This is a genomic window from Candidatus Tisiphia endosymbiont of Stenodema calcarata (genome assembly GCF_964030695.1).
Classification (GTDB): Bacteria; Pseudomonadota; Alphaproteobacteria; order Rickettsiales; family Rickettsiaceae; genus Tisiphia.
Genome location: NZ_OZ034911.1, coordinates 865069 through 922739, shown reverse-complemented (window position 1 = coordinate 922739; position 57671 = coordinate 865069). Strand labels below are relative to the sequence as shown.

59 protein-coding genes and 5 pseudogenes (2 of these 64 only partly in view) are annotated in these 57671 nt (G+C 33.0%); 39 read left to right on the top strand and 25 right to left on the bottom strand.

Annotated elements, in window-relative coordinates:
* From ACQH1W_RS04245 to ACQH1W_RS04225, 5 genes and pseudogenes are all read left to right on the top strand, one after another.
* Positions 1-41: the 3' portion of a type II toxin-antitoxin system Phd/YefM family antitoxin gene (locus ACQH1W_RS04245; protein ID WP_425360946.1), read on the top strand. 211 nt of this gene lie to the left of the window's left edge; the window shows 41 of its 252 coding nt (coding positions 212-252); the start codon falls outside the window, past its left edge; it ends in the stop codon at positions 39-41.
* Positions 38-301 carry a type II toxin-antitoxin system RelE/ParE family toxin gene (locus ACQH1W_RS04240; protein WP_375332564.1) on the top strand — a complete coding sequence of 88 codons (264 nt, stop codon included), beginning with the start codon at positions 38-40 and terminating at the stop codon, positions 299-301. Before ACQH1W_RS04245 ends, ACQH1W_RS04240 begins: the two co-directional genes overlap by 4 nt.
* Positions 298-369: pseudogene (locus ACQH1W_RS04235) on the top strand (hypothetical protein); the annotation flags it as partial. The gene ACQH1W_RS04240 and the pseudogene ACQH1W_RS04235, both read left to right, overlap by 4 nt.
* 108 nt (positions 370-477) lie before the next feature.
* Positions 478-735: a hypothetical protein gene (locus ACQH1W_RS04230; RefSeq protein WP_375332563.1), complete on the top strand. Its 258-nt coding sequence runs from the start codon at positions 478-480 to the stop codon at positions 733-735.
* 124 nt (positions 736-859) lie between these two features.
* The gene (locus ACQH1W_RS04225) at positions 860-1243 is read left to right on the top strand and encodes a helix-turn-helix domain-containing protein (protein WP_375332562.1); all 384 of its coding nucleotides are present in this window, start codon (positions 860-862) and stop codon (positions 1241-1243) included.
* 55 nt (positions 1244-1298) lie between these two features.
* Here ACQH1W_RS04225 and ACQH1W_RS04220 read toward each other — a convergent pair whose 3' ends face one another.
* Positions 1299-1859 (bottom strand): D-Ala-D-Ala carboxypeptidase family metallohydrolase, encoded by a 561-nt coding sequence (locus ACQH1W_RS04220; RefSeq protein WP_375332561.1) that lies wholly within the window; start codon positions 1857-1859, stop codon positions 1299-1301.
* Positions 1816-2238, bottom strand: a complete 423-nt coding sequence (locus ACQH1W_RS04215; protein WP_375332560.1) for a hypothetical protein — start codon at positions 2236-2238, stop codon at positions 1816-1818. Before ACQH1W_RS04215 ends, ACQH1W_RS04220 begins: the two co-directional genes overlap by 44 nt.
* A gap of 913 nt (positions 2239-3151) precedes the next feature.
* Between ACQH1W_RS04215 and ACQH1W_RS04210 the strand changes: the two genes are divergently transcribed.
* Positions 3152-3589, top strand: a complete 438-nt coding sequence (locus ACQH1W_RS04210; protein ID WP_375332559.1) for a hypothetical protein — start codon at positions 3152-3154, stop codon at positions 3587-3589.
* A gap of 4 nt (positions 3590-3593) precedes the next feature.
* A complete protein-coding gene (locus ACQH1W_RS04205) occupies positions 3594-4106 on the top strand; it encodes a hypothetical protein (protein ID WP_375332558.1) in 513 nt (170 codons plus the stop codon).
* A 168-nt stretch (positions 4107-4274) separates the two neighbouring features.
* Here ACQH1W_RS04205 and ACQH1W_RS04200 read toward each other — a convergent pair whose 3' ends face one another.
* Entirely contained in the window at positions 4275-4985 is a 711-nt protein-coding gene (locus ACQH1W_RS04200; protein WP_375332557.1) for an ATP-binding protein, read from the bottom strand.
* A complete protein-coding gene (gene istA, locus ACQH1W_RS04195) occupies positions 4986-6482 on the bottom strand; it encodes an IS21 family transposase (RefSeq protein ID WP_425360945.1) in 1497 nt (498 codons plus the stop codon). It abuts the gene before it with no gap.
* A gap of 703 nt (positions 6483-7185) precedes the next feature.
* Here istA and ACQH1W_RS04190 point away from each other — a divergent pair.
* From ACQH1W_RS04190 to ACQH1W_RS04175, 4 genes are all read left to right on the top strand, one after another.
* A complete protein-coding gene (locus ACQH1W_RS04190) occupies positions 7186-8286 on the top strand; it encodes a Fic family protein (RefSeq protein ID WP_375331265.1) in 1101 nt (366 codons plus the stop codon).
* 326 nt (positions 8287-8612) lie between these two features.
* Complete coding sequence (locus ACQH1W_RS04185) at positions 8613-8804, top strand: hypothetical protein (RefSeq protein WP_375333150.1); 192 nt, start codon at positions 8613-8615, stop codon at positions 8802-8804.
* A gap of 68 nt (positions 8805-8872) precedes the next feature.
* A complete protein-coding gene (locus tag ACQH1W_RS04180; protein WP_375333149.1) occupies positions 8873-11116 on the top strand; it encodes a 2OG-Fe(II) oxygenase in 2244 nt (747 codons plus the stop codon).
* A 31-nt stretch (positions 11117-11147) separates the two neighbouring features.
* On the top strand, positions 11148-12953 hold the full coding sequence (locus ACQH1W_RS04175; protein WP_425360944.1) for an AAA family ATPase: 1806 nt from the start codon (positions 11148-11150) through the stop codon (positions 12951-12953).
* Here the strand turns inward: ACQH1W_RS04175 and ACQH1W_RS04170 are convergent.
* The 5 genes and pseudogenes from ACQH1W_RS04170 to ACQH1W_RS04150 form a co-directional block, all read right to left on the bottom strand.
* Complete coding sequence (locus ACQH1W_RS04170; RefSeq protein WP_425360943.1) at positions 12950-13297, bottom strand: hypothetical protein; 348 nt, start codon at positions 13295-13297, stop codon at positions 12950-12952. The genes ACQH1W_RS04175 and ACQH1W_RS04170 overlap by 4 nt on opposite strands.
* Before the next feature lie 72 nt (positions 13298-13369).
* Positions 13370-13600: pseudogene (locus ACQH1W_RS04165) on the bottom strand (IS1634 family transposase); the annotation flags it as partial.
* 661 nt (positions 13601-14261) lie between these two features.
* Positions 14262-14408, bottom strand: a pseudogene (locus tag ACQH1W_RS04160) (transposase DNA-binding-containing protein); the annotation flags it as partial.
* Positions 14409-14472: 64 nt separating this feature from the next.
* Positions 14473-14835 (bottom strand): IS630 family transposase, encoded by a 363-nt coding sequence (locus ACQH1W_RS04155; protein WP_341763215.1) that lies wholly within the window; start codon positions 14833-14835, stop codon positions 14473-14475.
* 20 nt (positions 14836-14855) lie between these two features.
* Positions 14856-15341: a helix-turn-helix domain-containing protein gene (locus ACQH1W_RS04150; protein WP_375332711.1), complete on the bottom strand. Its 486-nt coding sequence runs from the start codon at positions 15339-15341 to the stop codon at positions 14856-14858.
* A gap of 148 nt (positions 15342-15489) precedes the next feature.
* On the opposite strand from ACQH1W_RS04150, the gene ACQH1W_RS04145 reads away from it, so the two are divergent.
* Both ACQH1W_RS04145 and ACQH1W_RS04140 read left to right on the top strand, forming a co-directional pair.
* The gene (locus ACQH1W_RS04145) at positions 15490-15579 is read left to right on the top strand and encodes an ATP-binding protein (RefSeq protein WP_375331066.1); all 90 of its coding nucleotides are present in this window, start codon (positions 15490-15492) and stop codon (positions 15577-15579) included.
* 124 nt (positions 15580-15703) lie between these two features.
* A complete protein-coding gene (locus tag ACQH1W_RS04140; RefSeq protein ID WP_425360942.1) occupies positions 15704-16417 on the top strand; it encodes an Eco47II family restriction endonuclease in 714 nt (237 codons plus the stop codon).
* Here ACQH1W_RS04140 and dcm read toward each other — a convergent pair.
* On the bottom strand, positions 16398-17615 hold the full coding sequence (gene dcm / locus ACQH1W_RS04135) for a DNA (cytosine-5-)-methyltransferase (protein WP_375333142.1): 1218 nt from the start codon (positions 17613-17615) through the stop codon (positions 16398-16400). The genes ACQH1W_RS04140 and dcm overlap by 20 nt on opposite strands.
* 384 nt (positions 17616-17999) lie before the next feature.
* Here dcm and ACQH1W_RS04130 point away from each other — a divergent pair, with 384 nt between their 5' ends.
* Positions 18000-18689, top strand: coding sequence for an IS110 family transposase (locus ACQH1W_RS04130; RefSeq protein WP_375332551.1), 690 nt, complete (start codon positions 18000-18002; stop codon positions 18687-18689).
* Positions 18677-18943, top strand: a complete 267-nt coding sequence (locus tag ACQH1W_RS04125; protein ID WP_375333143.1) for a transposase — start codon at positions 18677-18679, stop codon at positions 18941-18943. Before ACQH1W_RS04130 ends, ACQH1W_RS04125 begins: the two co-directional genes overlap by 13 nt.
* Before the next feature lie 128 nt (positions 18944-19071).
* Here the strand turns inward: ACQH1W_RS04125 and ACQH1W_RS04120 are convergent, their stop codons facing one another.
* On the bottom strand, positions 19072-19260 hold the full coding sequence (locus tag ACQH1W_RS04120; RefSeq protein ID WP_341763222.1) for a hypothetical protein: 189 nt from the start codon (positions 19258-19260) through the stop codon (positions 19072-19074).
* A 351-nt stretch (positions 19261-19611) separates the two neighbouring features.
* On the opposite strand from ACQH1W_RS04120, the gene ACQH1W_RS04115 reads away from it, so the two are divergent.
* Positions 19612-20103 carry a hypothetical protein gene (locus ACQH1W_RS04115; protein ID WP_341763221.1) on the top strand — a complete coding sequence of 164 codons (492 nt, stop codon included), beginning with the start codon at positions 19612-19614 and terminating at the stop codon, positions 20101-20103.
* Between the two features lie 17 nt (positions 20104-20120).
* On the opposite strand, the gene ACQH1W_RS04110 is transcribed toward ACQH1W_RS04115, so the two are convergent.
* The 8 genes from ACQH1W_RS04110 to ACQH1W_RS04075 form a co-directional block, all read right to left on the bottom strand.
* A complete protein-coding gene (locus ACQH1W_RS04110) occupies positions 20121-21968 on the bottom strand; it encodes a phage terminase large subunit family protein (RefSeq protein ID WP_425360941.1) in 1848 nt (615 codons plus the stop codon).
* A gap of 33 nt (positions 21969-22001) precedes the next feature.
* Positions 22002-22466 carry a hypothetical protein gene (locus ACQH1W_RS04105; protein ID WP_425360940.1) on the bottom strand — a complete coding sequence of 155 codons (465 nt, stop codon included), beginning with the start codon at positions 22464-22466 and terminating at the stop codon, positions 22002-22004.
* Between the two features lie 87 nt (positions 22467-22553).
* Entirely contained in the window at positions 22554-22781 is a 228-nt protein-coding gene (locus ACQH1W_RS04100) for a type II toxin-antitoxin system Phd/YefM family antitoxin (RefSeq protein WP_375332823.1), read from the bottom strand.
* A 314-nt stretch (positions 22782-23095) separates the two neighbouring features.
* The gene (locus ACQH1W_RS04095) at positions 23096-23407 is read right to left on the bottom strand and encodes a hypothetical protein (protein ID WP_375333144.1); all 312 of its coding nucleotides are present in this window, start codon (positions 23405-23407) and stop codon (positions 23096-23098) included.
* Positions 23388-23669 carry a hypothetical protein gene (locus ACQH1W_RS04090; protein ID WP_375333145.1) on the bottom strand — a complete coding sequence of 94 codons (282 nt, stop codon included), beginning with the start codon at positions 23667-23669 and terminating at the stop codon, positions 23388-23390. Before ACQH1W_RS04090 ends, ACQH1W_RS04095 begins: the two co-directional genes overlap by 20 nt.
* 20 nt (positions 23670-23689) lie before the next feature.
* Positions 23690-24133 carry a hypothetical protein gene (locus ACQH1W_RS04085; RefSeq protein ID WP_375333146.1) on the bottom strand — a complete coding sequence of 148 codons (444 nt, stop codon included), beginning with the start codon at positions 24131-24133 and terminating at the stop codon, positions 23690-23692.
* A gap of 393 nt (positions 24134-24526) precedes the next feature.
* Positions 24527-24832: a hypothetical protein gene (locus ACQH1W_RS04080; RefSeq protein WP_425360939.1), complete on the bottom strand. Its 306-nt coding sequence runs from the start codon at positions 24830-24832 to the stop codon at positions 24527-24529.
* A complete protein-coding gene (locus ACQH1W_RS04075; RefSeq protein ID WP_425360938.1) occupies positions 24811-25008 on the bottom strand; it encodes a hypothetical protein in 198 nt (65 codons plus the stop codon). The genes ACQH1W_RS04080 and ACQH1W_RS04075 overlap by 22 nt, the downstream gene beginning before the upstream one ends.
* 700 nt (positions 25009-25708) lie before the next feature.
* Between ACQH1W_RS04075 and ACQH1W_RS04070 the strand changes: the two genes are divergently transcribed.
* From ACQH1W_RS04070 to ACQH1W_RS04055, 4 genes are all read left to right on the top strand, one after another.
* Positions 25709-26712 (top strand): IS630 family transposase gene (locus ACQH1W_RS04070; RefSeq protein WP_375332614.1). Its coding sequence is split into 2 segments (ribosomal slippage): positions 25709-26188 and positions 26191-26712, totalling 1002 coding nucleotides; the frame shifts between segments, so codons are not numbered across the junction.
* 322 nt (positions 26713-27034) lie between these two features.
* Positions 27035-28198 carry a tetratricopeptide repeat protein gene (locus ACQH1W_RS04065; protein WP_375333140.1) on the top strand — a complete coding sequence of 388 codons (1164 nt, stop codon included), beginning with the start codon at positions 27035-27037 and terminating at the stop codon, positions 28196-28198.
* Positions 28198-28431 carry a hypothetical protein gene (locus ACQH1W_RS04060; protein ID WP_341763225.1) on the top strand — a complete coding sequence of 78 codons (234 nt, stop codon included), beginning with the start codon at positions 28198-28200 and terminating at the stop codon, positions 28429-28431. Before ACQH1W_RS04065 ends, ACQH1W_RS04060 begins: the two co-directional genes overlap by 1 nt.
* A gap of 33 nt (positions 28432-28464) precedes the next feature.
* Positions 28465-30276, top strand: a complete 1812-nt coding sequence (locus tag ACQH1W_RS04055) for an AAA family ATPase (RefSeq protein ID WP_375333138.1) — start codon at positions 28465-28467, stop codon at positions 30274-30276.
* 240 nt (positions 30277-30516) lie between these two features.
* On the opposite strand, the gene ACQH1W_RS04050 is transcribed toward ACQH1W_RS04055, so the two are convergent.
* Positions 30517-31959: a recombinase family protein gene (locus tag ACQH1W_RS04050; RefSeq protein ID WP_341763227.1), complete on the bottom strand. Its 1443-nt coding sequence runs from the start codon at positions 31957-31959 to the stop codon at positions 30517-30519.
* 473 nt (positions 31960-32432) lie between these two features.
* On the opposite strand from ACQH1W_RS04050, the gene ACQH1W_RS04045 reads away from it, so the two are divergent.
* Complete coding sequence (locus ACQH1W_RS04045; protein WP_341763228.1) at positions 32433-32642, top strand: hypothetical protein; 210 nt, start codon at positions 32433-32435, stop codon at positions 32640-32642.
* Between the two features lie 163 nt (positions 32643-32805).
* Here ACQH1W_RS04045 and ACQH1W_RS04040 read toward each other — a convergent pair whose 3' ends face one another.
* Complete coding sequence (locus ACQH1W_RS04040; RefSeq protein ID WP_341763229.1) at positions 32806-35040, bottom strand: tetratricopeptide repeat protein; 2235 nt, start codon at positions 35038-35040, stop codon at positions 32806-32808.
* A 434-nt stretch (positions 35041-35474) separates the two neighbouring features.
* Here ACQH1W_RS04040 and ACQH1W_RS04035 point away from each other — a divergent pair, with 434 nt between their 5' ends.
* Positions 35475-35654 (top strand): type II toxin-antitoxin system RelE family toxin, encoded by a 180-nt coding sequence (locus tag ACQH1W_RS04035; protein ID WP_425361199.1) that lies wholly within the window; start codon positions 35475-35477, stop codon positions 35652-35654.
* A 79-nt stretch (positions 35655-35733) separates the two neighbouring features.
* Here ACQH1W_RS04035 and ACQH1W_RS04030 read toward each other — a convergent pair whose 3' ends face one another.
* From ACQH1W_RS04030 to ACQH1W_RS04020, 3 genes are all read right to left on the bottom strand, one after another.
* The gene (locus ACQH1W_RS04030; protein WP_375333136.1) at positions 35734-36621 is read right to left on the bottom strand and encodes a HEPN domain-containing protein; all 888 of its coding nucleotides are present in this window, start codon (positions 36619-36621) and stop codon (positions 35734-35736) included.
* 270 nt (positions 36622-36891) lie between these two features.
* Positions 36892-37953 carry a zinc-dependent alcohol dehydrogenase family protein gene (locus ACQH1W_RS04025; protein WP_375333135.1) on the bottom strand — a complete coding sequence of 354 codons (1062 nt, stop codon included), beginning with the start codon at positions 37951-37953 and terminating at the stop codon, positions 36892-36894.
* 63 nt (positions 37954-38016) lie between these two features.
* Positions 38017-38553, bottom strand: coding sequence for a hypothetical protein (locus tag ACQH1W_RS04020; protein WP_375333134.1), 537 nt, complete (start codon positions 38551-38553; stop codon positions 38017-38019).
* A gap of 525 nt (positions 38554-39078) precedes the next feature.
* On the opposite strand from ACQH1W_RS04020, the gene ACQH1W_RS04015 reads away from it, so the two are divergent.
* Together ACQH1W_RS04015 and ACQH1W_RS04010 are read left to right on the top strand one after the other, a co-directional pair.
* Positions 39079-39243, top strand: coding sequence for a hypothetical protein (locus tag ACQH1W_RS04015; protein WP_341763233.1), 165 nt, complete (start codon positions 39079-39081; stop codon positions 39241-39243).
* A 165-nt stretch (positions 39244-39408) separates the two neighbouring features.
* Positions 39409-40512 (top strand): annotated as a pseudogene (locus ACQH1W_RS04010) (IS1634 family transposase); the annotation flags it as partial.
* A 28-nt stretch (positions 40513-40540) separates the two neighbouring features.
* Here the strand turns inward: ACQH1W_RS04010 and ACQH1W_RS04005 are convergent.
* Positions 40541-41382, bottom strand: a protein-coding gene (locus ACQH1W_RS04005) for an IS5 family transposase (protein WP_375332641.1) whose coding sequence is annotated in 2 segments (ribosomal slippage) — positions 40541-41010 and positions 41010-41382 — 843 coding nt in all. Because the reading frame shifts where the segments join, the coding sequence is not laid out codon by codon here.
* A gap of 811 nt (positions 41383-42193) precedes the next feature.
* On the opposite strand from ACQH1W_RS04005, the gene ACQH1W_RS04000 reads away from it, so the two are divergent.
* From ACQH1W_RS04000 to atpA, 15 genes and pseudogenes are all read left to right on the top strand, one after another.
* Positions 42194-43048 (top strand): dTDP-4-dehydrorhamnose reductase family protein, encoded by an 855-nt coding sequence (locus tag ACQH1W_RS04000; RefSeq protein ID WP_375333130.1) that lies wholly within the window; start codon positions 42194-42196, stop codon positions 43046-43048.
* 9 nt (positions 43049-43057) lie between these two features.
* Positions 43058-44068, top strand: coding sequence for a polysaccharide biosynthesis protein (locus ACQH1W_RS03995; RefSeq protein WP_341761268.1), 1011 nt, complete (start codon positions 43058-43060; stop codon positions 44066-44068).
* Positions 44061-45188 (top strand): non-hydrolyzing UDP-N-acetylglucosamine 2-epimerase, encoded by a 1128-nt coding sequence (gene wecB / locus ACQH1W_RS03990; RefSeq protein WP_375333129.1) that lies wholly within the window; start codon positions 44061-44063, stop codon positions 45186-45188. Before ACQH1W_RS03995 ends, wecB begins: the two co-directional genes overlap by 8 nt.
* Before the next feature lie 33 nt (positions 45189-45221).
* Positions 45222-46034 (top strand): 2OG-Fe(II) oxygenase, encoded by an 813-nt coding sequence (locus ACQH1W_RS03985; protein WP_341761266.1) that lies wholly within the window; start codon positions 45222-45224, stop codon positions 46032-46034.
* Positions 46035-46040: 6 nt separating this feature from the next.
* Positions 46041-47273 carry a glycosyltransferase family 4 protein gene (locus tag ACQH1W_RS03980; RefSeq protein WP_341763237.1) on the top strand — a complete coding sequence of 411 codons (1233 nt, stop codon included), beginning with the start codon at positions 46041-46043 and terminating at the stop codon, positions 47271-47273.
* Positions 47270-49114 (top strand): hypothetical protein, encoded by a 1845-nt coding sequence (locus ACQH1W_RS03975; RefSeq protein ID WP_375330994.1) that lies wholly within the window; start codon positions 47270-47272, stop codon positions 49112-49114. Before ACQH1W_RS03980 ends, ACQH1W_RS03975 begins: the two co-directional genes overlap by 4 nt.
* A 9-nt stretch (positions 49115-49123) precedes the next feature.
* Complete coding sequence (locus tag ACQH1W_RS03970) at positions 49124-50887, top strand: glycosyltransferase family 2 protein (protein ID WP_375333128.1); 1764 nt, start codon at positions 49124-49126, stop codon at positions 50885-50887.
* 210 nt (positions 50888-51097) lie between these two features.
* Entirely contained in the window at positions 51098-51295 is a 198-nt protein-coding gene (locus ACQH1W_RS03965) for a hypothetical protein (protein ID WP_375333127.1), read from the top strand.
* A gap of 12 nt (positions 51296-51307) precedes the next feature.
* A complete protein-coding gene (locus ACQH1W_RS03960; protein WP_375333126.1) occupies positions 51308-52213 on the top strand; it encodes an Rpn family recombination-promoting nuclease/putative transposase in 906 nt (301 codons plus the stop codon).
* A gap of 158 nt (positions 52214-52371) precedes the next feature.
* Entirely contained in the window at positions 52372-52977 is a 606-nt protein-coding gene (locus tag ACQH1W_RS03955) for an OmpH family outer membrane protein (RefSeq protein WP_375333125.1), read from the top strand.
* 20 nt (positions 52978-52997) lie between these two features.
* The gene (locus ACQH1W_RS03950; RefSeq protein WP_425360937.1) at positions 52998-54452 is read left to right on the top strand and encodes an NADP-dependent isocitrate dehydrogenase; all 1455 of its coding nucleotides are present in this window, start codon (positions 52998-53000) and stop codon (positions 54450-54452) included.
* A gap of 7 nt (positions 54453-54459) precedes the next feature.
* A complete protein-coding gene (locus tag ACQH1W_RS03945; protein ID WP_341763243.1) occupies positions 54460-54762 on the top strand; it encodes a Na+/H+ antiporter subunit G in 303 nt (100 codons plus the stop codon).
* Between the two features lie 264 nt (positions 54763-55026).
* Positions 55027-55993 (top strand): annotated as a pseudogene (locus ACQH1W_RS03940) (DUF4040 domain-containing protein).
* Between the two features lie 218 nt (positions 55994-56211).
* Positions 56212-56775, top strand: coding sequence for an ATP synthase F1 subunit delta (gene atpH / locus ACQH1W_RS03935; protein ID WP_341763244.1), 564 nt, complete (start codon positions 56212-56214; stop codon positions 56773-56775).
* Positions 56776-56892: 117 nt separating this feature from the next.
* A protein-coding gene (atpA, locus tag ACQH1W_RS03930) for a F0F1 ATP synthase subunit alpha (protein ID WP_341763245.1) crosses the window boundary here: on the top strand, positions 56893-57671 show its 5' end (the start). Its footprint extends 793 nt past the window's final position; 779 of the gene's 1572 nt are visible here — the first part of the coding sequence; its start codon is at positions 56893-56895; the stop codon falls past the right edge of the window.

Sequence of the window (57671 nt, the reverse complement as noted above, 5' to 3'; positions counted from 1 at the left end):
TAGAAGAATGTATTAGACATGAAGAATTTTGGAAGCCATGAGCTACACTATAATATATGACAAAAGAGCGTTAGATGATAAGGCTAAATTGACAGCAGCTAAATTAATAGATAAAGCACAAAAATTATGTAACGAATTAGCTGTTAATCCAATTCACCCTAATAGTAAAAGACTTTATCGTGATTTAGTGGGAAAGCGTTCAATAAGGATTAATTTACAACATAGATTGGTTTATGAAATATTAGAAAAAAATCTTGAAAAATTAGTTGTTTGTTTAAGAAAGCTCTATAACATAAGATAATTGCTATAGAGGCAAATAGCCATCTACCAAAAATATATGAGAAACTTGGTCAGCTATTTTTTAACAAAGGTGAATATGCTAAGGCGATTGACTGCTATAAAGTAGTTAATAATGAATTTGAGATAAAAGCATGTTTTAAAGCATGGTTAGAACAAGATAAAAGAAATCCTGATATAATGCTAAAGCGAGCTGAATATTTTGAGTCTATAGGTTTATTTGAGAAAGCTAAAACATATTATCAAGACGCATTCAGCCTAAGTAAGGATGAAAATTTTAAGGCTGCAGCTCTTAAGAAAATTGGTAATATTATGGCTAATGTTGCTGCTCAGGGGCAGGATTTTATCACTAGAGCAGATGAGCATGATTTTTACAATTATGACCTAGTAGATGCAGCATTTACCCACAATTTACTTGGTGACATAGTTAGTAATTAACACTATAGGTTGGTATTTGTTGTTGGCTTTATAATCTAAATATGTATAATGCAACAATTTATGATTGAATTATGCTATTTCATATGTTACTATATGGACATGAGTTTATAATTAATTTACTAGAATGGCAAGAAAAAACCAATACATAAAGCAAGTTGATCAACTTATTGGAGGAAAAATTTCTTCTCTGAGATTGGCAAAAGATTACACACGGCAACAACTTGCTGATTTAATTGAAGTAACTCATCAACAATTACAAAAATATGAAAAAGGCATTAATAGAATATCCACAGGTAGATTAATGCTTATCGCCAAGGCATTAGATGAAAATATTGATTATTTTCTTGAAGGGTTGAAAAATACAGGTAGTGCTGAACCAGTACTTACCCAACACCAACGTATATGTATTGAAGTATCAAGAAATTTTATGAAAATTCGTAATCCAAAACATCAACAAGCTGTTAATACATTGGTACATTCACTTATAATACAAGAAACGTCTGAGTAATCCCATCAATTCTTAAGAACAAAGGAATATAGTGGTTACTTGAACTGTGTGTAATTTAATAAAGAAAAATTGTTTGTTTCAGGTTTGTATAATCAATCCGTCTATCCAAATGGGTGAAGTTTTTGTTGATGCCGATGGACCAGCCTAGCTGCCAAGCAAGTGAGATAAGGTTTCCTTTAATGGTGTTATCTGAAGTAGCTACATCAATAGCACAGCAGCCGGTAAAGCCATAACGTGGATAGTCGTAGATGTGGAAAGAGTTTGGCACACCGCCGATTTTGCGGTTGTATTCTTTAGAACGACAGGTTGAGGTAAGCTGCATGGGACAGTTAAATTTGCTACGCAAGGCAACTAATTTTTCAGCAAAACCTGCAGCTAAAATGATTTGACCAGTTTGCCTGCAGGCTAGCTCTTGGTGAGTAAAGTATGGTATATAGTATTTACTGTTCATACTATTAAATCTCTTTCGAAACTCTACTTCTGCTGGTAATTTATTCGTGCTACCGGTATTCTGCTCCTCACGTACATCATCGTCCACTGCGGTTCGCAGTGAAGTGGCTTCTTTAAATTCCTTAGCATAAGCGAGTTTCGAAAGAGGTTCTTGATAATGATCCATAAAGCAATTGTATAATTATTTCGTTATGACAATCAAAAATTACTGTAGTTCCAAAAGAAAGCCTATTTATTACCACTCCCATAATTGATGGCACAGTAGTAGTTGCTAGCAATTTGTAATCATAACCATCATCCCTACTGTTATATATAGCTGTTCCTTGCCAGTTGCTACCATCAGGCACTATGGCTATGCGTAAAATTGGTTGGTTTGCCCTAGCATCAGTTGGCAGCGTAGGCGTCTCTATTAGCTCCATGATGGTTGCAGCTAATAGTTTTGGTAATTCATAATTTGACGTAAGATAATTTGTGTTGCTATGAAAGTCATACATCGCCATATTAAAGCTAGTAGCAAAAATCTTCATCAACCCTGAACGCTGCATATCGGTTTTAACAATCCTTAACTGATGCTGCACTTGATTGTCGTCTGCTGTACAGATAACATTGATAATATCTGTTGGTTCTAAAAAGCCATATTGGCGAACCCTAGTGGATGATTTCCGAACCCAAATCGAGGTAAGAAATGTGATAAACCAGCATCCTTATCGTACATTTGTATAGATGTATCAATTTAATTAATCCTTGGGAAGATATTGCCTGAATAATTTTAAAGTGTAGGCAATATGCTTTTGACCCCTTTTGAGCAAAAAATGTGAATAGATATCTAACCTAGTCACACTAAAACCCAATTAATATAGTTTTTGGAGTTTTACTTTTCAATTCTCGTGGGGTCAATTTTATAACAGGAGGTCACATGGTGTACGTTGAGAACTTTTTACCAGTTTAGGTTAGAATTTTTGCAAATCTCTTTAAAGCCTAATTATAATCAAGCTCTGGCTATAATAGGGCTTTTATAGTTAATTCCTAGTGAATAAATTTAGAATCACGATAGATATAAAATTATTAGTTATTCAAACTCTTGTATTATTTGGTAATATTGATAAATACAAAGGTAAATTGCTTACTCTTATAACCGAGCAATTTCAGACTATAACTTATTAATCATTTTGCCAACTCTTCAGGTTAATTGAGTATATTAGGGATTTTCTAATGTTCTTCAAATTATTTGAGTATAATTAGTACATAATTGCCACTAAATTTGATATTTCACTATTTTTTTTATCAAAAACACTTTACATATTAAAATATATCCAATACTGTATAAAGTATATAATTTGGACAATAAAGAGGCTTCCTAATTTTATCATTGGAGTATACAGATCAGCAGAACGTTTTTAAGAACGTCCTTTACAGGAGTTTTTGAGATTATTGAAATATAAAAACTAGGGGTAATATATGGCTAAAGAAAGATTACAATCATTAAAGAGTAAATTTAATAGTTTAAGTAATAATCCACTGATGGATATTGACGGAAATTTGAGTACCTTGCAGAGCAAGTTGAGTAGTGAAACATCTTATTATAATAGTTATGTATCGCAGAATAGTAGTTTATCTTCGCAATTATCACAAGCTCAAAATGATCTTGCTAATAAGCAAAGTACCCTGAGTAGTACTCAATATAATCTTAGTAATCTTCAATCTACTCTTACTAGCAAGCAAAATAATCTTGCAACATTACAAACTAAACTTAATGACCAACAGGCTTTAGTAAGAAAAATACAAAGCTATTTAAGTGATTATCAAGAAAATCCAACGTCTAGTACAGGTACAATTGACAATGAACAATTAGCTGAAAAGCTGATTGGTGAACTAACACAATTAAATTTGGAGTAAACTTATGAGAATACGGGATTTTATCAACGAGAAAATTCAAAAGATTGAAGAGCTTGCGCAGTATAAGGAGTTCACAACAAGTGTATATATGGTATACGCAGGATTTAAGAGAATAGAAAAGTTTATTTTACATAATGGTCAGGAAAGAATATTTAAAGAAAAGATAATACCCTGTGGTAATCGTGCTTCTGGTTCTGCAGAAGAAATATTTTTAGGGACCTCTTATGACAGTGAGAACAGAATATTTACCCCACTTAACGAAGCCCTAAATGCAATTACTCAAGTCCTCGACATAATTCCGCAAATTACTTCATACCAAAGTAGTAATAGTAGTTATGCAACACAAAATTCCCAAAAGAGTCAGGAGGTTGCTCGAAAGAATCAGGAAGTTTATCAAAAGAACCAAGAGATCGCCCAAAAGAATCGGGAGATTACGGAAGTGCAGCAAAAGATAGCGGGGCTGCAGACACAGGAGAGTAGTTTACAGAGCCAAGTAAATAGCTTCTGTAAATTGTAATGAACTATTGACCCACTATTGTAACGAACTATTGACCCACCAAACCATACTAAAAAATAAAATGAAATATAGTTTTTTGATCAGATTTTAACCATTATTAAAATTCAGATTCAGATAATATTTAACTATACTCAGTTGATAATTTTTTTATTACAATATTGCTCTTTACTAATTTACATCTTTTCCTCCTCTAAAACTTTTATTACCAGTTTCTATGATTTGACAATGATGTGTTAATCTATCGATAATTACTTTTGTTGCCTTAGCATTACCAAACATATCACCCCATTCTTCAAATCTCAAATGGGTAGTAATGATCACTGAAGTCTGCTCATATAATTTAGCAAATAGCTCAAATAACAGGAATCTAGCCTCAGCTTTTATTGGTACATAGCCTAATTCATCTACTACAATCAAATGGAATCTCTTAATTGAATCGATGAATTTGCTTTCATAATTATGCGTTCTAGCATTAAGCAATTGGCTAGCTAATTCATTTAAAGTGTAAAATATTACCCTGTAACTTTTTTCAATGGCAGTGAATGCCAAGCCAATTGCTAGATGAGTTTTTGCAGAACCAGAACCACCTATGAGCATGATATTTTGATGATTATCAATCACTTTTTGTATATCAATATTCTCAACCAATTTAGCTTGGCATGTATCTGATAGTAACTTTATGGTTGGAAACTTAGCTAACTGCAACCTATAATGCAGAGAACGTGACTTTTTATATTCACACTCTGCTTCAAGAAGTTTCTTTAACACATCATACACACTAGTAGTAGGGACATCATTTGTTAAATTACTTGACTCAGCTAACTGCATCTTCATACCAACTAAACCTAATTTATCTAATAACAATATTAAGTCTTTCATTTAATTTACCTCCGTTGTTAAATGCAACTTGCTATAGATACTACAATCAGCATCAGGAGGATTTTTTAGCTGAATAAACTCACTCTCTTGGATATCTAGTTTCATTGCTGGTTGCAACAAATATTGCTCAACTAATTTAGAGCTACAGCCACCAGCAGCAATTGTTAGGTTACAAGCATTTGTTACCTTTTCTAATCCATACTTATTAACAAGTAGCAGGATATCTATAAATTGTTTATCACCATCTTTGTAACTCTCTAACTTATTTCGTAGTTTGCCAAATATCTCAGGTAACAAACTCATTAACTCTTTGAACGGTTTACCATTACGTAAAGCACCGGGTTTACGTTCTAGAGCTGCTATATAGTGCCATGGATTATAATTCTTCTGATAGCGTTTAAAACTACGAACATGCTCTGCAATAATCTTGCTTTCATGTAAAATTACTATCTGCCAAGCATAGGATTTAATCTGTACACTAAGTCCCACATATTCACACGGAACACTATACATATTGCTGTCGTATTGTATTAAACTCAAAGGTGATACGGTCGTTGGATGTAATCTATAACCCCTAAACTGCCCTCTATATCCTATTAAATATCCCTTCTCTTCCTCATATATTTCTAAAATTGTTCTTTCTGTAAACTCAGGATGTCTTTTAGTTTTAGCCCACTCTATAGACATCTCTCTTAGCTGAATGTTAATAGCTTCATAACTATCTCCTTTCAATATTGGAGTAAAAAAGTTACGTCTAGTGTCTCCCACTTCTTTCTCAACTTGCCCTTTCTTCCATCCCGATGCTGGAGTACAGGCAAGTGGTTCAAATAAATGGTGAGAGACCATTTGGGCAAACTTCTCGTTAAAAATGCGATCTTTTCCGATAAGTATTTTCTTAACAGCCGTCTTCATATTGTCATAAATACCATTCTTACAACAACCAGCAAAAAACTTGAAGGCTTGATCATGGCCATCCATAACCATTTCCAGCTGCTCATTAGGATAAACCACTACCAAAGAATAACGACTATAGCATAGCTTTATTCTTGCTGCTTTAACTTTAGTAACTTCCCCATTTAAACATATTTCTTCCTCTCCCCAATCAAATTGAAACGCTTCTCCAGCTTCAAAATTTAGTGGAATAAATACTTGCTTCCATTTTGCTTCATTCTCTCTACGAAATTTCCTTACTACTAAATTCACAGATTCATAACTACCATGATAACCTGATATTTTCAGCTGCTTATATAGTTTCTTAGCAGTCATTCTACGCCTAGCTGGTTCTTTTATATTCTCTGCTAATAGCTGATGCAATATCGCAAGATATTCACCCAAAACTGGCTTAACTTTAGTATATTTTGCTAATTCAAACTTAGTCGCATCACTGCGTATAACTTTTTTAACAGTATTTTTTGATATATTAAGCTCTTTGGCAATTGCTCTAATTGCCTTGCCATCAACATGATACATTTTTCGTATCTTTGCTATTGTTTCCACGATAAACACTCCCTAAACACTCCTACATATTATTAACAAATTATTAATTTATGTAGGAGCTACTATTTCTTTTTAGGTGGGTCAATTCTCTTTACAATTCTTGCTCTAAATGGGTCAATAGTTCATTACAATTTACAAGCTATAATATATGATGATAATGGTGAAATATCACCTTGATATAAATCTTTCATTTGAACCTCTTTTAATTTGGTATTAGTAGCCACTCCTGATAAATTATAAAAAGCAAGAAATTTAAAATTTCTTTTATATTTTAAGCTGTTTTAATAGATCAAGAAGCTTTTGCTGTAAGTCATTACCGCAATCAATTACCATGTTCAAATTTGCTTAATGCTTGCAACTTATTTAACTATACCTATTACCCATATAGCTTGCTATACACACGTGGTTTGCTGTTATTGTTATAACTTATAGAATTAAGATTAATAAGTGAGAAAGTTTACCACATCAGTAAGAATTACTTAATATAAAATTAATGCAGTAATTATGAACTGCCACGATATTTTGACTTACACTACTATTTGCAGAGATTTAGACAATATGTGATTCCATATTATGCTGATCAACTAATTGATAAATCATTTTCCCAAACTTGAATCAAGAGTTACCCGCATATTTTTCTTGATTTATCAGAATTTTGTCAGCATAATGTATTATACAATTAAGCCGATATAGAGCGTTTATTATGCCGACAAAATTCAATCCCGTGTATATAATAATTCCAAGTATTGCAAAGGATTTAATGCGTATTGAAGCAGCAAAACAAAAAGTTTCCTTACTCCCCATTAATCTAAGAGTTTTATCCTTATTAAGGGAAACTGCCAAATTATATACGACCTATTATTCAACTATGATTGAAGGTAACCGTTTAGATCCTGAACAAATTAAGGAAGTACTGACATTGAAAGGACATTTCCCTGGACGTGAGCGTGATGAACACGAAGTTAAAGGATATTATGCAGCACTTGCACAACTTGAACAATATGTTGCTAAAAATCATCCGGTTACCGAGAAGGTCATACAAACACTCCATGCCTTAGTCATGAGTGATGGCAGAACAAGAGTAATCCCAACTCCTTACCGAGATGGACAGAATGTTATTAAAGATGGGCAAACAAGTACTATTGTTTATATGCCGCCTGAATCTAAGGATGTTCCTACTTTGATGAAATATTTAGTCACTTGGATCAAAGAAAGCAATGATTTACCATGCCCAATTATTGCAGCTATTACACACTACCAATTTGCAACTATCCATCCCTATTATGATGGTAATGGTCGTACTGCAAGGTTACTAACCACACTAATTTTACATTTGGGAGGATACGATCTAAAGGGACTTTACTCTTTAGAAGAATATTATGCCAAGAATTTGTTTGCTTATTATCGTGCTATCAGTATAGGTCCTTCACATAATTATTACTTTGGTCGTGCTGAAAGTGATATTACCTCTTGGATTGAATATTTTATTGAAGGAATGACTTTTGCTTTTGAAAAAGTTGTCACTCAAATGATTGTTGCTCAAAATAAAGGTGAAAAAGATCATTCTACTTTAATAAGAACCTTGGACCCAAAACAACGTAAAGCATTAGAATTATTTCAAAACTATGAAGTTATCACAAGCAATCAAATTGGTGAATTATTTGGGTTTCAACCTCGTACCAATACTACACTTTGTAAAAAGTGGGTCAACGCTGGTTTTCTAGAAATTGTCGATTACTCTAATAAAGCACGAAAATATAGATTAGCGAAACCATATGACGTTTTATTAGGTAATTTGTTGTGAAGCAATACACTAATAACTTGGTTACAAGAAAGAGGATTAGAATTATCACCAGGCAAAACACGTGTAGTAACATTTAGAACCTTCAAAAGCTTGATGAAATTCAGCTTTGTGGTTAACAATTAATTGGCAACTCGCGTTAAAATATGTTACTAAATATAAAAAATAACAATTAAACTGCTGATAAATCATTAGTGCTGTAATGTAGTTATGTTATAATTTTTCTAAAGAGTTAGTGATGATCAAATCGAAATATACTCAAAGAAGCTAAAAAAATACTTAGTGATTATAAGAAAGCAACAAGTGATAAAGTTGGGCTTATTGATTTAATGGTATATTACGTTGAATGTGGTACTGATTTCCTGTGTGAATTTGGTGATATGTATGAGCAATATTATATTAGCCTAGAATCAGTTTTTGAGAACACTATTAAAATAATGCAGCAATTTGATGAAACAGAAATGGGCTATTTTATTCAAAGATTACATGTAGTCGTTAAAAAAGCAGAACATATGGGATAGGGATATTATGATGCGATATCGGAGATGTTAAATAGTGTTTACGAGGAAACAATTATAAAAGAGTAAATATGGAAAATAGTATATTAGAAAGAATTGCTAATGCACTTACAACAGATGATTTGCAAGATAAAGGTAAAGATAACGTACAATTTTGTGTCACCGATGAATTAGCACCTAGAGATATTAATATAGAAGTTGATGGGTTAGGGCTAATGACTCTTCCTGTTAGTCAGACATATATTCAAAAATTGATAAATATCTCCTCTAAGGCCCAATTTGGTTTACGTGAGCAAACAATATTGGATGAGAATATTCGCAATAGTTATGAAATCAAATCTGATAAATTACATATCAGTATCAATGAACAGTCTTTAACAGCTATGCTAAGCAAAATACGTGATAGCTTAGGGCTTAGCGGGAATAGTGTTTTAACTGCACATTTGCATAATATGTTAATTTATCAGCCAGGGCAGTTTTTTGATATGCATCAAGATTCTGAAAAATTGGAGAATATGGTTGCAAGTTTGGTAGTTGTATTACCATCACCGCATATTGGTGGAGATTTGATCATTGAGCATGGTAAAAAAAAGAAGATTTTCTCTTCCGAAAATATTGATCAAAGTAATGCTAAATGCATAGGTTTTTATGCAGATTGTAAACACAAGGTTGAAAAAATTAAGCAGGGATATCGCATTGCTCTGACTTACAATCTGGTGTTAAAATCAGAAGAAATTTGCAACATCAAAAATGTAAATCAGCAATTAACAGATGCTATTAAAGATTATTTTGATATAGAAGTGAACAAACAGCCGCAAAACAAACAACCGCAGAGGCTTGTGTATTTTCTAAACCATAGTTACACAGAACATAGTTTGCGATGGAGTATGCTCAAAGGGGCTGATCGTGCAAATGCTTCTGCACTTTATGGAGTAGCACAAGAGTTAAGCTTAATCCCTCATCTTGCTTTAGTTGAAATTCGACAATCTTGGACTACAGATGGAGATGATCGCAATCCAACAATTGATGAACTTATTGATGATGAAGTAACTTTGTCTTATTGGATAGATTCAAATAATAAAAAATTACCATTTAGTGAATGTGATATTGATGAAGATGAGATTTGTTGGACAAAAGAAACGGAGTCTCTTGAGCCGTATAACACGGAATATGAAGGCTATATGGGAAATTATGGTAATACCATGGATTATTGGTATAGACGTGCTGCTATTGTATTATGGTCTGAATCAAGTCAAATTCCGATGAATTTCATGCTGAATTATGATAATGCTATAGATGAGTTATATGTACTTACCAGTAGTCCAGACAATGAAAAAGAAGTTATGGAAATTATAGCAAAAGCTGGAAAATATCTATATCGAACATTCTATAAAAAAGATAAAAATGATTTTGAGATATTGGCAAATATTGCTCTTTACATTAAAGATAAGGACACTGCACTATCAATTTTATCTCATTTTAAATGGGAGATATTAAATTCTGATATCATAAAATTGCTTGTTAAATTGCAAATTCAATATGGCATCAACTGGTGTATCGATCTTTTGAATAATTGGAAAAATCATGAAAGAGATAGTAAAGATTGCTTTATAAAAGAAATCCATTCTTTTGTACAAAATTTCTTATATTATGACGGTGCAGCTTCAATTGTAGAGCTATTATTGGATACTCAAAGTAATACCCTTATTGATAGCGACCAAGAAGCGTATAAATGGCAGAAACCTGTAAAACTTAAGGAATCTTTGCCTAAGAGGATTGCCATGTTTTATCAAACCCTTGCAGCATGTGCAGCAATTAATAATATTTCAGTGCTAGATAAAGTTATTGAACATTTAATATCTAGCCTAGAATTATATCCAGAGACTAGCTTGGCTGAGTTGTTTTTTAAACTTCAAGGTACAGTTCCTACTGAATATTTTGCCCATTACAAACTGCTCAAAGATCATCTAGTTCAAATTATAGATAACCAACTAGCTTTAGGGATGCGTCCTGAAGATGATTGGTCTATTGACGCTAAATTACCGTGTAAATGTGAGCATTGTAAAATAGCCACGAATTTTTTGCACTCCAAAACTGAGATAACAAAAATATGGCCTATTCTAGCAGCTATTCGTGATCATATTACCAATATGTTTAATGGTTTAGACTTACCTGTTAATTTATCTGTTGAAAGAAAAGGTTCACCACATAAGCTGATTATGGTAAAAACCGAGCTATTACACAAAAATGCAAAAAAAAGATTTGATGAATTAAAATTTTATCAGCAAAAGCTTCAAACTAATATTAAAAATTAAATTATAAACTTGCTATATGTAGATAAAAAATATGAAAGAAGAAAGCCTTAAGAATGATTATCAGCCAAGAATGCTAGTTGGTACTGATGATTTCAAAAAATTATTATTAAACACTGATATCTTTGTTGATAAGAGTCTACTTGTTAAGGACATAATAGAAGATAGTGGTGATGTTATATTAATCACTAGACCAAGACGTTGGGGTAAGAGTTTGAACATGGATATGATCAGGAGGTTCTTGGAAATTGAAATAGATGAACAGGGAAATCCATTAGCACTGAAGATAAATAACAAACTATTCCTTGGGGGTACAGTAGATTTAGGCTTTGATGAAACTAAAGAGTTAATGCCCTTAAAAATTGCCAGTATAGCAAGTAGCATAAAACGCCAAGGTCAATATCCAGTTATTTCTATAAATTTCAAGGATGTTAAGGGCAGCAGTTACCAAGAGATAGAGAGCGGTATAAGAAAACAAGTTATTAAGCTATTTGCGAGTCATTACTACTTAAGGCGTTACCTTACTCAGGATATAGCACTATTAGATAACGCCCAAAAAGAAATATTAGAACGGTACTTTGCAGGCAAATTTGATAAGGAAGATCTTAAGGATAGTTTAGGCTTCTTAAGTGGACTATTGTCTAAACATTTTGGACAAAAAGTTTATATATTGATCGATGAATACGATACACCCATTAACAATTCCTACCTTAAATTTGGTCACAAGCCTGAAGAGTTTGAACAAGTACTTGAATTATTTCGTGGCATGTTTGGCAGCAGTCTAAAAGGTAATACTTGTGTAGAAAAAGGAGTAATAACTGGCATATTACGTATTGCTAAGGCTAATTTGTTCTCAGATCTTAATAATGTTAGTGAATATAGCTTGCTAGATGATGAGTTTTCTAAGTTTTATGGCTTTACCCAAACAGAAATTGATGAATTACTAACCATCGTTCCAACTACAACTAATCATGAAGAAATAAAAAATTGGTATAATGGTTACACCTTTGGTGGAGAGGTCATTTACAATCCATGGTCAATCATGCAATGTTTAGCACGCAAAGGTAAGCTTGATCATTACTGGCTAGATAGTGGGGGTACGGGGCTAGTTGATAAGGCATTATTGTCAGATGAGATGCAGGAAGATTTACAGAGCTTAGCTGCCGGGAAAAGTATTATCTCACCTATTACCAAACAAATAATTTTTGCTGACATTAACAAACCAGTAGGATTACTTAGTTTATTGTTATTTAGTGGTTATTTAAATCCTACTGCCAAAATACCAGAAAAAAATGTTTATGAGCTATCTATCCCTAATTATGAAGTAAAATATATCTATGAAACAAGAGTACTACAATGGGTAACAAACCAACTAAAAATCGATAGTTCTAGATATTACTCGTTTGTTAGCTTGTTACCAGCAGGTAAAGTAGAGAAATTTAAAGAACGGTTACAAGAATTGCTACAAAACTCTACCAGTTTCCATCAGACAAGAGAGAGAAAAGCAGAATTATTTTATAGTGGCTTTATGTTAGGGCTTATTAACATGTTATCACCTAGCTACATAATAGCAAGTGAACAGGAGTCAGGAAGTGGGAGGGCTGATATTATCATGATCCCAAAAGCTAGTAAAGGAGATAAGGCAATTATTATTGAGTATAAAATAGCTAAAAATAAAAAAGATTTAGCCTCAGTAGCTAAAATGGGCTTAAAGCAGATTATAGATAAACAATATGATGTAAAAATAAGGCAGTATCAATATGTTAAGCAAATACTCAAAATTTCTATAGCGTTTTGCGGTAAGAATATGGAGTTACAATACCAAGTTGATGAACCCTAATAATAGAGTGTAATGGCTTGAATAACTAATAATTTTACGTCTATCGTGGTTCTGAAATTGTCCACTACGCCCCGCCAAATGGGACAATTGGTTAATTTTGCTAGTTCTGTGAAGGGAAAAGCCAAGGTGTACTCTAGGTTTGAACCATTAAGATTTAGGTTCGCAAACATAAAATTTAGTAATTCCCGTTTTTCAGCTATCGTCGAATCCCTAAAAGTTTCATAGGCATTTGTAGTAATACTTATCAGGTCTACAAGCTTTTTTGATAATTTGTCATCTATCTTGTCATAACTTTTAATCAGTTCACTTAATTCATATTGCCTATCTCTTCCCGACTTCCGCATTTTTTAATAAGGCATAAGCTTAGAAGGGTCATAGTGCTGGGATTTTTAAAATTTAGGCACAACATTATTTTGTTATTTTAAATATATTTCAGCATGGTCTGAACGTTTGATGTTAAAGGTTTTATAGATTTTTCTAGCTTCGTTTTTTATTGCACTTGGTAGTTTATAAAAATCACCAGTCTTTGTATGTCTTAAGATTGAAGCCTGTACTGATATTAATAATTCAACAATATTAGTTACACTAATCTTTTGGGTCAGAGCAACCTTGTATTCTATAGTCTTAAGCACTGCAAAACTCATATAAGAGCTTGTCCGCAAACTAAGTAATAGAAGTAATCCTACGAAGAAGTAATCGACTCATAGCCAAAAAAATTATATTTTCACTAGAATCAGTAAGAAAATCATATTCCTTGGAGAGCCTTCTATTTCTATTTTGTCTATTACGAACAATAAACAAACTACCCTTTTCTTGACACGACCATAATAGTTCAAAGATATCTGCTTCTCTGTCACCAATAGTTATAACTTTAGTATCTTTAGGTATAATATGCATAGTGTCCTTAAGTGCTGCTATCCACTTATAACTTTCTTTATCTTCAGTAGAAGATATATATTTTCTTCTTGATTTTTCTTGTGCAGTTTCTTCACGTATAACACGAGCCCAACATTGTTGAGAAGATAATCCTAAAGGTAATCCTTCCATTGTAAACATCAAGGCACTATGCACAATCAGCCCCATTTTATGTTTTGTATAAGACTTTGAGACGCTACCGAGCCCTTTAGTTTTAATATGAGAATCAAAATCTAGGTATGTTGTATCCTGAACTGAAAATACAAACTCATTACCTTTAATCCTTTCTTGTGTTTCTTTATAATGTGAATAATAAATTCCCGCTGGATCAAATTTTTTATTGCTAAATAATCTATACGCTCCTTTAGCCTCTTTCCAACTTCTGCAACTTTGATTTATTGAACCAAAAGCTTTGCTTTCTATAAGTGAGCTAGTTTTAATAAGTCTTTTTATAAGCCTTTGATCTCCAAAGTTAACATGCCTAAATTCCCTTTCTAACCACTTATCACCTAAGTTGTAAGCATTAGATAACGCTTGCATATTCCTCATTCTTTCCCCTTCTTATATTTTAAGTATATAATTCAATATTAGTTTATACTTAATTTTATATTTGTGGGTAAAAGTAAGGATTCAATTCAGGAGAATATGGGGGTAAATAAAGAATTTCTATATTTGTTGCAATAATTAGCTCTTTAGCTTTGTGCCATCCAGCACAATCCATAACAATAATCGCTTTTTGTTCTCCTATCTGTTTAGACATCTCTGCCAAAAATATATTTAAACAAACGGTATTGACATTTGGCATCATTAAAGTAAAATCATCACCTGTGATTGGGTTAACCGCACTATAAACATAGAAATTTTGAAAGCCCATTTTGGCTTTAACTTGAGTTCTGCTACCTTTACGAAACCAACCATAACCTAATTTAGAATGAGTCCCAAAACGTGATTCATCAAAGAAATACAAGTAACTGCTAGGGTTATTTGTTATTGTTTCTTGAAGTTTTTTTTAAACCCTTCATGAGTTTCTTTATTCTGTTTGTAATGCACTGGTCTTGGGGTAATGTATGCAAATTTAAGTTTCTGTAATACTCTATGTACAACCGATTTACTAGCATCAATCTCCAAATTTTCTTTAAGTTTTATGATGATATTTTTTATTGTCATGTTACAATCGTCTTGTAACCATTTATTTATTGCTTCACAACAATTTTTTGTTAATTTACTTTTTCGTCCTCTACCTTGTTTATATTCAAGGCTTTTATCATTACCTTGAGCAAAGCTTTTTACCCAGTTCCTAAGCGTATTGGTTGTTATATTAAATACCTTACATACTACACCAACACCATTTTCTTTAGCAGCAATTATAGCCATAAGTCTAATAGCAACTCTATTATCTCGGTTCATGCTTGCAAGTTGCTCAATAGCACGTTGGTATAACTCTTCTGTTATTAATCTTTGATGACATCCCATTATATTCCTTTCCTTAATTTATTCATAAACTTGGAATATTATAACATAATCTCATCTTTTTTCTACTATTTATACTAATTTAAATTAGGGAATTAGTATTATATGTCACAAATTCCTAGAATGACCACAAGTCTTTGGTTGTAATAAAATGACGGTAGCATTACTTGACAGAATTTGCCACAACTGTAACATCATAAAAATTGGTAACGAAAGTTATCGTATGAGAAAACGAAAATAACTAATTTTACCCTCTACAATATTGCTCGCTAAACGGGTCATTTTTCAACGTTTATTGACAATAATTTATTTTCATCTAAAATTTAGATAAAAGATAATTGCTGTGAGCAAAATTGGAGAAAAAAATGTCTTATTTGAGTTTTATTAAGGATGATATACTTGAAGCTATAGTAAAAGAAGTATTTAATAAAGCCGCTAACGCTATAGCTATGTCCGAAAAAAAGCTAGATAGAAATGTCATTGACCCATTTTCAAGCTTATTTGAAATGAGTAGCCTTGAAACCGATGCAGAAGGTTGGCTAGCAATGGAAAAAGTTAGACAAGCTCAAAAAACTCTCTCAAATCATATAGGGCACTTTCACCAAAGCGTGATCGGTGCCATAAATGGCTGGACAAACCTTAGGGCAAACCAGCAAATTGACCTAATAAACGAAGATCGACAAATCATTGCAGAAATTAAAAATAAGCACAACACTATCAAAGGCTCAGACAGGTACAACACTTACACTGCTTTAGAGGGTCTTGTGATGCCAAAGGGTCATAAATATAAAGGCTATACAGCTTATTACGTTGCAGTCATTCCTAAAACAGCAGAAAGATATGACAAAGAATTTACCCCGTCCATTTCCAAAACGACGTCGTCTTGCAGCCCAAACCATCTAATAAGAGAGATAGATGGCTATAGCTTTTATGCTCTTGCAAGCGGCGTAGAAGATGCCATGTCGCAAACCTTTGATGCTATAATGTCCATAGTCGCAAAGCTTAAGCCACATTACAAAGTTGATGATAAATTCATTAGAGGATATTTTAACAAGGCCTTTATGCCGCAAGAAAAATAGTTGTATCATGGCAACTATCCAATATTCTAATCAGAGCTTTTCCTATGTGGTATCCTAAATTCACTGGCACAGCATTGCCAATTTGTCTATATTGTGCCGCAATAGAACCGCTGAATGCCCAATCATCAGGAAATGACTGTATACGAGCGTATTCTCTAATAGTCAAAGGTCTAGTTTCTGATGGGTGGCATCTCTCGGTCTGTTTTTGTGCTGGGTTACATGTCAGCGTCAAAGAAGGTTCATCCCAAGCCAAACGCCTAGCCATTCCAGTTTTCCCACCACCTAAAAAGTAGCTCGCACCCATGAAAGATCTTTGGAGTTCATCTGGTAAATCTCTCCAATAACCTCCTTCTGGTATTAATTCCATCAATCTTCTTTTGCTTTCCGTATATTGTTGCCCAAGCGAGCTTGGAACATCTTTCAAGACCTCTCTCAAAGACACAGTATAATCTTGTTCTGTTGGGAATAAGACCGTGGCTTTGTAGTCTTTGTGAATACCTATAATCACAAGTCGCTCTCTTTTTTGAGCTACGTCTAGATACTGAGATCTCAAAACACGATAAAACATATTATAACCAAAATCATCCAGTATTTGGATCATTGTAGCCAGTGTACGCCCTTCGTCATGCTTCTCAAGTCCCCTGACATTCTCTGCTAAAATCACTTTTGGATTTATTTCTTTGACAGCTCTTGCATATTCAAAAAATAATGTCCCTCTAATATCGTCAAAACCCATTCTTTTACCAGCATAACTAAATGCTTGGCATGGAAACCCACCAGCAACAATATCGGCTTTAACCCCTGTAAAATCAACTTTAGTAATGTCATTTTCTATGACATTCCAATTTGGTCTATTTGTTCTTAACGTTTGAGTTGCTAGTTTATCAATTTCAACAAGCATTTTAGTTTCAAGTCCAGCATTATGCATACCAAGGGCTAATCCGCCAGCTCCTGCAAATAGTTCTACGACGCTATACTCACTCTTATAATTTGTTGAAAGGACTTTATAACCACTATCACTCGAGCATTTTGCTAGCTTAGACTGAAGTCTTTTTAGTTCATCTATTTGGAATATGCGTTGTCCAAGAGTGCTACGATGACCTTTGACCAATCCCTTTTTTTCCCAACGCCTTATTGTATCGAGTGAAACCCCTAATAGAGTACTAGCATCTGCTATTGATAAACATTTCTCTGTCATAATAACCATTTGCTTATGCAATGGTTACTATAACATTTGCGTAAAATGATTTCAAGGAGAAATATGCAGCAATTCCCCAAGGTAATTTAAAATTCCCAACTAATGATAGAAAGGTTTGTTTTTTAAAATGCATAAATGTCTATTAGCGAGGAGCCGCAAAGCGGCGACGTGGCAATCCAAAAGTTGCAGTGGCAAAAAATAAAACAGCAAGCTTATATCTTAAAAACATGTTATAAGTAGTTGTAAGAGGGTGACTTGAAGCAAGCTAGACTGAAATAGTCGTGAACAGAATAAGTACCCTCTATCGTTAAGTTTGCTTTGAACAAATTGCAGAAGGTACTGCAGTACAGTAGCCTTGCACAATAAGATGAAGGAGATTATACTATGAAAAAAATAATAGGTCTAGATGTAAGTAAAAAATGGCTTGATGTATGTATATATATTTCAAACAGTAAACCGGAATATCATCGTTTTGCAAATGATAATTTAGGTCATGAAGAGCTTATAAAATTAACAAAATATCAAAAAATTGAGCTAATAGTGTGCGAACCCACAGGAGGCTACGAGGATGAAATTTGCCAAAAATTATATAGTAATGAGCAACGGATTCATAAGGTAAATACCTATAGTTTTAATTCATTTAGTAAGTCAGTAAATTTTTGTAAAACGGACAAGCAAGATGCTTTTAAATTAGCGTATTACGGTGATAAGATGCAACTTACAGCAAATTATATACATCAAATTGAATCAGAAAATTTGAAGAGATATCAGCAAAGACGGGAAGATTTAGTATTGATGCTTAGTAATGAAAAAAAGAGGTTGCATAATAGTGTCGATGGTATTGACAAAGAAAGCATAGAAACATTGATAGGATGCTTACAAAAGGAAATATCTAAAATTGATGATAAATTAAATGAGATAATAGATGGATCAGAAGAACTACAAGAAAAAACAAAAATATTAGAAACTGTACCTGGCATTGGCAAATGTCTAGCTAGTAAATTAATTAGTTTTTTACCTGAGTTGGGAAATAAAAATTATAGCGGCAACGAATTATCAGTATGGTTGGAATAGCGCCATATGCTCGAGATAGTGGTAATAAACAAGGTCGAAGATTCATTAGAGGAGGCAGAAAGATACCACGAGATGCACTATATATGGCAGTACTAACAGGTAAAAATGGCTTTCAATATTTAAAAGCTTTATATGACAGACTTATTAATAATTTTAAACCTAAAAAAGTTGCGACAGTAGCTTGTATGCGTAAATTACTGGAAGTTTGCCATAAGCTTATTCAACAAAAACGTGTATTTGTTGTTAATCAATAATATTTTTTATTTATATAAAATACAGATAAAAAATATTTAATTTTTTTAAAAAGATAATTGCTGTTTATTTGGATCGCCACGCCACTTTTTTGGAGATATTATTACTTTTTTAAAGGGATCAATTTTCGTTACAATCTTTGCTCTAAAGGGGGCAAAACCTGATTACAATTTACAGCAATAGCAGCAACGTCAAAACTAGTGGTATAATTACGAAAGCTATAAGATAAATTCCAGCCTTCATTAGCAGGATATTTGTTTAAATATCGTTGCCATTCGACAGTTTCACCTGCAGTAAATGATGTTGGTTCAGAAATCACCGTAAGATATAATTAGTAATTGAAAAAACTTATTATTGACTTTTGCTAACTGTAGTTTAAAATTAAAAATGAAGTAACTGCAAAGTTACTTTGGGGTATCGAAACCTCCAGCATAACCGGTAAAACATCAACCGTAAAAATGATGTTCCTCGATTACATGATCGGGGTGATGATAGCTATGTTCAAGGCTTGGGGTGTAAATCTCAAGCCTAAAGGCTATTGTAGCTGTGTTATGCGGTTTTTCGAACCCCCGATCGCCAAGATATATATAACCTATAAAATTTTCTTTTATCATTTTATCTTTGGCGATCAAAACTCTTAATTATTAAAACATTAGAGAAGGGATCGCATATGAACAACCAACAAGCCATTATCTTATTATATTCATCACATGCCCGTTTTGAACTCATAAGGCAATCTTTGATCAATTTTTGTAAGGAAAATAATTTTACAATAATAAAAATTATCGACGCACCAAATAAATACGATGACAGTATACTTCGCGAATTAATTTATACAGTAAGCAAACAAAATAATTATAATAGTCCTATCAATCTAATCATCGATGACAGTATATTTGGTAATATTTGTTATTTCGTAACTTGGGTGGTAATTACTACTTTATTAGAAGCTAAGCTGATTAATAGGCTTTATATTCAAGAAAATATATTGCATACTGCCAATACTGAAAAAGATAAATTTGATAATTTTTTAGCAACTAACATAATAACTGAGCATTATTTATTAAAATTCTGCTTCTCATATTTTAACGTTATAATGCATGCTGCTAAAGCAACAATAGATTTCGATGATGAAGAATTACATAAAGGCGGCAATGCATAATATTTCAGGATTTAAATTTACCAATTTTTGACAAAGCTAGTTGTTTTTCTGATTGGCTTGATAAAGTTTAAACTCAGCTTTTTCTCAGTTTCTTTAACTTCTACTTTTGCTGTTTGCTCAAGCATTTTATTTGCTAAAAGTTCTAAATTTGGGTTTAGTATGTACAAAGCTGCTAAGGCATAAACCCTACAATCAAGTGCCTCATTACGTTTACCAGCTGGCTTCTCCCATTTGCGAGTTGGAAAGCCTTTATTATAATAAGTAACGACTTTCTCTGCCGTTAGCTGTTTAAAATATTCAGCGTCATAATTTATTGGGAAATGACAATATCCCGGTCCTAGTTCAGTAATCTTTAATCGGCTGTAGATCATTTCTTTGGCTGTATCAGTGCCAATGGAAAACAACTTAACTCGCATTCTATTGGCAATTGATGGTCTACTAACCAAGACTTTACCTGCTATTGATGAACCCTTTATGGCAAATATCCTACGTAACTGTCTTTTCTTACAGTAAGCATAAACTGCTTGGGTGTGATGACCGCCTGAATCAACACAAACTGAGGCAATCCTAAGGTTAATGCCGCTTTGGTGTTTAATGTTCTGCTCTAGGATATTATCAAGATCATCCCATATCTCACTCCTAGCAGGATCACCATAGATTACTCTATAATCAAGCGACCAGCTTTCTTCTTTTACACCCCAACCAACTATTTCCACTTCAAGTCGATCATTTTGTACGTCTACACCAGCAGTAATAATAACAACCCCGTTAGGTACAACATTGCCCCAATTTTCTTTTCTCGACAATAGTGAAGTTTCATCTACCTTATCTCCTCCTTCCTCCCAAGTTTCACCAAGACTGGTATTAACCCAAGTCTTTAAGGTTTCAGGCATCATTTTCGCTTTCAGGAATTCTGCCGTCATTCTAGCCCAAGTAACCCAAGGCGAATAGATCTCGCTTATATGAAAACCAGCAATGTTGTTACTTTCTCCTTTAGCTTCAGATATCCACTTACCACGCTGTAGCATCGACATTTTATCATTATCGTGCAGAATGCAGCCATTTACCTCACAAATATAATGTGCTTCTTCAGGTTTGTCTTTAGGCCATCGTATTTGAGACCATTTTAAGGTTTGGTACTCACCGCATAATTTACATGGAACATAATAACGTCTTTGATCACTTTGCAGATAAGCCAGTTCTATTCTGCTAAAATATTTGATAGTTGGAGTTGAAGTTAAAATAATTTTTCTATTCCAAAAAGTTGTGGCTCTTTTCTTGGCTAAATTAACTGGATCTCCTTCTGAACCACTACTAGCAGGATAACGATCTACCTCATCACATAGCACAATCCTGACTGGCCTGCTTGCCAGTGAAGAAGGTGAGTTACTACCAGCCATGGTAATGTGTCCACCCGGAAAACGCTTGTATAAGATCTTATTGCCGGAATCTCTACTTTTTGGGTCTTTGACTAAGTTCTTAAACACCTCACTATCACGCAGCATAGGAGTTAAACGATCCGTTGACCAGCTTTCTGCTAGCTTTTCAGTAGGTTGCACTATCAGCATTGGTGCTGGGTCTTGATGAATATGATAGCCAACAATATTATTGATCACTTCGGTTTTACCAACTTGTGCTGATGACATTACTACGATCATCTCTATTTTAGGATCATTTACTGCATCCATGATTTCACGCTGATACGGAGTCTTACTAGTATGCCAGCTGCCCGGCTCAGCCGAAGACTCACTTGACAGCTTACGGTAATTATCAGCCAACTGGCTTACGCTTAACTTTGGTGGTGGTGCTACTAGTTTGGCTATTTTCTTGGTAATCTGACTCCAAATTATTTGGCTTGTTGGCATAATGGGATTGTTGCAAGATGAAAATTTTTTGAATCAGTTTACAACAGTCCCATAATTGCTAAGTTCCAAAAGTGCCTTATGTATCTCCGCCTCTAAGCAATGCACAATGGCTATAAAATCATTATCAAGTACTATTATTTGCCTAGCTATATTGTTTGGAAGACTTAGCATCCTAGCTCTAAAGTCAATGATCAAATTAGACCAATGAAGCTCCACCTCACTGCTAGCTAAGTATTTGCCTTCCAGTATTTGTACTTCTAATTCTGCTTTATCAGCTTGAGCCTTGAGTAAGCGTAGTTTTTGGGCGTTTAAATTATCAGAGGTATTTTTGCCAACTGGTCTTGATTCAAGATATCGTGCATAAGACTTTATGCAGTCAGCTAAATCATACTTACCAGCTACTGGAGCAGGCAGTATAGCTTCCTTAACCAATTGTTGCACTCTACGTTCACTTAATTGCAAAGCTTTGGCAATGTCTGATACTTTATGGTTATTCATTAAACTTGGTTTATTTTAAAAAACAATTCTTAAAATTATACTTATGCAATAATAATAGGAACTGAATATTGAGTTATTTTATTATCTCTAGTAATTATAGTTAAATAAGTTTTGTGGCAATTGATCAAAATCTTTAGCAATTTTTATTTTTCCTTTCCATGCTCCGGCTTTACGTGGAATTGATAAAGCATTATATTTTATTATTTTAACTGTTGGTCTGCCTGCTTTGCAAATAATTACTTCTTCTCCTTCTTGAACTTTTTTAATTAAGTCAGAAAAATGAATTTTCGCTTCATGTATACTTGCTATTTGCATTTCTTTTCTCTAATGCTTCTTAAAAATTAAGATTAAACTAAATTTTATTATATGTATAGACAATGTTTAAAAATAGATATATGGCTTACAAGTTTATACTTAATTTCGTTTTTTACTACAGCTCATTAAATGTAAGAGTCTTATATTTAGAGGGTTACAGAACTTTTGTTAAATTAAAAGAAACGAAATATACCAAAAATTTTTATCGCTAGGCAAGGGGCGGGGTGGTCAGTCACCCAAGTTCGACAAGCTTAGAAAGTACCTTGTTTCGTTTCGTTTTTTCCATACTATTTGTTAAATTGCTTCTGTCTCCTTTATTTTGCTGTGTCTAAGGCAAAGTTAAAAGAAGTCGTAAACACCTTATCAAAGCGGCTATTAAAAGTATTAACTGCTGTAGCCTTAAACCCAAACCTTGGACTAACTTTAGCTTCATGGGTTAGGCTATATAGCCTTTCCAGTCTTTGACTACTAACCCTACGATAAATAGATTTGCCAAGTTTAAATATACTTCTATTCCCCTGTTGATCTCTCAAAGTTTTTGAACTTCTTTGCTTTTTTGGTACATTACTGGTTGGTACAGCAATCATACTGCCACGATATGACACTTTAATTCTGAATGTAGGCAAAATGAGCCTTAGTGTACACAGCAGATATTAAGGCATATTTACTAGCAAATGCCACCTTGATACCAGTTCTTTGGTGTTTGTCCCACCATTTTTTGCTGTTATTGAATATGATTGGTACTCTTTTGCAGATTTGCTCTTGCACAAGCAATGCTATTTTGTTCAAAGTCAAGTTAACTGCAAATGGTAGCTGTTTCTTCTCGATATTATCCATATAACGGGCTATCTTGTTTATATCACTTTTCACATCAATAGTAAAACTCATAACTGCAACCTCTCTAATTTTTAAGCTACTGGACGATATTTAGAACCGTGCAATATTGCAGCAACACCTATTAAAACCCCCTCTCCAAGGTCACCTGTTACTTTAATTGCTGGTCTTACAAACCTCTTATCACCAATATAACCTGCCATAAAAGCAGTAGTATCATCAGGTCTAGTTTTAAGGTAAGCAAAAGTGCCAGTATTTTCCCCAAGCACAGCTCCTATAATCTCTGTATCAAGGCAATCAGTAAAGTTAACATTGTCGTTTGAATGTTGCAACCTGATTTGTACATGCCTGTCATCGTTCGGATTCACGTTAGCCGCTCCTACCATTACCGTAAAAATACCACTTTCAAAACCTGATACATCCACCGCCTCTACATCAAGTTTATCTGCATTAATCGCTACTGGTGCTAACAATTGCTGCAGTTTGCTATTGGTTTTTTCTTCTCTCGTTATTGCCATTTATTCCTCTTTTTCCCTTACGCCAAGCTACCAAGCTTACTATCCCATTATTGCCTTTTATTATACCCTAAGGTTTGCCAGCTTGCAATAGTTTTTAATTAAAAGTTACTATAAATTACTACTCACCCTTAGAATTATGGTGCTTTAAAGGCAAAAAATGTTACTTTAAGTTACATTTTACCAAAATTCTTGCCATCTTCTTTGTCTCTTCTTCTCTTGTTACTGCCATTTATTCCTCTTTCCCCTTACGCCAAGCTACCAAACCTACTATCCCATTATTACCTTTCATTATACCCTAAGGTTTACCAGCTTGCAATAGCCTAAAACTAAAAGTTACTGCAAGTTACTACTCACCCTTAGAGTTATACTGCTTTCAAGGCAAAAAATGTTACTTTAAGTTACACTTTTGCTAGAATTCTTTAGCCCCTCTTGCCGATAAACCTCAATCAAATCATCTAGTGCCTCACGTAATCTAGTGCTGCCCGTACCTTTAGACCACTGTGGTATTTGCTTTAGTTCAAATTGCCGCAACGGCAGCTCCAGTAAGCAAAAATGCTCAACTATCTCCTGTGACTTCCTGCCAAGCTTAGCAAATATTCGTTGATGAATGCGAGCCGCCTGTACTTGCCTCTCCAACCCCAGCATTTTGCTAAAGTCTTTGTTTGCCTCAATTTGGATTATACCGCTACCACCAAACATGGTTGTTCTTTACAAGCTAGGCGATCAGCTACCCTAAACTGCTCATGGTTGATCCCATGCCTCTTACCTTCTGCTACTCCATTTGCCTCATCCTCCAGCCAACAGCGATAAAACCTAGCTATTGGTCTTTTGTCGAATTTGTTTAATTCTGTTCTTTCAGTTTTATGATGTTTCATGTTTGTTACCTTGTAAAAATTATTGCAGATTCACTTTGCCAGCAGAAGCAAAAATATATATCTACGGCAGACTTTTTATAAGTCTGCTATATATATTTATATATATGTAAAATCCTGCTTTTTTGACCTACCTTGAAAGCCTTGTAGTATAAGGTCTTGCGGGTAGTCCAAAAACGCATTTTTATTTAAAAGCGTACTGCTTTTTTGACCTGCCTTGTATCCCAGTTTCTAAAAGGGTTTGCGGGCAATCCAAAAAAGCAGTGCTTTTTTACTGCATCTTTGCTGCGTTTTTAAATGCATTTTTGCTATCCCCTGAAAGCCTTATAGTATAAGGGTTTGTAGTATTTTCCAAAAGAGCAGTGCGTTTTTACTGCTTCTTTACTGCACTTTTAATGTCCCCTGAAAGCCTTGTAATATAAGGGTTTGCAGGTAGTCCAAAAAAGCAGTACTTTTTTGCTGCACTTTAAATTTCTGCATCTTTGTTGCGTTTTAAAATTCTATACAAGCCAGTCTTTTAAAAAGTTTTGCAAAATATTCCAAAAGAGCAGTGCGTTTTTACTGCTTCTTTACTGCACTTTTAATATCCCCTGAAAACCTTGTAATACTAATTCCCTAATTTAAATTAGTATAAATAGTAGAAAAAAGATGAGATTATGTTATAATATTCCAAGTTTATGAATAAATTAAGGAAAGGAATATAATGGGATGTCATCAAAGATTAATAACAGAAGAGTTATACCAACGTGCTATTGAGCAACTTGCAAGCATGAACCGAGATAATAGAGTTGCTATTAGACTTATGGCTATAATTGCTGCTAAAGAAAATGGTGTTGGTGTAGTATGTAAGGTATTTAATATAACAACCAATACGCTTAGGAACTGGGTAAAAAGCTTTGCTCAAGGTAATGATAAAAGCCTTGAATATAAACAAGGTAGAGGACGAAAAAGTAAATTAACAAAAAATTGTTGTGAAGCAATAAATAAATGGTTACAAGACGATTGTAACATGACAATAAAAAATATCATCATAAAACTTAAAGAAAATTTGGAGATTGATGCTAGTAAATCGGTTGTACATAGAGTATTACAGAAACTTAAATTTGCATACATTACCCCAAGACCAGTGCATTACAAACAGAATAAAGAAACTCATGAAGGGTTTAAAAAAAACTTCAAGAAACAATAACAAATAACCCTAGCAGTTACTTGTATTTCTTTGATGAATCACGTTTTGGGACTCATTCTAAATTAGGTTATGGTTGGTTTCGTAAAGGTAGCAGAACTCAAGTTAAAGCCAAAATGGGCTTTCAAAATTTCTATGTTTATAGTGCGGTTAACCCAATCACAGGTGATGATTTTACTTTAATGATGCCAAATGTCAATACCGTTTGTTTAAATATATTTTTGGCAGAGATGTCTAAACAGATAGGAGAACAAAAAGCGATTATTGTTATGGATTGTGCTGGATGGCACAAAGCTAAAGAGCTAATTATTGCAACAAATATAGAAATTCTTTATTTACCCCCATATTCTCCTGAATTGAATCCGACAGAAAAATTGTGGCAATATTTAAAGTCTAATACTATAAAGAATAGAGTATATGACACAATCGAACAACTAGAAATAGTAGTATGTTCCTGCCTTAAAAATTTAAGTGCCTCACTAATTAAATCGATTTGTTGTATGAATTATTTGCTAAATTAAATTAGGGAATTAGTATAATTTTATTAAAAGTTTTAAGGATATTGAATCTATAGAGGATAGCATATCTTTAGTAGTTACCCATGTATCACCAAATAAAAATATTCAGAATATCAAAGAGTCTATAGATGCAATATTAAGAGATAATCAAATATTAAACGGTATTCCAGGAGCAAAAGAAAAGTGTAAAGCACTGATTAATAAGCTCAAAGATAATGGCTCAATACATCTATTCTATAAACCAACTGACGAAGGTGAGTTAGCTGTACCTGACTTACTTGCGGCAATAGACACATCATCCAAATATTCTGACGCTAAAGGTGATATGGTCAATATAGCTATTTCTAAGAAAGCTATGGAGTGTTCATCTCATCTGTTAAACACTGCCAGTAATAATTTTAATCAACTATTAGAGGTGATAGTTAAGGCTATTGGTAATGCAACTAAATGCTCAGATGCTAATTCACTCAATGCATTTTCTGAGAACTATCATCTTGTCAAAGATTGGATACCATCATCAATTCGTTACAACAACCTCCTGCCAAAGCATGATAAAGATGAATATTTTCTAGAACTGGACTTATTATCAAAGTTGCAAAAAGTACTTAGTGATAAAATAGTAAGCATACCAAATGCCATAATGATCTTGCAGCAAGCATTGGAGATTTTTGCTGAATATGCTGAATCGGGTAATGTTCAGCTTCAGCATCAGATACAAGGCTATGGTTATTGCTTACAGCAGCAATATGAATATGTGAAATTCTTTGCCAGCGTCTGTGGAGTTGAGTTACCTGATCATGCCAAGATTGCAGCAGAGTTAATAACGGCTTGCCATGCTAAAGTAATAGAAAATCTTGAGTACCAAGTTAGTAGTTTGCCTATTGATGAAGACAAACTTGACCAAGTTTATTATCATAAAGCTATAAAGTATCTAGAGGATTATCCGGACTCTCCTGCCTGCAAGAATCTTAAGGCTATAGCCTATAGTTGCTTAGCTAGTATCGCTGAACAGAATGGTGAAAATGAGGCATTGGCTTACTATGTAAAAGCTATAGAGGCGAATAGTCATCTACCAAAAATATATGAGAAACTTGGTCAGCTATTTTTTAACAAAGGTGAATATGCTAAAGCGATTGACTGCTATAAAGTAATTAATAATGCGGTTAGGATAAAAGAATGTTTTAAAGCATGGCTAAAACAAGATGCAGAGAATCCTGATATAATGCTAAAGCAGGCTGAGTATTTTGAATCTGTAGGGTTATTTGAGCAAGCTAAAAAATATTATTTCAACGCATCTAGCATAAGTAAGGATGACAATTTTAAGGCTGCAGCCTACAAAAAAATTGGTAATATTATGGCTAATGTTGTTGCTCAGGGGCAGGATTTTATCACTAGAGCAGATGAGCATGATTTTTACAATTATGACCTAGTAGATGCAGCATTTACCAGCAAATTACTTGGTGACTCAGGTTCAGAATGTGATTTGTAATGCTAAAAGATTGCAAAGCAGTTTTGTTGCAAATATACGTTTTACCAAGTCCGTTGGGTTTTTTAATTCGTAATGGTAGCTATGAGAAGACAGTAATTGATGATGATAATCGTAAGTTGACAGTAGAAGTACCAAGAGATCAAGAAGGTTTGATTTCAATATTGATAAAAAATAGTATTATTAGCAAAAATTTTACTAATAATCTATTAGTGGATAATAAAACAGGTGTATAATGGTATTATAGTTAGTAGAAAATCGTAAAAACAATGACAGAAAAAAAGAGTAAAAATAATATTAATTATCAACCAAAGATGTTAGTGGGTAGTGATGACTTCTATGATCTGCTCATTAATAGCGATATATTCGTTGATAAAAGTCTAATGATCAAAGAATTATTAGAAGATAGCGGTAAGGTTATCCTAATCGCTCGACCAAGACGTTGGGGTAAAAGCCTTAATATGGATATGCTCAAGAAGTTTTTTGAAATAGAAGTGGATCAGGACGGCAAGCCTTTACCACTAGAACAAAAGATAAATAACAAATTATTCCTTGGAGGTACAGTAGATTTAGGTTTTGATGAAACTAAAGAGTTAAAGTCCTTAAAAATTGCAGACATAGCAAGTAGCATGAAACGCCAAGGTCAATATCCGGTTATTTCTATAAGTTTCAAGGATGTTAAGGGCAGCAGTTACCAAGACATTGAGAACGGGATAAGAAATCAAGTTATTAAGTTATTTGTAAAACATCGTTATTTAAAACATTATATAGCAAAAAATAAGAATTTACTGGATGATGTACAAAAGGAACAACTAAAACGATATTTTACAGGAGAATTTAATAAAGACGATCTTAAAGATAGTTTAGGCTTCTTAAGCGAACTATTGTTTAAACATTTTAATCAAAAAGTATACATATTAATAGATGAATATGATACACCAATTAATAATGCATATTTAGAACTTGGACATAAAACAAAAGAGTTTGACCAAATTCTTAAGCTATTTAGAGGAATACTTGGTAGCAGTTTGAAAACGAATCCCTACTTAGAGAAAGGAGTAATAACTGGCATCTTGCGTATTGCTAAAGCTAATTTATTTTCTGATTTAAATAATGTTACTGAATATACCTTACTTGATAAAAAATTTGCTAAGTTTTATGGTTTCACTCAAGCAGAAGTTGATGAGCTATTAACCGTTGTCCCAACCAAAACAAATCCTGAGGAAATTCAAAATTGGTATAATGGTTACACCTTTGGTGGAGAGATCATCTACAATCCATGGTCAATTATGCAATGTCTTGCACGGGAGGGCGAGCTTGATCACTATTGGCTAGATAGTGGTGGGACTAGCATTATCGATAAAGTTTTTGTATCAGATGAAATACAAGAAGATCTAACCAAGCTGTTAGAGGGAGAAGGTATAGTAAGGAAGTTGTATAAGCAAATTTCTTTAGAAGAAATTGAAGATAATCAAAATATATTTTACAGCTTATTATTATTCACTGGTTATCTGAACGCAACTCTTGCTAATGACAATAAAGAAGACCCTAGATATTGTTTAACCATTCCTAATAAGGAAGTACGCAACATCTATGTAGAAAGGGTAATAAAATGGCTCACTAAAAAATTAACCATAAAAATGAATGAATATGATAATTTTATTGGTTTATTGATTACTGAGCAAATCAGTGAGTTTGGAGAAAGATTACAAGAGTATTTGTTAAGATCAACTAGTTATCATGATTTAACGGAGGAAAAGGACTACCATAATTTAATAGGAGGGTTGCTTGCTCCCCTAGTCAGTCAATATATGATAGAATCAAATAAGGAAACTGGATATGGTAGATGTGATCATATATTAATCCCTATAGCTGGACTTAGAGATAACGCACTAATTATTGAATATAAAATAGCTAAACCTGCTGAAAATTTAGAATCCATTGCAAAAACAGGCTTAAAGCAAATTATAGATAAACAATATGATGCTAAAGTAAAAGGACACAAACATGTCAAGAAGATTGTAAAAATCTCTATAGCCTTTTGTGGCAAAAAAGTAGTGCTAAAATACCAAATTGATTAAGAAAAATATTGCATACATAAATTCTTTACCCCTATGACTAAAATTTACTCTTTAGGTTATTTGGGGCTAACTATAAAAGTCCTGTTAAGGCTAGAGCTTTGTTATGATTAGGCTTTAAAGGGATTTGCAAAAATTCTAACCTAAACTGGTAAAAAGTTCTCAACGTATACCATGCTCCCCGCCACTGTAGTACAAGTTGTCGTTTTTTCAAAAATATCGAACGGGAAACGTAGAGAGGTCTCAAGTTTTTTGCCCCTGACGTTTAAGGTTCTGAAATACGAAATTTATCATTTTGCGTTTTTGAGGGCTTTCAGAACCTTTAAAAGTTTCATAGGCCTCAGATGCTAGAGTTATTAGCGTTGTAGCGGTATCAGTAAATTTATCGTCTGCTTCATCATAAGTTTTTAGTAAACGATCAATTTCATATTGACGATCTTTTAATTGTTGTTTTTTTCTTTGAAATTCTTCTGTACTAAGTTCTCCATTGAGTCGCAAATCTATTAATGAATTTAATCTATTCTCATTTTCGGTATGTTCTTTCTTTAACATAGAGGTTGCTTGGTCATGCTCAGTTTTTTTTAGCTCATTAGTGTTTCTTAGGTATGCAAGGGTCTCTTTTAGCATTTCCGGGTCTCTTATACCTATTCTTTTAAAAACCTCTTCTATTTGCTTTAAAACCTCATCTTCCCTTATATATATTTTCTTGTCTAAGTTCTGTGGATCCCAAGTAGCTAAATATGTCCATTCATCCACTTTACCGTTTGGATATGTTTTACTATGAATTTCAGATGTTACCATTTTGCCAGTTACTGCACAGGTGATTAATCCTCTAAAGAGAAAATCTTTCCCACCATATTTGAATGGCTTCTTCTTCCAGCCTAAACGTACATCTTTACATGCCATAAAAATCTCTCTTGTTATAATAGGTTGATAACCATGTGACCACATCTCTCCTTTTACTCTCATCTCACCGTAATAAAATGGTTGTTGTATTAAACGATGTATAACAGTTTTATTTAGGTGACAATTCTTTTTACTTCTTAAGCCTAATTCTTTAGCCATGTTTACCATAGACCTAAGAGTATAGACCCCGCTCGCATATTCTTCAAATAGTTTTTTGATAATAAAAGCTCTAGACTGATCAAGAATTATTATACTATTGCCACTTGCGTCTCTGCTATTTAGATACCCAAGGGGTGCTGGATCTATCCATTGTCCTTTACGTAATTTATGATCTAGACTCCTTTTAACGTTATCACTTAAACTATCAACGTAAGATTGTGCCATTAATACGTTCATCCCCCACATTAGCCTTGCATGGGATTGAGAATCTTTGTTTATTACATAACCTTCTGTTCTAAAGTGTAATTCTATTTTACCAGCTTTTATTGGTTCTTCTAGTAATGAAATTTCTGAGATTCTTCTTTGAACACGATCTACTTTATCAGCAACTATAGCAATTGTTTCTCTATGGCTTTTAGCAAACTTGATCATCTCTTTAAATTGTTTGCGATCACCTCTACTTGAAGATTCGATAATTTCAAAAGTTTCGATAACTTCAAGATTTTTACGTTGGCAATATTCTACTAATCTATATTTTTGAGCTTCAATTGAATACCCTTCTTCTTGCTCCCTTGTTGAAACACGAACTAAAATTATTGATTTTGTTGCTTTGTCTGTCATATTTTTCCCTTTGATAAAAGTATTATGCATTCAGAGATAGATTAAATACTGGACGAGTCAAGTTGAGTTTGCATTAAATTATCCAAGTAACCTCAGTATTAGAGCCAAGTGTCACATTTTTTTAGCATTAATAATTTTTGGTTATTGTAAAAATAATTGTTTTAACTCGTAGCAGGAGTAACTTTATCAAGTGGTTTATCATAGATACCCCTATTTATTATTTTAAGGCTATTACACGGCTTTTTAGTATCATTATGGTATAGGAAGTTTTTTGAATTATTACGCTCTAAGTCTAAATATGGGTCTTTTTGATTTATTATGAGTTTGCTTTAAAATAGATAAGTTAAAAACTTAACCGAATACCACTGTTTACATCGATCTCCTTATTGATATTCTGTATCAGATATGATACAATTGAGTCATAACAAATAAATCTTATGGCAGCTAAACGATTATTATAGCACTTAACATATATGTTCATATTAGGTAAAAGAGATTTTGTATTTGAGGCAAGTTATAGAACGTTAAAAATAATGTATGAATCCCTATCTAAAGTAGCAAAAGGTCTTATTATAACTAGTCTAGAACTTCAAGAGGACAAAATATTAGCTAAATTAGCAGATGAAAGGATGGTAATACTAAGGAATGGATTAGTCATACGGACACTTGGAAATAATGTATAATCTTCTCTATTCAGATCAAGTTATATACAAAGATATCCCTAAGCTTTCTACACCAGTTAAATCTTTAATTTAGAAAAACAAGCAAAAAATCTAGGATATACTTTGCTAAAAATGTGAAAATTTAGCAGATTGATTGATTTGTTTCCTAGAAGAACCTTAATGCTTAATTGTTCTTGACCCACAAATCCATGTTATATTGTTTGCAATATTCAAACATATCAACTGTATTAAGGTGGTGTATGCCAAATTCCTTAATTTGTGGCTTGCCAAAAAATTTGTAATTATATAAATCTTTGCTTTTACAGGCAGTTTTTGCTCCATGATTATACAAATAACTCATTTGGGCAACATTTTGACTTCTATCTCCATATAAATAATGATATATAACAAAAGCTTTTTTATAAGATTCTATAGCTTGATTCAGTTTATCTTGAGCAAATAAAATATCACCTTGTACTACATAAGCATCTGCTAAATAACGATTTTTAGAATAATTTGTGTTCTCTGCATTTTTCTTGTCTTCTGCTAAGAACAGGAGGATAGCATTACTAATATATTCATAAGCTTGATCTACTTTACCTAAACCTAATGCACTTCTTGCCATTATTGCATAAATATCTCCATCTTCATACTCATTGTGTATTGAGTTATATAATGATTGAACCTGAGTATAAGCTTCTTGATATCTACCCAAAAAATTTAACATATATGCTCTATACATATAAATTGTAAAAGCGTATGAGTCATTAATATTATGACCATTTTTTATAAATATTTCAATAACTTTATCTACACACTCTAAAGCTTCTTGATAGTGACCTTGCATCTCAAAGAATGAAGCTTTTATAATATATAGTGTATATATTTCATCTTCTTGTATTACTCTTGATTTTACTAGCTTTTCTATCTTTTTTAAAAGTTCTTCAGTTATTTTTATTTCACCTAAGAATATATAAGTCATAGCTAGATTAGAGAGAAGATTTAATTTAATAGCGTAATAATCAGCTTCATTATCAAGCTTATCTAGAATATTTAATGCTTTGGTAAAATAAGAAATTGCTGTGTTAAAATCCATTAATATTGTTTTATAATACGCTCCCACTATTCCTAAGTACCTAGCATAATAACATTTTTGAGATTCAGGCACTTGCCATAATTTAAATTCCTTATTTTTCTCTTTTTGATAAAACCAATCAAACATTTGTTTGACTTTGTTGGGGTAGGTGTTTGCGTGTAGAGCAAATAACTCCACCCTTAAGATAAGTATTGCGGATAGATTAATATTATATTTTTCAGAATTATTTAGAAGGATTTCTAAGTTTTCTGGTATAGTTTTGGTGCTTTTCCACAAATATCCTGAATAAGGACCTTTAAATTTAGGTAATTTGTTAATAATATTTTCTAAATATATTTTATTATTATCACCATTTAATTCCATTATTTTATTGCTGATTATATCATGCATTTCAAAAATAGGATTATCCTTGTTAGGATCAATATTACTGATTAGCATAAATTTAGATAATTGATATATATCATCATCTAAAGTATTTGTATTATCAGTAATGATGGTAAGCAGCTGTTTTGAGAAACTTTGATTATTGAGTAAAGCTATTTTATTAAGTAAACTTACTGCACTAGGTTTTAATTCTTGAATAGCCATTTTAATATTTGTTGTTATTTTATCAGTTGATTGATAGATTTTCTTTTTATATTCCTCTTTATCTAAACCTTTAATTTTGTTAAGTAATTGAGTTCCTTGCACTATCAATATTGGATAACCACTAAAAGATTGCGTTAAAAATTCGATACTGTTTTTATCTTTATTATCCAATAAGTTATTAGCTAAAGCTATAGTAGTAGACTCATCAAGTATGGGCGTTGCTATAATATTAGGTAACTTTTCATTATCTTGCGAACAAAACACGACATGACCATTATGTTCCCATTCAACTAAATCTTGCACTTGCTTATTTTCATTAACTTTTAAATTATCAAACACTAATAACCATTTATTAGTAGGGGTTAAATATGATATTACTGCTTTTTTTGCCAAAGCAACTTTTTCAGATATATTAGTTTGTTTAACCATATTAAGTTGCTTGGCTAATTTTACAAATTGTTCATTAAGGTCTAAGTTACAATCAAAAAACCAAATTATATCGTAATTATTTTTATTCCCATAACCATACATCCTAATCAGTTGAGTTTTACCTATACCACTAGTACCAACTATACTTGCTTGTCTATATTTACTTAAATATTCATCAAGGATTTTAAGTTGTTGCTCATGATTGACAAAATAACTAATAGGGGTGATTAAATTAAATACTTGTTCTTGAGCAAAAGTATTACTATAAATAATTAGTAATATGAATAATGTTAAAAATTTTTTCATATAATGAGATTGTTGAAAAATAAATTATCCGGCTTATAGACAAGAAATCAAGCAATTTACCCTATAGCCCTGATGAAATTCGCTGGCTTACAAACTTATACTTATCATACCATCGACTTCTAAAGAGCCATTGCTACATTCAGTTTTTTCGTAAGCTAAGGTTCGTCTTATTTACCATCAATATTATCATTTTTCGCATATTCCGGATTGGAATTTGTTAAACTTTTATTACCTATAATGTCATTTCATCAATTATTTGGAGCAGTTTTTTAACTACAAACTTTACTCTCGGTATAATCATTACCTGAACTGAGTACTGCAAATACCACCCTTGCTAGCTTATTAGCTACCGCGATAACTGTTTTATCATAACCGTTTCTCTCAGATAAATTAAACATCCACTCAGTAAAACTTATTAATATCGGAGTTAAAAGATAACCATTGAAAAAAAGCTATTATCTGATCCGATAAAATTTGGTAAACCTTTAAAACATAGCTTCAAAGGTTGCCGCTCCCTCAGAATTGGTGATTATAGAGCGATTTATCAAATAGTAGATACAGCAATTAATATACTAGTAATTCAACACCGCAAAGATTGTTATAATAATTCATAACAACAAAACTACTATACCCCAATATCCTCAAACTTACAGGTCATTGTGTTTATAGACTTACTTTGTCTATTTAAGGGGCTTAAATTATCTCTTTATTAATCCTTTCCAAGCAAATTTTTTCCGTCACTGTTTTTAATTTTTTAACTCTATCAATAAGGTAAAGTAGCTGTTCTTTAGTTATTCTATAATCTTTGTTATAGCGAGCCTCAACATAAGCCTGTTCAAGTAATCTAAAACATTGCCTTTGCTCAACGCTAGAATGAGGAAATATCTGCCATAATTCTTCATTGTAATTTCCGGCTATACTACCTAATTTTCTTATATCGTGTAGTTTAGGTTTATAGCCAGAAAAGACTAACAGGATAGCATTATAAAAACACTCAGTAGCTTGGTGTAACTCAAAAGCACACTTATTAAAGCTATTTCTTTGTAAAAATATATTACTTGCATCTATACACTCTACACCTCTTTCAAACCAATACTCATAATCCTCTTTAGCTATTTGTCTTCTTTCTCCCCAGGGTAAGTTTTTAGCTTCCGCCAGCTGAAATTCACCGCTATCATATAAGAGAATTCCTTCTTTTTTTATATCGGAAAAGAAATAATGCCCCTTCTCTAACTGACTATTTACCGTCTTGATTGATTCTAGCACCAAAGTTACCCATAACTCAAAAGGACTTCTTAATGATTTTTTTTCCAACCTTTTTTCTATTTTATCTTCTATTGCTAACCCGGCAAGACCGGCATGTTTGCCTTTCTTCATGACTAACATAATATCGAGATCACTTTGATAGCTATAGGTAATATGACCTTTTTTATACTCATCTTGTACCCAATCGCCTCTAGCGTAAGAGCCAAATAAAATAATCATCGCAATCTTATGCTTTGATACAGCGAGAATTTCTTTGACGATATTATCAAGTCTTTCTTGAATTATCAGGGATCGTTCAGGTAAAACAGTTTTCATATATTTGTAATGCAGCTATCTATAATGTAGATTACTACAATCGGCATAGATATTGCAAAAAGAATTTTGCAAATTCACCTATATACAAGAAATCTTTTCTATAACATTTAAGATTTCATTTGAGGACCGTGATATTGTTGCAAGCAAAACATGCTCTTTTCTAGTGTAATAGATACCTTTTTAATTGCATCAATATTATTTACTATTTGTAACAAGGTCTATGAATTACACAAGCCCAAACTCCCTTATGAATCATATACTTCATAGTTCTCACCAACAATAGTACATGCATTTTTCTGCGGTATCGCTACTTGTATTAAGCTCAAAATTAAGTAGGATTTTACCATTTCTTCCCTCGGATTCTGCAATAGTAACAGCTTCTACAATTTGATCTATATTGTACTCAGTATCTATAGGCATTTTTATATCTGCCATAACAAAACTCTCTATCATTTGTTTAAATATTTGCTGTCTATAGCTTACTGGTTCACTATACACCCAATCTCGTAAATGATAAAATTCAAATTGTACATTTTTCTCCATTGCGTCAGTAAAGAAAAAGGCTGGAAGTTGTTGCCCAGACATTAAACCATATTGCAAAAATTTACCACCAGGATTAACTGCTTTTAACAGTGTTGCTCCTGCATCACCACCAATTGCATCTAAAGCATAATCAACCCCTTTGTTATTTGTAAATTTTAAAATAGCCTTAGTAATATCTTCTTCGTTTGAGTTAATCACTTTCTTCAAACCAAGTTGTTCCAGTTTAACTTTATTCTCAACACTCCTTACAATTGAAATCAAATCAAAACCCAAGCTTTTAGAAAAACCAGCAATAATATGTCCACAAATTGAATTTCCAGTATTTATTACAAGAGTGTCACTTTTATCAATTTTTAATTTATCAACTAATATTAACCAGCAAGTAAGAGGGTTAATATATAATTGTGCTGCTGTTCGATTATCAATTTCATCAGGTATTAAAACAGCTTCTTGAGCTGGAATAATGTTATATTCTTGCCAAGTACCTTTTCCTTTTAATGCCAGTATCCTTTTACTAATTAGGTGATTATTATTAGCATTACCAGCAACACGAACAGTTCCAACTCCTTCAAAACCAGCTATTTTAGGGAACTCTACTCTGTCAGGATATCTTCCTCTAATAGTTAGTAAGTCCGAAGGATTAATAGCACATGCATGCATTTGAACTAATATTTCATTATCCTGAAGTGTTGGTATTTCTAATCTAACAGTTTTTAATACCTCAGACGGATTACCAAACAAAGTATACATGACTGCTTTATAGGTTTGGGGTAGGTTAAAATTCTTCATAGTCAATTTTTCACTCCATTTTCTATTTAATCTCTAAATTTTAAAAGATGAATATTTTTAAAATTATACCTCCAGTTTTTTGTTGTGGCTTTCTAGAGTCTCAATTAACAGCTCTTCTACTTGATAACTAATATTTTCATTGTCAAAATCTGTGAAATCTATTATTATTTTGCTTGTAATTTTATTATTAAACTCTAGAAGTTCCACCAGTGTTATTGCTCCATTATCAGTAATATTGTTATAGCTAAGGTCTATTTGGTTGATGGTTCTATTAGTTTCCAAAGCTTTAACAAGCTGGACAATCCCAACATCACCAATAATATTATTATTGAGACATATTTTCTTTATAGTGTTATTATTTTTTAGAAATCTTGCTAGTATGATTGCTCCTTTATCAGTAATATTACTGCCACCAATATCCACTTGCTTTACAATTTCATTATTTGTTAGAACTCCTGCCAGTATATCCGCTCCCTCATCACCAATATCATTGCCTCTAAGACTTATTTGCTTTATGGTTTTATTATTTTCTAGAAATTCATCTAGTATGATTAGTCCTTGAACCCCGATATTATTATATTCAATATCTATATTAATCAAACTATGATTATTCTCTAACAGTTCGATAAGCAGACTTAGTCCCTCAAGGTCAATATCGTTGTCGCAAAGACGTATTGCGGTTATAAGCTTATTATCTTCTAAAACTTTGCCAAGTATTTCAATTCCTTCTAAACCTATACGAACTTCGATAAATTCTATATTAAGTTATATTATTGCTCTGCAAAACTTCTCTAAGTATTTGTGCAGCAATATTAGTGATATTATTTATTTTTTCATTTGTTGAATGATTTTGTTGTTGATCTTTGATATTGCTCGTCATACAATTAACCCCTATTTTGGTTATAGAGAATAGACACTGAGGTTAGATTTAAAAATTTTGCGATTGTTGCTTCTAACCTTGGTGCTTAACACCACACCACGTAGTGTCATCTTCACACATATCTTTATTAACCCGAGAAGTACACCTTTTTGCTCACAATTAGTGATTTTTTATAAAATTTATTATTAGTAGTGTTGAACTAGAGACAGTGACTAAAATTGTTAAATTCTTCTACCGTACTAGTTGTGCTAGATACCTCACTATCTTGCTTACTACCATTTGCCAAAATAGTTAAATTTTGGACAGGATTTTCCTTAACATTTTCTGTTGCTAAATCTTCTGCTACTAATTGTTTACTTATCTCTCTTAATTTTGGATTTGCTCTAATCTTTGCGGCATTTTCTTCCTGACTTCCGCAGATTTTTTGATATTAGTTGTTATAAGTGGCATTAGTAAGGAGGTGAAGTGGTACTCTCGTTCTATTGTGCCTAGTAGATATTTTATTATTGACTTTAACTGCGATGTTGTTTATTATTTAATTAATTGAATATAGCCCCATATTTTATAGCCCTAATATGTACATACGTCGTAAAAAAAGTCCTAATAGTCCAAGGCAATCTATCCAAATAGTAGAAGGTTATCGTGATAGTAAAGGTAACGTCAAACAGCGTATAGTACGTCATTTAGGAGTCTTCGTAGATGAAGTAGAAGAAGCTAAATTAGTTGCCCTAGCACAAGATTTGATTGCCAAGATTAAAGCTGAGAGAGAAGCTGCAACTGGGTAGGGGAATTTGTTTACTGATGATACTAACAAGGTTAAAAGAGGTCGTCCAACTAACAAGCAGTTAAAAGATATTCTACCTGTTAACGAAGTAAAACTAAATGAGGTTGTAGAAGTCAAGCGAGTTGTTGAAGGAGTGCATCAAATAGGGGGGCATGTTTATGATCAAATGCATTTTAACCAGTTACTAGCAAGGAAACGTGACGCTGGGATGCTGAAGGATTTAGTGTTAGCCCGTATGGTAAGACCAAATAGTAAAAAAGGGATAGTTGAGTATTTAAGCGATCAATTTGACAGGCATCATGATCTAGATGCTACTTATCGGATGATGGACAAATTACATGAGCAAATACCTAAAATTAAAGAATTATGCTTTAAAAACACCCTAACCCTGATTCCTAATAAAGAGATTAGCCTAGTATTTTTTGATGTCACTACACTATACTTTGAATCAGTAGAAATAGATGAGCTAAGAGCCTTTGGCTATAGTAAAGATCATCGCTTTAATACTACGCAATTAGTTCTTGCCCTAGCAACTAATGAGGATGGACTGCCACTGGGGTACGAATTATTTAGTGGCAACACTGCAGAAGTTAGTACGTTAATTAAAGCAATAAATAGCTGGCAAGCGTATCTTAAAGTTAAAGATGTCTGTTTTATTGCTGATCGTGCAATGTTTAGTAAAGCTAACTTGCAAGCTCTCGATGAAGGTGGTTATCGTTATATTGTGGCAGCAAAGCTTAAAACACTCAAGAAAGAAAAGAAAGAAGAAATATTATCAGAGGAAAACTATAAGCCTACTGTTATAGGCAATGATCTTACTTGGATTGCCGATCTAGAGCATGATGGTAAACGTCTAATTACCAGTTATAAATCTAAAAGGGCTATTAATGATGCATAGGAGCGACTTAGAGCTTGTCCGCAAACTAAGTAATAGAAGTAATCCTACGAAGAAGTAATCGACTCATAGCCAAAAAAATTATATTTTCACTAGAATCAGTAAGAAAATCATATTCCTTGGAGAGCCTTCTATTTCTATTTATCCAAGCAAAGGTTCTCTCAACAACCCATCGCCTTGGCTGTACTTTAAACCCAACTTCCCTTGTTGGCAATAGTTCTAGTGGTGTATTTTTTGGTATCCAAAATCTGCACACTGGGCGTTTAACAATTTCTAAATCTATGTTATACTTTTCCTTAATGAGACCCTTTAAATCTTTAGACTGATACCCCATATCAGCCCACATTTGTTTAATAGTAGTGTACTCTTTTTGCATGTTACTGAGTAGCACTGTAGCTCCGTATCGATCATTCTCATTCGCAGAACCGACATAACAACCTAATACAAAGCCTTGTGTATCGGTAATAATATGCCTCTTTCTGCCCTTAATTTTCTTAGCTCCATCATAACCTTTAGCTCCCCTTTTTCTGTTGTCTTGACAGACTGACTATCTATTATGCAAGCACTAGGATACTCATTTCTACCTAATTTTCGTCTAACATCCTTGATAAGTTCATGGTTCATACGTTCAAATACACCTTGCTTCTTCCATCTTCTAAATTGTTCATATACTGTCTTCCAAATTGGAAAGTCATGCGGCATATATCTCCACTGACACCCAGTACGTAATACATAAAAAATTGCATTCAAAATCTCTCTTTTGCTATGTTTTAAAGGTCTACCTCCCTTTACATACGATACTTGAAACAAACCCTCTATCCTTAACCATTCTTCATCTGTTAAATCTGTTGGATAATTTTTTCTGCTCATTCTTCTATACTTCTTACTAATAATACTTTGTTCACTTCATCATACCTTAATTTTAGTTTGCGGACAAGCTCTTACTTGGCAATTCAGGTTCAGAATGTGATTTGTAATGCTAAAAGATTGCAAAGCAGTTTTGTTGCAAATATACGTTTTACCAAGTCCGTTGGGTTTTTTAATTAATATCTGTTAAAACCCTAGTTTAAAAAAAGACCTTGAATTAGGTTCTTATATCTTAAAAACATGTTATAAGTAGTTATAAGAGGGTGACTTGATAGGTTCTAGACAGAAATAGTCGTTCACAGAATAAGTACCCTCTTACAAGGTTTGCTTTGAACAAATTACAGAAGGTGCTTGAAATACAGTAGCCTTGCACAATAAGAAGAAGGAAGATTATATCATGAATAAAATAATAGGTCTAGATGTAAGTAAAAAATGCCTTGATATATGTGTATATATGCCAAATAATAAACCAATATGCTTCTGATACTGTCTTAAGAGTCAAGGATTAAAATAGGATTAAAGATAGAATTATTTTTAATTACTCCAAATCAGGTACTTATAACACCTCTCTTCCTTAAACTCTAGTTTCGAAATAGGGCTATTGCCTCATTACAAATCTAATTACTCAATAACCGTTGCTTCATCCATTCTCCAACTGTTCCAATGGCTTGTATAGTGACAATTAAAATTACCGGATGGCGACAATATGACAAGATTTGGAAAAGTTATCTATTTTAAAGAATGAGTTTGGTGATATAATAACGTAACCTCATGAATCCTAGCAAAAACTGAATAAAAGCTTGAAGAATAATCTATGAAAATATTAATCCTTGGTATAACAGGCATGCTTGGTAATGCCATGTTTAGGTTTATGGCTGAAGATCATAACCTTAACGTTTACGGGACAGCTAGGAATAATGGTGCTTGCCGTTATTTTTCTGAAGAGTCATCTAAACAACTCATTGCCCCAGTAAATATAGAAAATCATGATTCTCTTATTAAATTATTTGCAACAATTCGACCTGATGTGGTAGTAAATTGTATTGGGCTAATTAAACAACTAGAGGATGCAAATGATTACCTACAAGCACTATCAATTAATGCTTTGTTTCCTCATAGACTTAGTATAATATGTCAAGCTATAGGCTCTCGTTTTATACATGTTAGTACAGATTGTGTATTTTCTGGGTCTAAGGGTAACTATACAGAGAGTGATTTTGCAGATGCTAATGATCTCTATGGTCGTTCAAAGTTTTTAGGGGAAGTAAGTTATCCTAACACTATAACACTTCGTACTTCAATTATCGGACATGAGTTATCGGGAGGTAAGAGTCTCATAGGCTGGTTTCTTGCACAAAAAAAACAAGTTAGAGGGTTTGTCCAAGCCGTATTCTCTGGACTTCCAACTATTGAATTAGCAAGAATAGTTCGTGACATCGTTATACCGCGACCCGATATGTGTGGACTTTATCATGTCGCAGCAAAACCGATCAATAAATATGATTTGTTAAAACTTGTGGCTAGTACTTATAAAAAAACAATCGAAATAATTCCATCTAATGAACTGGTCATTGATCGCTCACTTAATGCCGAGCTTTTTAATAAGGCAACGGGATATGCACCGCCTGAGTGGTCAGAGTTAATTCAACGTATGTATAAATTTAAATAAAAGGTAAGAATGTTTGTTAATAAAATTTTAATGATTACTGGAGGTACGGGGTCATTTGGTAACACAGTGATGAAACGATTACTAGAAAGTGATATTAAAGAAATTCGCATATTCAGTCGGGATGAAAAAAAACAAGAAGATATGAGGATTGCTTTCAATAATCCAAAGCTTAAGTTTTATATTGGAGACGTAAGAAATTATGATAGTATTTACTATGCTATGAAAAATGTTAATTATGTGTTCCATGCTGCAGCCTTGAAGCAAGTTCCATCATGTGAATTTTATCCGATGGAAGCAGTACGAACTAATGTACTGGGAGCTGAAAATATGATGAATGCAGCTATTGCCAATGGTGTTGAGCGGGTTGTGGTACTCAGTACTGATAAGGCGGTATATCCTATCAATGCCATGGGTTTATCAAAAGCAATGATGGAAAAATTGTTGATAGCTAAAGCTCGAATGAGTTCTAAAGGAGATACCATCCTGTGTTGTACTCGTTATGGTAATGTAATGGCTTCCCGGGGTTCAGTAATACCTCTTTTTGTTAATCAAATTAAAGAGGGGAAACCGCTAACTATTACCGACCCAAATATGACACGTTTCTTAATGTCACTTGAAGATTCTGTAAATTTAGTGTTATATGCTTTTGAACATGGTCAACAAGGTGATATTTTTGTGCAGAAATCTCCAGCTTCAACGATTGAAGTATTAGCTCATGCTATAAAAGGATTATTTAATGCTAATAATGAGATTCGTTTAATTGGTGTGCGTCATGGAGAAAAGATCTATGAATCTTTGATTTCTTGTGAGGAGATGGTTAAAGCTGAAGATTTAGGAAATTATTACAAGATTCCTGCTGATAATCGTGATCTCAATTATTCAAAGTTTTTTGTAGAAGGAGATCTAAACGTTGCTTCTCTAACTGACTATACATCATCTAATACAGAAAGATTGAATATAGAACAAGTTAAAAAACTTTTACTAACACTTGACTTCATTAAAGAGCAACTTAATGCTTAAAGTAATGACCATTATTGGTACTCGCCCAGAACTTATTAAAATGTCTAGAGTAATTTCTGAGTTTGATGAGTATACTAATCATATTTTGGTTCATACAGGGCAAAATTTTGATTATGAACTAAATCAGGTTTTCTTTGACGATCTTAACATTCGTAAACCAGATTATTTTTTAGAAGCTGCTGTTAGTGGTAATGCAACACAAACCATTGCACGCATTATTGAGAAAACTGATGAGGTTTTAGGAAAAGAACAACCAAATGCATTGTTGCTTTATGGTGATACGAACTCCTGCCTTTCAGTTATCGCAGCCAAAAGGCAAAAGATACCAGTTTTTCACATGGAAGCTGGCAACCGTTGTTTTGATCAAAGAGTACCAGAAGAGCTAAATCGTAAAGTAGTTGACCATTTAAGCGACATCAATATAGTTCTAACTGAACATGCCCGTCGTTACCTTATTGCCGAAGGTGTATCGCCAGAGCGAATTATCAAGTCTGGTTCGCATATGCAAGAAGTGTTAGGTTATTTTATGCCTAAAGTGCATCTATCAAATGTGCTAGATAGGCTAGAACTTCAAGCTCATCAATATTTTTTAGTCAGTATTCATCGTGAAGAGAATGTAGATGTGTCAGCCAATTTACAGGACTTACTTAATACTTTACAGATGTTGGTTAAAGAATATGATATGCCCGTGATTGTATCAACACATCCTCGTACACGTCAGCTGTTAGAAAAATTAGGTATTAAAGGTTTGGATAAACAAATTCGGTTTTTAAAACCATTCGGTTTTCTAGATTACATAAAATTGCAAATGGAGGCTTTTTGTATTTTATCTGATAGTGGTACAATTACTGAGGAAGCTTCTCTTCTTAAATTACCAGCAATTACCATTCGTAATACTCACGAAAGACCTGAGGGTATGGATGAAGGTGTTTTGATAATGAGTGGTCTTAAAGTAGAAAATGTTCTAGATGCTGTGCGTATTGTAACCAAACAACATAGTAAATATAGTCATTTACAAACAATCGTTTCAGATTATAATGCTGGCTTAGTATCTCAAAAAATACTCCGTATCGTTTTGAGCTACGTGGATTATATTAATAGAGTTGTGTGGTTTAAGTGAATTAGTACCACCTAAATGTACATAAAGGTTTGTATGACTAGAATATCTCAGGCTAATTTGCCTTGTCGGTTCTCTCAATCTCAAATGAAAGAGTTTGCACTACTTGCAAGCAATAAGATTATTGATGCAAAAAATAATGGTATGTATTATCTTGAGCCATTTAAACACCTAGTAATCGATAATTTTTTACATGCTGATTTAGCTCAAAGTTGTTTAGATAATTTTCCTTCCCCTAATGAAGATATATGGGATAGAAGCTATGATGAAAATATTGAGATAAAACAAAGGACTATATGGAAATCAGAATTTGATATACCGGAAGCTATTGTTGATACTATTCGTTTGCTCAATTCGTCTATATTTCTTTTAGCCTTATCAGAGACTTTTAATATTAGAAAACTTGTGCCTGATCCATATTTTACTGGTGGAGGGCTTAATGTCACAATGCCAAATGGTTTATTAGATGTACATGTTGATGGTAATTATCATGATGCAACGGGACTTAATCGTCGTATGAATGTTATTATATATTTGAACCCAAAATGGCAAGAAGGATGGGGAGGAGAATTTGGAATCTATAATAATAATGGCGAGAATTGTTTAAAAAAGCTTGCTCCATTATTTAATCGTCTTGTTGCATTTGATACGCACGATAAAAGCTATCATGGTTTACCAGATCCATGTAAATTTCCAGAAGGTGAATATCGTAAATCGATCATTTTATATTACTATACAAAAGCCCCTCGGGAATCTATTAATAATATTATTGACAAACCTCATAGAGCTCTGTGGAAAAAACGTAATTTTACTGATAAGGATGGTAATATTATTAGAGAATATAGCTGAGATTTTATGAGTAGTAGTTTAATGAAGATACTGCAAGTGAATGGATACGAATCACCAGGTCGTAGATTTAGTGGATTATCTATAACACCACTTCTCAAAAAATATGGTATTGAATCTCGTCATTTAATTTGGGAGAAGGATACTCAAAATCCAGAAATACTAACTTTTGAAGGAGCAATAGCTCGAAAAATTAATCGGGTAATTAATAAAATAGAACGAATTACTTCTTTACAGTCAATACTGCATTTGAACGCTTCGCGAATGATCAAAATGCCGGCCTTTAAAGAAGCTGATCTTATTCACCTTCATATTATAAGTTCAGGATATTTTTCTATATCAGATTTATCAAAGATTACCAAGCTAAAGCCAACGGTTTGGACTTTGCATGATCCTTGGGCTATGACAGGACATTGTATTCATCCGTTTGATTGTAAACGTTGGATGACTGGTTGTGGTAATTGTCCTGACCTGACTAGCCATATACCACTTGCTAAGGATAATACTAGATTTTTATTTAATTATAAGCGTGCAGCTTACAAGAGATCTGATTTCGATATCATTGTAGCCTCAAAATGGATGCAAGATATGGTTAATAATTCACCAATGTTTGAGAATAAACTAGTTCATTTAGTGCCATTTGGGTTAGATTTAAACTTCTTTTCTGCTGCTGCTTGTCCAAATGCACGAAAGCTATTTGATATTCCTGAAAATGCTTTGGTAATATGCTTTCGGGTAGAGCAAAATGAGTTTAAAGGAGTACCTTATATTATTCAGGCACTCGAACGTATTAAGTCAAATCAGCCAATTTGCTTATTGACTTTGAGTAGTGGAGGAGCATTATTACAGCAATTTGCCGACCGATTCCAGATAGTAAATCTTGGTTGGACTAATGATGAAGAATTAGTGCGGGAGGCATTGGTAGCTGCAGATATTTTTTTAATGCCATCAGTTGCAGAAGCATTTGGCATGATGGCAATTGAAGCAATGGCCTGCGGTAAACCTGTAATTGTTTTTGAAGGTACTTCATTGCCTGACGTTACTTTTGCTCCAGATATTGGTTTGGCAGTACCTATGCGTGATGGAGAAGCTTTGTACTTAGCACTACAACACTTAATTGATAATCCGGATGAATGTAAACGGCGAGGACAAAAAGGTAGAATGATGGCTGAATTGCATTATGGAGATGAAGCCCAAGCTAAAAAGTTAGCTGATATTTATAATAGGGTTGTTGCTAGATGAAAATTTTACTTTTAACAGATATGCCTCCTTGTCATAATTTTACTGCAGGATTAGTGCTAGACCGTTTAATACGGTTTTTACCAATTGAACAAATTGCAATTTGCTCAATTGTACACCCCCACCTTAAACCAATCATACCTAAAGAATTAGAGATAATTCCTCACCTTAAATTGATAAAACCTCGGGAAATGGCTCCGAGGAGATTATGGGGCAAAGCAGGTAGATTACTAGCACTTGTCTTTGAGTTAATTCAAGCAATGCGGGTAAAATACTCAATATTACCGCAAATTGTTAATTTTGCAAAACAACAGCAAGTTGATGCATTATGGGTGGTGTTGGAAGGTCAAACTATTGTACGTTTAGCTAGACCTCTTTCTTGTAAGTTAGCATTACCATTATTTACTCAAGTATGGGATCCTTTCGAGTGGTGGTTGCGTGAGAATAATATTGATGTATATACTAGGCGACGACTTCTAGCAGAGTTCGATGAGGTCATAAAACATAGTAAGTCATGTGCATCTGCTTCATGGGCAATGTCAAAGACTTATTCGCATAAATACGGTGTGCGTAGTATACCTGTAATTGCTAGTTTACCTAATAAATTTGCCAAGATACCTGCAACAAGACCACATGAGAATAGAAATGAATTTATCATTGCTATAGCAGGACAATTATATGCACAAGATGCATGGCAATGCCTTATTAATACTCTAAATCAAGTTAATTGGTCTATAGCAGGAAGGCGAATTCGTCTTAGAGTCCTTGGGGCTCACTTTCAGGTATATACTCAGACGCCAACTAATTTCGAATATCTAGGATGGCAGTCACAAGAAGAAACCATCAATTTCTTAGAAGATTCAGATCTCCTGTACATGCCGTACTGGTTTTCAGAAGAGTATCGTCTTGAGGCTACCAATAGTTTTCCTGGAAAATTGGTCTCCTATTTTGCCGCTGGTCGTCCTGTTTTTTGTCATGCACCATATTATGCATCACCTACTAGATATATAGCCAAGCATAATGCAGGGATTTTGTGTACATCTATGGATTCTCTAGTTGTTTTGCAAAAACTAGAACATGCTATCCTAAATACAACTTCATATGCAATAGTGACAAAAAATGCTACTGCTTGTTTTTTGATGGACTTTACTTTAGAGCATATGCAAAAAACATTTTTTGAGTTTTTAGGATTAGATAGTGCATCAAAAAATAACTTAAAGAATAAATTCTCTGAAGTATATGATAAGAATATTTTTGGAGGCTCTGTATCACGTTCTGGCGAAGGGTCTGATCTATTACAGACGGAAATTGTTAGAAACGAGATACCAAAGATTATTAGAGAATTTAAAATTAAAACCTTTCTTGATGCTCCATGTGGTGATTGGTATTGGATGCAAAAGACAGAGCTTGAAGTAGAACAATATATTGGAGTTGATATTGTAGATGCTTTGATAGAAAAAAATAAAGAAGAATTTGGTAATACTACAAGAATATTTAAAGTTTTGAATCTAACTAAAGACACTTTACCAATAACTGATCTTATTTTTTCACGAGATTTACTAGTACACCTAAATTTTGAAGATGCATTTAAAGTAATAGCTAATTTTAAAAAATCAGGTGCTACTTATCTATTAACAACAACATTTGTAAATAGAGGGTTAAATGAGGAGCTTAAAGAAACTTTTTGGCGTGTTTTAAACTTGCAACAACCACCGTTTAATTTTCCAAAACCAATTTTATTAGTGAATGAGGGTTGTACAGAAGATGGGGGGTTATATTCTGATAAAAGCTTAGGACTTTGGTTATTAAAGGATATCTCATTATCATTTAGACAAGTTATGTGAGGTATTTCAATGAGCAATAGCCTCTTTTATCCAAAAGTTTCAATCGTTATTCCCGTTTACAACGGTGCTAATTATATGCGTAAAGCAATAGATAGTGCAGTTGTTCAGACTTATAAAAATTTAGAAATTTTAGTTGTTAATGATGGATCAAATGATAATGGTGAAACGGAACGTATAGCTTTATCTTATGGTAACAAGATTCGTTATTTTTCCAAACCAAACGGTGGGGTAGCTTCAGCCTTAAATTTGGCAATTAAGGAAATGACAGGAGAGTATTTTTCGTGGCTTAGTCATGATGATGTTTACAATCCAAATAAAATTGAACATCAAATTAATATACTTAATACTCTTCCCAATCGTAATACGATTATTTACGGTGGATATGAAGTTATAGATCATAAATCCAAATCACTGTCTTTTACAAGACCAGATAAAATATTATCAGTGGAAAAATGTAATATCCCATTATTCCCTCTTATGCGAGGATTAATTCATGGATGTACTCTTTTAATACCCATAAAATATTTCCGTGAAATTGGTACTTTTAATGAAACATTATTAACTACCCAAGATTATGCTCTTTGGTTTGAGTTTTTACGGATAGCACCTATTCATTTTGATGATCGTATTTTAATTAAAAGTCGTATTCATCTAGACCAAGGAACACATAAAATTACTAGCCATATGAATGAATGTAGTGAATTATGGTCTAGGTTTCTCAGAAGGTTAACTTTAGAAGAAATGACTATAATGGAAGGATCACCTTATTTATTTCTGCATCGTACTAGTGTTTTTCTTGCATATTACCAACAACCATCTAAGCTAGCTGAATCAATGGCTAATGCTCTTTTAGCTGACATTAAGATTAGTGTAATTATGCCAATTTATAATAGAATTGATTTGGCAATTGAGTCTATAAAGAGTGTTATTGCACAAACTCATAAGTGTTTTGAATTGATTATAGTAGATGATGGTTCTGAAGATGATGTATCTAGGTTAATTGAGGAATGTAATAAAGATAGTAGAATTAAATATATTCGTAAGGAAAATGCAGGACCAGCAGTGGCACGTAATCTAGGTATTAAACATGCATCTGGGCAGTACATAGCGTTCATTGATTCTGATGATTTGTTTTATGACAATAAACTTGAGGTTCAATTGAAGTTTATGGAGGATAATAGTTTGTTATTCTCGCATACTTCTTACCATAGAATAGATTGGGTTGGAAATTTGATAAAATATATAAGCTCTGGTACTTTTAGCAAGCAAGTTTTTCCAAATATTATTACTAAATGTCCAATAGCAATGTCTAGTGTAATGGGAAAAACCTCCCTTTTTATGTCAAACAAATTCCCTGAAAATATAAAGATTGGTGAAGATATATGCTTGTGGATATCTATAGCAAGCAAACATGATATAGAAGCAATTGATTTGGCCTTATCATGTGTTAGAGTTAATTATGGAATTAGTAATTGTTTCAATAATAAAAAAATGACAATAAGGTTAATTAATATTTCCTTATTTGTTATGAATGATGAATATTTAAGTCAATTTGATAAGCAAGTTAAACCTTTACTATTATCCGCAACAAAGATACCTAGCTTTTCATCAAGTAAATTAATAAAATTTAATGACGTACCTACTGTATTATTTAAGAGTTACAAACCTAATATAATAGTACAATTAATTTTGATGATCGTAAGATCACTGCGTGTAGATGGTTTTAGAATAACGTGGAATAAAATTTGTAGGAAACTAGGTATACTCCAATGATGGTTTTGATACTGTCTTAAGAGCACCAAACAAAATGCTAAGCATTATGTAAAAACATAAACAAACTGTTGGTGGTAAGTTATGGTAAAAATAAATCCTTCTTTAAACCAGTTTGTTAGAAGACAAACATTAAATTAGGATTAAAGTAATTCTTCAGCAACCCAATCTCCACCTACTTTACTCTCAAAAGAGCAATTAAAATCAATTTATTTGCAGCTTTTCAGTGGAGAAAATGCTAGAATAGTCTTAGAAGATTTAGCCTACATAAGTGGTGTGTATCGCAGCAATTTCATGCGGCAAGAAAGCAACTACACCGCTTTCAATGAAGGCATGCGAGCTTTGTTTTTGTACATATGCTCGCAAGCGTCAAAAGATGATGGAGTGGATAATATTGAAGGAAATTTATAATGAGGATAGCTTATGAGTACGAATAGTAAAACATTGGTATCGTTAGACTATGCGATTAAATATTTACTCAAAGATAAAGGTGATTATGAAATAGTCGAGGGCTTTATTTCGGCTATACTTAAAGATGCTGGTTACTTACCAGTAAAAATCACCGCTTTACTAGAGAGTGAGAGTAATAAAGAACGTAAAGACTTAAAGAAAAGCGTAGCTGACGTTATCGTTGAAGACCAGCAAGGTCATAAATATATTGTGGAAATAGATCGTTCAACTACCCACACTTTTCTCCACAAAGCTTGCTTTAATAGTTGTCGGTTGATTGTTGATAATATCAGCTCAGATCAGGATTATAGTGATATCAAAAAAATATTTCATATCAACTTAATATATTTTGTGTTGAGCGATATAAGCTCTCCATTATATCACGGTCAGACTATATTTAGAAAAATGGACAGGGAACATCCAGTAGACTTACATCTTGCTGATATGGGTTGTAGGTTTTTTGATGTTCACAATGTATTTCCTGAATATTTTGTTATTTCCGTACCGCTTTTTGATGGTATTATAAAAGATGAGTTGGATGAGTGGTTATATTTTGCCAAACATTCTGAGGTTAAAGATGATTTTAAGTCGCCTTATATGAAGAAAGTAGCAGAACGTCTGAGTGTTCTAAAAATGACTCCAGAAGAACGTCAGCACTATCAGAATTATGTCAATGAATCGCTAAAAGAACGTGATTATATAGTTGCAGCTAGAACTGAAGGTAGAGCTGAAGAAAAAATAGCAATGGCAAAAAAAATGCTAAAAGAAAATTTTTCTATAGAAACTATAAGTAGAATAATAGAACTATCCATAGAAGAAATAGAAGTGCTACGTGAGAATTTGGCTGAAGACACAACTACTGTACTTGACGAAAATTAAATAGGAAGGGTATTGAATTGCTGTATTGGAAAAATAGAACGACCGTTGTTCATAACTGTTGAAAGTTAAAAAAGATATTATTTTTGTAAAAACATATTAGTGGAAGAAATTTTTGGTATATACTGCAAAAAATTGAAGAATTTAGAAGAGAAAATTCTATGTGGATCAAAAACACTAACATTAGTATGATAGTTATGTGGTCAAAACGATGTCATAGCTGGTTAACAATAATATTTTGTTTAATAATTAACAGCTATTCAACTATTTATGCTTCTAATACAAATATTGCAAATAGATTTGCGACAAAAATTGCTATTGTAGATATACACTCTATTCTAGAACATTCTGTAGCAATCCAGTCTATAAGAAAATCTGTAGACCAAATAAGCGAGAAAATTCGACAAGATCTATCAAAGAAGGATGGAGAGCTAAAAAAAATAGAGAATCTATTAATGGAAAAACGTAACTCTTTAAGCGAATCAGCTTTTGAACAAGAATTTAGTCTTTTTGAAAAGGAAATAAACATAGCACAAAAAGAAATACGAGATAGGAAAGTACGTCTTGAGCAAGCCCATGCTGAAGGTATAGGAAAAGTACAAGAAGCAATAACAAAGATTATAAGTGCTTTAGCAGAAAAGTATAATCTTGATCTAGTTATACCTAGTACTCAAATTTTATTTGCTAAAAATAGTCTGAATATTACACAAGAAGTGATAGCAGAACTAAATAATAAATTAAAACATGTTACAATTAAATACGAATAATTTGTTATAGAGGTTTATCAATGACAGAATTTACTCCCATTACAGTAGCTTATGGTGATGGTATAGGTCCAGAAATAATGCAAGCAGTACTGTATATTTTAAAAGAAGCTGAAGCAAGAATACGTATAGAAATGGTGGAAGTAGGAGAGAAATTATACCAGAAGCATTATACTTCAGGGATAGCACAAGATACTTGGGAATCATTGGCAAGAACTAAGATTCTTCTAAAAGCCCCTATTACCACTCCTTTAGGTGGTGGGTATAAAAGTTTAAATGTAACTCTTAGAAAAGCCTTATCTCTTTATGCAAATGTTCGTCCTTCTGTCTCTTATGCTCCTTTTGTTAAAACACTACATCCAAATTTGGATACAGTTATAGTACGGGAAAATGTTGAAGACTTATATGCTGGAATTGAATATCGCCAAACTCACAATGTTTATGAATCTCTTAAACTAATCAGCAGAGTTGGTAGTGAAAGAATTATTAGATATGCCTTTGAATATGCGATAAAAAATAACCGTAAAAAAGTCACATGTTTTAGTAAAGATAATATTATGAAACTTTCTGACGGAATTTTTCATAAAGTTTTTGATGAAATTGCTGGTGAATATAAGCAGATTCAAAGTGACTATTATATAATAGACATAGGCACTGCAAGACTGGCAACTCAGCCAGGATTATTTGACGTCGTTGTAACTTCAAATCTGTATGGGGATATTATATCTGACGTAGTAGCAGAAATTTCTGGATCAGTAGGACTTAGCGGTTCTGCTAATATAGGTCAAAATTATGCTTTATTTGAAGCGGTACATGGCTCTGCCCCGGATATTGCAGATCGTAACTTGGCTAATCCTTCTGGTTTACTTAACGCAGTAATTATGATGCTAATTCATATTAAGCAAAAGGATATTGCTGCATTAATAGAAAATGCTTGGAAAAAAACCATTGAGGACGGAGTTCATACTGGGGATATCTATGATGAGAAAATATCTAGTAAAAAAGTTGGAACTAAGGAATTTGCTGATGAAGTAGTGAAAAGACTAGGCTCCAAACCTTCTAAGCTCGCAGCAGCTGCATATTCATCATCAACTGCACAAGAAACTATTGACACGATATATTCGATTAATACTAAAGAAGCTAAAGAATTGGTAGGTAGTGATATATTCATACAGATGGAGGCTTTGACTGCCCATGATGTAGCAGCAAAAATTCAAACTATCAATTTAGGTGACTTAGAATTAAAAACCATAGCTTCCATGGGACTTAAATTATGGCCAAGAGATGAGATATTTGAATTGCTGTCTGACCATTGGTGTTGCCGCTTTATGGCAAAGAAAGATGGGGAAAGAGTAACGCATTTATCTATAGCCCATTTACTTGAAGCTCTAAGCAATGCAAAAATAGACTTTATTAAAATTGAAAATCTATTTGAATTTGATGGGAAAGCTGGATATTCGCTTGCTCAAGGAGAATAGAATATTTATGTTTTTTGTTATCGGTTATGGATTAATCTTACTCGGAATTATAGCAATATTTTCCGGGATTGTTGGACTTTTTAGATTTCCTGATTTCTATACAAAAATTCATGCTGCTAGTATAATTGAATGTTGCGGCGTACCTTTATCACTTGTTGGGCTTGCCTTTTTACAACATGATTTTACTAGCTCTTTTAAATTAGTTTTTGCCTCTATATTGATTTTAATATTAAACCCGGTATCTACTCATGCAATTGGCAAGGCTGCTTTATTAAGAAAAACTAACCTAAAAACCTCAATTTCGGATTAATGAAATTAATCCGAAATTGGAATGAGAAAGTAAACAATCAGGCTTAAAGCGGTTTGACGCCTGATTGTTAAATATTTCATTTGCTAATAATCTTATTTTTATATCAATAAAAATAAGATTATTAGCGATAATAGATTAAAATGCATTCGTAGAAGCGTTTCAAGAATGCATTTTTCTGAAGAACTTAAATTATTCTAGCCAGTTTTGGATTAAAATTTTTAAATTTAATCCAAAACTGAGGTTAAAACAATTGATCGCTTATTTATGATACTAGAAATAATAAATTTTCAACTAGCTAGCTGGTTGCTTATGGTAATCCTTATAATGCTTGCCATCGTATCAATTAAGATTATATTTTGTAATTCTTTATTAGAAACAGTAGTAATAAATTCTGTTTTTAGCTTACTTATTGGTTTATCTTATCTTCTTATGGACGCTCCAGACGTGGCAATGACTGAGGTAGCTCTAGGTAGCTGTTTGTCTAGTTGTGTCTTCCTAAGCTTTCTCACTAGATTGCAAGATATACAGAAATGTGATCTTAAACCAACACGAGTAATAAGTTCATCAATTATATGTTTAATGTTCATAGTAACATTTAGCTTTGCAGGACTTGATTTACTAGAATATGGATCTATAGATTCTCCTATACAAAGTCACCTAACCAAATATTATATTGAAAATACTAAAAGTGATATTGGTATTCCCTCTTTTGTAGCAGCACTACTAGCTAGCTACAGAGGTTATGATACTCTTGGAGAAACGGCAGTCATTTTAATTGCTGGAATATCGGTATTATTGCTATTTTCACAAAAAAGTAATGAACATGCTTAAAGATTTTATCATTATAAAACATTCTACTCTTTTTATCTTACCTTATATATTTTTATATGGTCTATATATTCAAATTAATGGTGATGCATCACCAGGAGGCGGATTCCAAGCTGGAGCTATATTTGCTTCTATGATAATTGGTTTTGATTTAGTTCATGGTCAGTTCAAATTAAAACAATATTTTTCTACTGATTTACTAGTTGGTATGGCTACTATCGGGGTACTTATCTATGCCATGACCGGTATGGTATCAATATTATTTGACGATAATTACTTAAACTACTATTCTCTTGCAAATGATAAATTATTAGCTCAACATATTGGTATCTTTATCATTGAAATTGGCGTTGGACTTTGCGTTGCATCGGTTATGTGTTTAATATATTCTATAACTCGATAATCAAGTTTTTTAGAATTATTAAAAGATACGTCTATTAGCGAGGAGTCGCTGGAAGCGGTGACGCGGCAATCTTGTGAAGTAGGGACAAGTATTACTTCAAAAAATTGCTACGATGCCGCTTTTCGCGGCTTCTCGCTAATAGACGGTTAAGGAAAAACTTGATTATCGAGTTTAAGCCATAGTAATAGTTATAGAATTTTAATGGATATAAAAACATAATGATTAACAATAAATTAGTACGTAACTATACTTCTGCTTTATTTGATAATGCATTGGCAAGTAGCTTGGAAGATAAAATATTACAGCAGATTACCATTATTAATCAATTTATCGAGGATAATCCGCAAATCAAGGCTGTTATATTTTCTCCTATAGTAAAGGATATTGACAAATGTAAAATAATTGAGTTAATTACAAAAACCTTTAATATCGAATCTATAGTTAAGCGGTTTTTGTTAATATTACTAAGGCATTCACGTATGCCTATTTTATCAAACATAATAGTATTATACCAACAACTACTTAATAACAGCAGAAATATTAAAATGGTAAAAGTAACTTCTTCTAAATCTTTGCAAACTAGAGAGAAAGAATGGTTAACAAAATATTTAGCAGATGACTTTCAGCAGAAGGTTGCTATAAATTTTTGCCAAAGTCAGTCAATTATTGGCGGTATTGTGGTGCAATATGATAGCATAGTTAGGGACTATTCTATTGCTGGAATGTTAGAAAAAATAACGAAAACCTTGAAAGCTACAAAGATAACCGGAAGTTCGATGTAACTTGTTACATTGAACTTCCGGGATACATATAACGCGAATTTGGGATAAGAATTAACAATTCTTATATCGAATTGAGGTACAAAGATAGGTTAAATAAATTTTATATGAGGAATAACTATGGGGTCTACCCAACAATTAAAGGCTGTTGAACTTGCTGAAATATTAAAAAAAGAAATTGCTAATATTGATCAGCTTAGCGATTTACGAGAAGTAGGGCAGGTTGTAACAGTTGGTGATGGTATAGCTAGGGTATATGGTATCGATAATGTAGAAGCTGGCGAGGTAGTTGAGTTTGCGTCAGGCGTGAAAGGTCTTGCTCTTAATCTTGAAACAGACTCTGTAAGTATTGTATTAATTGGTAGTGATCGAGAAGTCAAACAAGGTGATGCGGTAAAAAGAACTGGAAAGATTTTACAAGTACCAGTTGGCAAGTCATTGCTTGGTAGGGTCGTTGATGGTATGGCAAATCCTATTGATGGTAAAGGCGAGATTATAACTGATACATATAGGAATATAGAGGAAAAAGCTCCGGGGATAATTGTTAGAAAAAGTGTTAAAGAACCGGTGCAAACGGGTATCAAAGTGATTGATGCCCTAATTCCTATTGGTAGAGGTCAGAGGGAGTTAATTATTGGTGACAGGCAAATAGGTAAAACCGCTATTGTTATAGATACTATTATTAACCAAAAACAAGCTCATCTTGACGGCGATGAAAAAAATAAAATTTATTGTATTTATGTAGCTATTGGTCAAAAAAGATCAACTGTTGCACAGGTAGTAAAAAGATTAGAAGACTCAGGAGCAATGGAATATACCACAGTTGTAGCAGCTACTGCCTCTGATCCTGTTGCGTTACAATATGTTGCCCCTTACACTGGTTGTAGTATTGGTGAGTA

Bases quoted from the DNA above. Each gene is read 5' to 3' on its own strand.
- ACQH1W_RS04025 (WP_375333135.1), bottom strand. From the start codon at position 37,953: ATGAAGAATTTTAACCTACCCCAAACCTATAAAGCAGTCATGTATACT.
- ACQH1W_RS03970 (WP_375333128.1), top strand. From the start codon at position 49,124: ATGAGCAATAGCCTCTTTTATCCAAAAGTTTCAATCGTTATTCCCGTT.
- ACQH1W_RS04085 (WP_375333146.1), bottom strand. From the start codon at position 24,133: ATGGCAATAACGAGAGAAGAAAAAACCAATAGCAAACTGCAGCAATTG.
- ACQH1W_RS03975 (WP_375330994.1), top strand. From the start codon at position 47,270: ATGAAAATTTTACTTTTAACAGATATGCCTCCTTGTCATAATTTTACT.
- ACQH1W_RS04065 (WP_375333140.1), top strand. From the start codon at position 27,035: ATGGTCAATATAGCTATTTCTAAGAAAGCTATGGAGTGTTCATCTCAT.
- ACQH1W_RS03950 (WP_425360937.1), top strand. From the start codon at position 52,998: ATGACAGAATTTACTCCCATTACAGTAGCTTATGGTGATGGTATAGGT.
- ACQH1W_RS04105 (WP_425360940.1), bottom strand. From the start codon at position 22,466: ATGAATAACCATAAAGTATCAGACATTGCCAAAGCTTTGCAATTAAGT.
- ACQH1W_RS04080 (WP_425360939.1), bottom strand. From the start codon at position 24,832: ATGTTTGGTGGTAGCGGTATAATCCAAATTGAGGCAAACAAAGACTTT.
- ACQH1W_RS04040 (WP_341763229.1), bottom strand. From the start codon at position 35,040: ATGAAAAAATTTTTAACATTATTCATATTACTAATTATTTATAGTAAT.
- ACQH1W_RS04090 (WP_375333145.1), bottom strand. From the start codon at position 23,669: ATGAGTTTTACTATTGATGTGAAAAGTGATATAAACAAGATAGCCCGT.
- ACQH1W_RS04220 (WP_375332561.1), bottom strand. From the start codon at position 1,859: ATGGATCATTATCAAGAACCTCTTTCGAAACTCGCTTATGCTAAGGAA.
- ACQH1W_RS04175 (WP_425360944.1), top strand. From the start codon at position 11,148: ATGAAAGAAGAAAGCCTTAAGAATGATTATCAGCCAAGAATGCTAGTT.
- ACQH1W_RS04075 (WP_425360938.1), bottom strand. From the start codon at position 25,008: ATGAAACATCATAAAACTGAAAGAACAGAATTAAACAAATTCGACAAA.
- ACQH1W_RS04125 (WP_375333143.1), top strand. From the start codon at position 18,677: ATGGTTGGAATAGCGCCATATGCTCGAGATAGTGGTAATAAACAAGGT.
- ACQH1W_RS04140 (WP_425360942.1), top strand. From the start codon at position 15,704: ATGTCTTATTTGAGTTTTATTAAGGATGATATACTTGAAGCTATAGTA.
- ACQH1W_RS04240 (WP_375332564.1), top strand. From the start codon at position 38: ATGAGCTACACTATAATATATGACAAAAGAGCGTTAGATGATAAGGCT.
- ACQH1W_RS03960 (WP_375333126.1), top strand. From the start codon at position 51,308: ATGAGTACGAATAGTAAAACATTGGTATCGTTAGACTATGCGATTAAA.
- ACQH1W_RS04055 (WP_375333138.1), top strand. From the start codon at position 28,465: ATGACAGAAAAAAAGAGTAAAAATAATATTAATTATCAACCAAAGATG.
- ACQH1W_RS04190 (WP_375331265.1), top strand. From the start codon at position 7,186: ATGCCGACAAAATTCAATCCCGTGTATATAATAATTCCAAGTATTGCA.
- ACQH1W_RS04185 (WP_375333150.1), top strand. From the start codon at position 8,613: ATGGTATATTACGTTGAATGTGGTACTGATTTCCTGTGTGAATTTGGT.
- ACQH1W_RS04180 (WP_375333149.1), top strand. From the start codon at position 8,873: ATGGAAAATAGTATATTAGAAAGAATTGCTAATGCACTTACAACAGAT.
- ACQH1W_RS04000 (WP_375333130.1), top strand. From the start codon at position 42,194: ATGAAAATATTAATCCTTGGTATAACAGGCATGCTTGGTAATGCCATG.
- ACQH1W_RS03995 (WP_341761268.1), top strand. From the start codon at position 43,058: ATGTTTGTTAATAAAATTTTAATGATTACTGGAGGTACGGGGTCATTT.
- ACQH1W_RS03985 (WP_341761266.1), top strand. From the start codon at position 45,222: ATGACTAGAATATCTCAGGCTAATTTGCCTTGTCGGTTCTCTCAATCT.
- ACQH1W_RS03980 (WP_341763237.1), top strand. From the start codon at position 46,041: ATGAGTAGTAGTTTAATGAAGATACTGCAAGTGAATGGATACGAATCA.
- ACQH1W_RS04225 (WP_375332562.1), top strand. From the start codon at position 860: ATGGCAAGAAAAAACCAATACATAAAGCAAGTTGATCAACTTATTGGA.
- ACQH1W_RS04145 (WP_375331066.1), top strand. From the start codon at position 15,490: ATGACGGTAGCATTACTTGACAGAATTTGCCACAACTGTAACATCATA.
- ACQH1W_RS04215 (WP_375332560.1), bottom strand. From the start codon at position 2,238: ATGCAGCGTTCAGGGTTGATGAAGATTTTTGCTACTAGCTTTAATATG.
- ACQH1W_RS04060 (WP_341763225.1), top strand. From the start codon at position 28,198: ATGCTAAAAGATTGCAAAGCAGTTTTGTTGCAAATATACGTTTTACCA.
- ACQH1W_RS04150 (WP_375332711.1), bottom strand. From the start codon at position 15,341: ATGGGATGTCATCAAAGATTAATAACAGAAGAGTTATACCAACGTGCT.
- ACQH1W_RS04115 (WP_341763221.1), top strand. From the start codon at position 19,612: ATGAACAACCAACAAGCCATTATCTTATTATATTCATCACATGCCCGT.
- wecB (WP_375333129.1), top strand. From the start codon at position 44,061: ATGCTTAAAGTAATGACCATTATTGGTACTCGCCCAGAACTTATTAAA.
- ACQH1W_RS04130 (WP_375332551.1), top strand. From the start codon at position 18,000: ATGAAAAAAATAATAGGTCTAGATGTAAGTAAAAAATGGCTTGATGTA.
- ACQH1W_RS04030 (WP_375333136.1), bottom strand. From the start codon at position 36,621: ATGAAAACTGTTTTACCTGAACGATCCCTGATAATTCAAGAAAGACTT.
- ACQH1W_RS04205 (WP_375332558.1), top strand. From the start codon at position 3,594: ATGAGAATACGGGATTTTATCAACGAGAAAATTCAAAAGATTGAAGAG.
- ACQH1W_RS03945 (WP_341763243.1), top strand. From the start codon at position 54,460: ATGTTTTTTGTTATCGGTTATGGATTAATCTTACTCGGAATTATAGCA.
- ACQH1W_RS04200 (WP_375332557.1), bottom strand. From the start codon at position 4,985: ATGAAAGACTTAATATTGTTATTAGATAAATTAGGTTTAGTTGGTATG.
- dcm (WP_375333142.1), bottom strand. From the start codon at position 17,615: ATGACAGAGAAATGTTTATCAATAGCAGATGCTAGTACTCTATTAGGG.
- ACQH1W_RS04045 (WP_341763228.1), top strand. From the start codon at position 32,433: ATGTTCATATTAGGTAAAAGAGATTTTGTATTTGAGGCAAGTTATAGA.
- atpH (WP_341763244.1), top strand. From the start codon at position 56,212: ATGATTAACAATAAATTAGTACGTAACTATACTTCTGCTTTATTTGAT.
- ACQH1W_RS04170 (WP_425360943.1), bottom strand. From the start codon at position 13,297: ATGCGGAAGTCGGGAAGAGATAGGCAATATGAATTAAGTGAACTGATT.
- ACQH1W_RS04110 (WP_425360941.1), bottom strand. From the start codon at position 21,968: ATGCCAACAAGCCAAATAATTTGGAGTCAGATTACCAAGAAAATAGCC.
- ACQH1W_RS04230 (WP_375332563.1), top strand. From the start codon at position 478: ATGCTAAAGCGAGCTGAATATTTTGAGTCTATAGGTTTATTTGAGAAA.
- ACQH1W_RS03955 (WP_375333125.1), top strand. From the start codon at position 52,372: ATGTGGATCAAAAACACTAACATTAGTATGATAGTTATGTGGTCAAAA.
- ACQH1W_RS04210 (WP_375332559.1), top strand. From the start codon at position 3,152: ATGGCTAAAGAAAGATTACAATCATTAAAGAGTAAATTTAATAGTTTA.
- ACQH1W_RS04050 (WP_341763227.1), bottom strand. From the start codon at position 31,959: ATGACAGACAAAGCAACAAAATCAATAATTTTAGTTCGTGTTTCAACA.
- ACQH1W_RS04100 (WP_375332823.1), bottom strand. From the start codon at position 22,781: ATGCAAATAGCAAGTATACATGAAGCGAAAATTCATTTTTCTGACTTA.